Annotated in this window: 51 protein-coding genes and 1 tRNA gene; 20 read left to right on the top strand and 32 right to left on the bottom strand. The window is 67.5% G+C overall.

The window, feature by feature from the left end; translation table 11 throughout:
• Positions 1 to 141 precede the first annotated feature (141 nt).
• From AC3WJI_RS07745 to AC3WJI_RS07725, 5 genes are all read right to left on the bottom strand, one after another.
• The gene (locus tag AC3WJI_RS07745) at positions 142 to 951 is read right to left on the bottom strand and encodes a ferredoxin--NADP reductase (protein WP_492756685.1); all 810 of its coding nucleotides are present in this window, start codon (positions 949 to 951) and stop codon (positions 142 to 144) included.
• A 43-nt stretch (positions 952 to 994) separates the two neighbouring features.
• Positions 995 to 1,393 (bottom strand): hypothetical protein, encoded by a 399-nt coding sequence (locus AC3WJI_RS07740; protein WP_492756684.1) that lies wholly within the window; start codon positions 1,391 to 1,393, stop codon positions 995 to 997.
• 226 nt (positions 1,394 to 1,619) lie between these two features.
• Entirely contained in the window at positions 1,620 to 2,186 is a 567-nt protein-coding gene (grpE, locus tag AC3WJI_RS07735; RefSeq protein WP_492756683.1) for a nucleotide exchange factor GrpE, read from the bottom strand.
• A gap of 13 nt (positions 2,187 to 2,199) precedes the next feature.
• Positions 2,200 to 3,243 (bottom strand): heat-inducible transcriptional repressor HrcA, encoded by a 1,044-nt coding sequence (hrcA, locus tag AC3WJI_RS07730; protein ID WP_492756682.1) that lies wholly within the window; start codon positions 3,241 to 3,243, stop codon positions 2,200 to 2,202.
• Positions 3,244 to 3,404: 161 nt separating this feature from the next.
• On the bottom strand, positions 3,405 to 3,902 hold the full coding sequence (locus AC3WJI_RS07725; protein WP_492756681.1) for a DUF6438 domain-containing protein: 498 nt from the start codon (positions 3,900 to 3,902) through the stop codon (positions 3,405 to 3,407).
• A 97-nt stretch (positions 3,903 to 3,999) separates the two neighbouring features.
• Here AC3WJI_RS07725 and rph point away from each other — a divergent pair, with 97 nt between their 5' ends.
• Together rph and rdgB are read left to right on the top strand one after the other, a co-directional pair.
• Complete coding sequence (rph, locus tag AC3WJI_RS07720) at positions 4,000 to 4,710, top strand: ribonuclease PH (protein ID WP_492756680.1); 711 nt, start codon at positions 4,000 to 4,002, stop codon at positions 4,708 to 4,710.
• Positions 4,707 to 5,336, top strand: a complete 630-nt coding sequence (rdgB, locus tag AC3WJI_RS07715; protein ID WP_492756679.1) for an RdgB/HAM1 family non-canonical purine NTP pyrophosphatase — start codon at positions 4,707 to 4,709, stop codon at positions 5,334 to 5,336. Before rph ends, rdgB begins: the two co-directional genes overlap by 4 nt.
• Positions 5,337 to 5,467: 131 nt before the next feature.
• Here the strand turns inward: rdgB and AC3WJI_RS07710 are convergent, their stop codons facing one another.
• From AC3WJI_RS07710 to AC3WJI_RS07680, 7 genes are all read right to left on the bottom strand, one after another.
• Positions 5,468 to 8,185, bottom strand: coding sequence for an exo-rhamnogalacturonan lyase family protein (locus AC3WJI_RS07710; protein WP_492756678.1), 2,718 nt, complete (start codon positions 8,183 to 8,185; stop codon positions 5,468 to 5,470).
• 14 nt (positions 8,186 to 8,199) lie between these two features.
• Positions 8,200 to 8,892, bottom strand: coding sequence for a DUF6250 domain-containing protein (locus tag AC3WJI_RS07705; protein WP_492756677.1), 693 nt, complete (start codon positions 8,890 to 8,892; stop codon positions 8,200 to 8,202).
• A gap of 18 nt (positions 8,893 to 8,910) precedes the next feature.
• Complete coding sequence (locus AC3WJI_RS07700) at positions 8,911 to 11,898, bottom strand: TonB-dependent receptor (protein WP_492756676.1); 2,988 nt, start codon at positions 11,896 to 11,898, stop codon at positions 8,911 to 8,913.
• Positions 11,895 to 12,089, bottom strand: a complete 195-nt coding sequence (locus AC3WJI_RS07695) for a hypothetical protein (protein WP_492756675.1) — start codon at positions 12,087 to 12,089, stop codon at positions 11,895 to 11,897. Before AC3WJI_RS07695 ends, AC3WJI_RS07700 begins: the two co-directional genes overlap by 4 nt.
• 389 nt (positions 12,090 to 12,478) lie before the next feature.
• On the bottom strand, positions 12,479 to 14,131 hold the full coding sequence (locus AC3WJI_RS07690) for a M28 family metallopeptidase (RefSeq protein ID WP_492756674.1): 1,653 nt from the start codon (positions 14,129 to 14,131) through the stop codon (positions 12,479 to 12,481).
• 63 nt (positions 14,132 to 14,194) lie between these two features.
• Positions 14,195 to 16,573 (bottom strand): GH92 family glycosyl hydrolase, encoded by a 2,379-nt coding sequence (locus AC3WJI_RS07685; RefSeq protein ID WP_492756673.1) that lies wholly within the window; start codon positions 16,571 to 16,573, stop codon positions 14,195 to 14,197.
• Positions 16,574 to 16,713: 140 nt separating this feature from the next.
• A tRNA-Tyr gene (locus tag AC3WJI_RS07680) sits at positions 16,714 to 16,800 on the bottom strand.
• Positions 16,801 to 16,919: 119 nt separating this feature from the next.
• Between AC3WJI_RS07680 and AC3WJI_RS07675 the strand changes: the two genes are divergently transcribed.
• The 3 genes from AC3WJI_RS07675 to AC3WJI_RS07665 all read left to right on the top strand — a co-directional run bounded on the left by AC3WJI_RS07675 (position 16,920) and on the right by AC3WJI_RS07665 (position 20,513).
• Positions 16,920 to 18,533, top strand: a complete 1,614-nt coding sequence (locus tag AC3WJI_RS07675; RefSeq protein WP_492756672.1) for a M20/M25/M40 family metallo-hydrolase — start codon at positions 16,920 to 16,922, stop codon at positions 18,531 to 18,533.
• Complete coding sequence (rlmB, locus tag AC3WJI_RS07670; protein ID WP_492756671.1) at positions 18,533 to 19,282, top strand: 23S rRNA (guanosine(2251)-2'-O)-methyltransferase RlmB; 750 nt, start codon at positions 18,533 to 18,535, stop codon at positions 19,280 to 19,282. Before AC3WJI_RS07675 ends, rlmB begins: the two co-directional genes overlap by 1 nt.
• Positions 19,283 to 19,373: 91 nt before the next feature.
• The gene (locus AC3WJI_RS07665) at positions 19,374 to 20,513 is read left to right on the top strand and encodes a hypothetical protein (RefSeq protein WP_492756670.1); all 1,140 of its coding nucleotides are present in this window, start codon (positions 19,374 to 19,376) and stop codon (positions 20,511 to 20,513) included.
• 16 nt (positions 20,514 to 20,529) lie between these two features.
• Here AC3WJI_RS07665 and AC3WJI_RS07660 read toward each other — a convergent pair whose 3' ends face one another.
• A complete protein-coding gene (locus AC3WJI_RS07660) occupies positions 20,530 to 20,847 on the bottom strand; it encodes a 2Fe-2S iron-sulfur cluster-binding protein (protein ID WP_492756669.1) in 318 nt (105 codons plus the stop codon).
• 63 nt (positions 20,848 to 20,910) lie between these two features.
• On the opposite strand from AC3WJI_RS07660, the gene AC3WJI_RS07655 reads away from it, so the two are divergent.
• The gene (locus AC3WJI_RS07655) at positions 20,911 to 21,534 is read left to right on the top strand and encodes a DNA-3-methyladenine glycosylase family protein (protein WP_492756668.1); all 624 of its coding nucleotides are present in this window, start codon (positions 20,911 to 20,913) and stop codon (positions 21,532 to 21,534) included.
• 15 nt (positions 21,535 to 21,549) lie between these two features.
• On the opposite strand, the gene AC3WJI_RS07650 is transcribed toward AC3WJI_RS07655, so the two are convergent.
• From AC3WJI_RS07650 to AC3WJI_RS07630, 5 genes are all read right to left on the bottom strand, one after another.
• The gene (locus AC3WJI_RS07650) at positions 21,550 to 22,437 is read right to left on the bottom strand and encodes an ROK family protein (protein ID WP_492756667.1); all 888 of its coding nucleotides are present in this window, start codon (positions 22,435 to 22,437) and stop codon (positions 21,550 to 21,552) included.
• Positions 22,438 to 22,539: 102 nt separating this feature from the next.
• Positions 22,540 to 23,775, bottom strand: a complete 1,236-nt coding sequence (locus tag AC3WJI_RS07645) for a cytochrome P450 (protein ID WP_492756666.1) — start codon at positions 23,773 to 23,775, stop codon at positions 22,540 to 22,542.
• The gene (locus tag AC3WJI_RS07640; RefSeq protein WP_492756665.1) at positions 23,772 to 25,373 is read right to left on the bottom strand and encodes a Dyp-type peroxidase; all 1,602 of its coding nucleotides are present in this window, start codon (positions 25,371 to 25,373) and stop codon (positions 23,772 to 23,774) included. The genes AC3WJI_RS07645 and AC3WJI_RS07640 overlap by 4 nt, the downstream gene beginning before the upstream one ends.
• The gene (locus tag AC3WJI_RS07635) at positions 25,370 to 26,995 is read right to left on the bottom strand and encodes a hypothetical protein (RefSeq protein ID WP_492756664.1); all 1,626 of its coding nucleotides are present in this window, start codon (positions 26,993 to 26,995) and stop codon (positions 25,370 to 25,372) included. Before AC3WJI_RS07635 ends, AC3WJI_RS07640 begins: the two co-directional genes overlap by 4 nt.
• A gap of 135 nt (positions 26,996 to 27,130) precedes the next feature.
• The gene (locus AC3WJI_RS07630; RefSeq protein ID WP_492756663.1) at positions 27,131 to 27,919 is read right to left on the bottom strand and encodes a ZIP family metal transporter; all 789 of its coding nucleotides are present in this window, start codon (positions 27,917 to 27,919) and stop codon (positions 27,131 to 27,133) included.
• 389 nt (positions 27,920 to 28,308) lie between these two features.
• Between AC3WJI_RS07630 and AC3WJI_RS07625 the strand changes: the two genes are divergently transcribed.
• Positions 28,309 to 29,871, top strand: coding sequence for an MFS transporter (locus AC3WJI_RS07625; RefSeq protein ID WP_492756662.1), 1,563 nt, complete (start codon positions 28,309 to 28,311; stop codon positions 29,869 to 29,871).
• Between the two features lie 130 nt (positions 29,872 to 30,001).
• Positions 30,002 to 31,033, top strand: a complete 1,032-nt coding sequence (locus AC3WJI_RS07620) for a serine hydrolase domain-containing protein (protein WP_492756661.1) — start codon at positions 30,002 to 30,004, stop codon at positions 31,031 to 31,033.
• 230 nt (positions 31,034 to 31,263) lie between these two features.
• Here the strand turns inward: AC3WJI_RS07620 and dacB are convergent, their stop codons facing one another.
• From dacB to dgcN, 5 genes are all read right to left on the bottom strand, one after another.
• Complete coding sequence (gene dacB, locus AC3WJI_RS07615) at positions 31,264 to 32,694, bottom strand: D-alanyl-D-alanine carboxypeptidase/D-alanyl-D-alanine endopeptidase (protein ID WP_492756660.1); 1,431 nt, start codon at positions 32,692 to 32,694, stop codon at positions 31,264 to 31,266.
• A complete protein-coding gene (locus tag AC3WJI_RS07610) occupies positions 32,691 to 33,932 on the bottom strand; it encodes a dicarboxylate/amino acid:cation symporter (RefSeq protein ID WP_492756659.1) in 1,242 nt (413 codons plus the stop codon). Before AC3WJI_RS07610 ends, dacB begins: the two co-directional genes overlap by 4 nt.
• Before the next feature lie 172 nt (positions 33,933 to 34,104).
• Entirely contained in the window at positions 34,105 to 35,664 is a 1,560-nt protein-coding gene (locus AC3WJI_RS07605) for an N-acyl-D-amino-acid deacylase family protein (protein ID WP_492756658.1), read from the bottom strand.
• Positions 35,661 to 36,650: an N-acetyl-D-Glu racemase DgcA gene (gene dgcA, locus AC3WJI_RS07600; protein ID WP_492756657.1), complete on the bottom strand. Its 990-nt coding sequence runs from the start codon at positions 36,648 to 36,650 to the stop codon at positions 35,661 to 35,663. The genes AC3WJI_RS07605 and dgcA overlap by 4 nt, the downstream gene beginning before the upstream one ends.
• Positions 36,608 to 37,642: an N-acetyltransferase DgcN gene (dgcN, locus tag AC3WJI_RS07595; protein WP_492756656.1), complete on the bottom strand. Its 1,035-nt coding sequence runs from the start codon at positions 37,640 to 37,642 to the stop codon at positions 36,608 to 36,610. The genes dgcA and dgcN overlap by 43 nt, the downstream gene beginning before the upstream one ends.
• 153 nt (positions 37,643 to 37,795) lie before the next feature.
• On the opposite strand from dgcN, the gene AC3WJI_RS07590 reads away from it, so the two are divergent.
• Positions 37,796 to 37,960, top strand: a complete 165-nt coding sequence (locus tag AC3WJI_RS07590) for a hypothetical protein (RefSeq protein ID WP_492756655.1) — start codon at positions 37,796 to 37,798, stop codon at positions 37,958 to 37,960.
• A gap of 18 nt (positions 37,961 to 37,978) precedes the next feature.
• On the opposite strand, the gene AC3WJI_RS07585 is transcribed toward AC3WJI_RS07590, so the two are convergent.
• On the bottom strand, positions 37,979 to 38,863 hold the full coding sequence (locus AC3WJI_RS07585) for a LysR family transcriptional regulator (RefSeq protein ID WP_492756654.1): 885 nt from the start codon (positions 38,861 to 38,863) through the stop codon (positions 37,979 to 37,981).
• Between the two features lie 246 nt (positions 38,864 to 39,109).
• On the opposite strand from AC3WJI_RS07585, the gene AC3WJI_RS07580 reads away from it, so the two are divergent.
• A complete protein-coding gene (locus AC3WJI_RS07580) occupies positions 39,110 to 39,850 on the top strand; it encodes a S8 family serine peptidase (protein ID WP_492756653.1) in 741 nt (246 codons plus the stop codon).
• Here the strand turns inward: AC3WJI_RS07580 and AC3WJI_RS07575 are convergent, their stop codons facing one another.
• From AC3WJI_RS07575 to AC3WJI_RS07565, 3 genes are all read right to left on the bottom strand, one after another.
• Positions 39,851 to 40,714, bottom strand: coding sequence for a phytanoyl-CoA dioxygenase family protein (locus AC3WJI_RS07575; protein WP_492756652.1), 864 nt, complete (start codon positions 40,712 to 40,714; stop codon positions 39,851 to 39,853).
• A 330-nt stretch (positions 40,715 to 41,044) separates the two neighbouring features.
• A complete protein-coding gene (locus AC3WJI_RS07570; RefSeq protein ID WP_492756651.1) occupies positions 41,045 to 41,446 on the bottom strand; it encodes a low affinity iron permease family protein in 402 nt (133 codons plus the stop codon).
• 789 nt (positions 41,447 to 42,235) lie between these two features.
• Positions 42,236 to 42,664, bottom strand: coding sequence for a cupin domain-containing protein (locus AC3WJI_RS07565; protein WP_492756650.1), 429 nt, complete (start codon positions 42,662 to 42,664; stop codon positions 42,236 to 42,238).
• Positions 42,665 to 42,780: 116 nt separating this feature from the next.
• On the opposite strand from AC3WJI_RS07565, the gene AC3WJI_RS07560 reads away from it, so the two are divergent.
• The 6 genes from AC3WJI_RS07560 to AC3WJI_RS07535 all read left to right on the top strand — a co-directional run bounded on the left by AC3WJI_RS07560 (position 42,781) and on the right by AC3WJI_RS07535 (position 46,244).
• Positions 42,781 to 43,134 carry a glycine zipper 2TM domain-containing protein gene (locus AC3WJI_RS07560; protein ID WP_492756649.1) on the top strand — a complete coding sequence of 118 codons (354 nt, stop codon included), beginning with the start codon at positions 42,781 to 42,783 and terminating at the stop codon, positions 43,132 to 43,134.
• Positions 43,135 to 43,190: 56 nt separating this feature from the next.
• Positions 43,191 to 44,375 carry a glycosyltransferase gene (locus AC3WJI_RS07555; RefSeq protein ID WP_492756648.1) on the top strand — a complete coding sequence of 395 codons (1,185 nt, stop codon included), beginning with the start codon at positions 43,191 to 43,193 and terminating at the stop codon, positions 44,373 to 44,375.
• A gap of 62 nt (positions 44,376 to 44,437) precedes the next feature.
• Entirely contained in the window at positions 44,438 to 44,641 is a 204-nt protein-coding gene (locus AC3WJI_RS07550; RefSeq protein WP_492756647.1) for a hypothetical protein, read from the top strand.
• An 83-nt stretch (positions 44,642 to 44,724) separates the two neighbouring features.
• Positions 44,725 to 45,333 carry a hypothetical protein gene (locus AC3WJI_RS07545; protein ID WP_492756646.1) on the top strand — a complete coding sequence of 203 codons (609 nt, stop codon included), beginning with the start codon at positions 44,725 to 44,727 and terminating at the stop codon, positions 45,331 to 45,333.
• Positions 45,334 to 45,378: 45 nt separating this feature from the next.
• Positions 45,379 to 46,014, top strand: a complete 636-nt coding sequence (locus AC3WJI_RS07540; RefSeq protein ID WP_492756645.1) for a TMEM175 family protein — start codon at positions 45,379 to 45,381, stop codon at positions 46,012 to 46,014.
• A 47-nt stretch (positions 46,015 to 46,061) separates the two neighbouring features.
• Complete coding sequence (locus AC3WJI_RS07535; RefSeq protein WP_492756644.1) at positions 46,062 to 46,244, top strand: hypothetical protein; 183 nt, start codon at positions 46,062 to 46,064, stop codon at positions 46,242 to 46,244.
• 5 nt (positions 46,245 to 46,249) lie between these two features.
• Here AC3WJI_RS07535 and AC3WJI_RS07530 read toward each other — a convergent pair whose 3' ends face one another.
• From AC3WJI_RS07530 to AC3WJI_RS07520, 3 genes are all read right to left on the bottom strand, one after another.
• Positions 46,250 to 47,386: a DUF3089 domain-containing protein gene (locus AC3WJI_RS07530; protein ID WP_492756643.1), complete on the bottom strand. Its 1,137-nt coding sequence runs from the start codon at positions 47,384 to 47,386 to the stop codon at positions 46,250 to 46,252.
• A 133-nt stretch (positions 47,387 to 47,519) separates the two neighbouring features.
• Entirely contained in the window at positions 47,520 to 48,302 is a 783-nt protein-coding gene (locus AC3WJI_RS07525; RefSeq protein ID WP_492756642.1) for a SapC family protein, read from the bottom strand.
• Between the two features lie 44 nt (positions 48,303 to 48,346).
• Entirely contained in the window at positions 48,347 to 49,795 is a 1,449-nt protein-coding gene (locus AC3WJI_RS07520; protein ID WP_492756641.1) for an FAD-binding oxidoreductase, read from the bottom strand.
• A gap of 73 nt (positions 49,796 to 49,868) precedes the next feature.
• On the opposite strand from AC3WJI_RS07520, the gene AC3WJI_RS07515 reads away from it, so the two are divergent.
• The 3 genes from AC3WJI_RS07515 to AC3WJI_RS07505 all read left to right on the top strand — a co-directional run bounded on the left by AC3WJI_RS07515 (position 49,869) and on the right by AC3WJI_RS07505 (position 52,062).
• Complete coding sequence (locus AC3WJI_RS07515) at positions 49,869 to 50,324, top strand: hypothetical protein (protein ID WP_492756640.1); 456 nt, start codon at positions 49,869 to 49,871, stop codon at positions 50,322 to 50,324.
• Positions 50,325 to 50,416: 92 nt separating this feature from the next.
• On the top strand, positions 50,417 to 51,859 hold the full coding sequence (locus AC3WJI_RS07510; protein ID WP_492756639.1) for a DEAD/DEAH box helicase: 1,443 nt from the start codon (positions 50,417 to 50,419) through the stop codon (positions 51,857 to 51,859).
• Positions 51,856 to 52,062, top strand: a complete 207-nt coding sequence (locus tag AC3WJI_RS07505; RefSeq protein WP_492756638.1) for a DUF1289 domain-containing protein — start codon at positions 51,856 to 51,858, stop codon at positions 52,060 to 52,062. The genes AC3WJI_RS07510 and AC3WJI_RS07505 overlap by 4 nt, the downstream gene beginning before the upstream one ends.
• Positions 52,063 to 52,239: 177 nt before the next feature.
• Here the strand turns inward: AC3WJI_RS07505 and AC3WJI_RS07500 are convergent, their stop codons facing one another.
• The gene (locus tag AC3WJI_RS07500) at positions 52,240 to 52,527 is read right to left on the bottom strand and encodes a DUF3253 domain-containing protein (RefSeq protein WP_492756637.1); all 288 of its coding nucleotides are present in this window, start codon (positions 52,525 to 52,527) and stop codon (positions 52,240 to 52,242) included.
• A gap of 111 nt (positions 52,528 to 52,638) precedes the next feature.
• Here AC3WJI_RS07500 and AC3WJI_RS07495 point away from each other — a divergent pair, with 111 nt between their 5' ends.
• Positions 52,639 to 52,881 (top strand): DUF6582 domain-containing protein, encoded by a 243-nt coding sequence (locus tag AC3WJI_RS07495; protein ID WP_492756636.1) that lies wholly within the window; start codon positions 52,639 to 52,641, stop codon positions 52,879 to 52,881.
• Between the two features lie 68 nt (positions 52,882 to 52,949).
• On the opposite strand, the gene AC3WJI_RS07490 is transcribed toward AC3WJI_RS07495, so the two are convergent.
• Positions 52,950 to 53,371: NIPSNAP family protein (locus AC3WJI_RS07490; protein WP_492756635.1), on the bottom strand; the 422-nt coding region annotated here is incomplete at its 5' end.

The raw sequence follows: 53,371 nt of genomic DNA, 5'->3' as shown, positions 1-53,371 counted from the left end.
CCCCCCCCCCCCGCGGCGCTAAGCGCCGCTCTACCCCTCACCAACCTCCGCTAGGCAGCAAGCTGCCAAGCTGCGGTATCCTCTCCCCTAGCAAGGGGAGAGGGAGATTTGGGGTGGGCATGCGCCGCGACTGGCGCGCGCTCACCCCACGAAAGCCCGCTCGACCACGAACGTCCCCGGCTTGTTGTTCGAGCCTTCCTCGAAGCCGTGGCGCTCGAGCATCGCCGAGAAGTCCTTGATCATCTCGGCGCTGCCGCACAGCATCACGCGGTCAGTCTCCGGGTTGAGTGCGCGATCGCCCGCCACCGGCGGCTGGAACAGCCAGCCTTCCTCGATCAGCTGGCCGATACGCCCGGTGGTACGGAACGGCTCGCGGGTCACCGTCGGTATATAGTGGAACTGGAGCAGCGCCTGGTCGGCGACGAGCGGGTCTCCGGCAAGCTGCGCAGTGAGTTCGTCATGATAGGCAAGGTCGCTGACCCGGCGGGTCGAGTGGACGATCACCACCTGGCTGAAAAGGTCGTAGATGTCGGGATCGCGCGCGATGCTGAGGAACGGCGCGAGGCCGGTACCGGTCGAGAGCATGAACAGCCTCTTGCCGGGGATCAGCGCGTCCGACACCAAGGTCCCGGTCGGCTTCTTGCCGAGATAGACCTGGTCGCCCTCGCGGATCATCTGCAGCTTCGAGGTCAGCGGTCCGTCCTGCACCTTGATCGACAAGAATTCGAGCTCGTCCGACCAGGTCGGGCTGGCGATCGAATACGCCCGCATCAGCGGCTTGCCCTCGCCTTCTAGTCCGAGCATCACGAACTCGCCCGAGCGGAAGCGGAAGCTCGCCGGACGCTCGATCGCGAAGCTGAACAGATGCTCGTTCCAGTGGCGGACCCAGCGAACGTTGCAGGTCTGGAAAGCGGCATGCTCGGGAAGCAGATGGGGCGGTCGGGCGTGCATGTTCATCGAAAGAAACGGTTCCTGAATCATTTGGATGCGTCGTTCAGACCGCGAGGGCCAAAGCGACGCGCGTGGCGGCGAACTGGAGCGTGCGCTGTGCCTCGGGCTTCACCAGCGCTTCAACGATGTTCTGCACCACTGTTTCCTGCCCTTTAGCGGCCGCGGCGTGAAGTGCCAGCAACAATGCCTCGTCATCGCCCAAGCTGAGACATCCGATTGTGCGAAATTGGAGCGATGCCAGCCCGTCGCGATCGAGCAGCATCATCGCGATGTTGAAATCGGGCAGGATGGCCGAGACCCGGTGCGCGGCAAGCGCCGGCCCGATCGCGGCGCATGGGCAGCGCCCGCCCCGCATCGCCCCGACCCATTGCCGCATCGCCCAGAGGAGCAACGCCTCGCTGCGGGCGAGTTCGGACACGCTTCGATCGAGGAACTGATACACGCCGCACCCTCGCATTGACCGGCCCGTCTGCGAGCCGTTCGCGTCCTAGCGCGTGATGCGAATGAGTTGCAATAGCTAAACCCCTCTCCCCTTGCGGGAGAGGGAGGGAGCCGATGAAATCGGCGGAAGGGTGAGGGGGAGTCGTAGCAGGTTACGTCCCCCTCATCCTTCCCACTCGATTTCATCGAGCGGGCCCCTTCCTTCTCCCACAGGGGGAGAAGGAGATTTAGTCCGGCTTCTTCGCCACGCCGACCAGCGCCGGCCGGAGCAGCCGGTCCTTGATCATGTACCCGGTCTGGATCTCCTGAACGACGGTGCCCGGCTCGGCATCGGCCGAAGGCACTTCCATCATCGCCTGGTGACGATTGGGATCGAGCGTCTCGCCGACCGCGACGATCTTCGAGATGCCGTGGCGCGCAAACACCGAATCGACTTCGCGCCCGGTCGCGTCTAGCCCGGTGACCAGCCCCTTGAGCCGATCGTCCTCGCGCAGATCAGCCGGGATCGCGGCGAGCGCGCGGCTGAGATTGTCGGCGACCGACAGGATGTCGCGCGCGAAATTGGTCGCGGCATAAGCGCGCGCGTCCTGCGCTTCCTTCTCGGCGCGACGGCGGACATTCTGCGTTTCGGCCTGCGCGTACATCACCGCGGCGCGCGCCTCGGCGAGCTGGGCCTCGAGCTCGGCGCTGCGGTCGTGCTCGGCAACTTCGGGGGCGGCTTCGGCGGTTTCCTCGCGAAGGCTGGTCTCCGCGTCCTGCACGTCCGCGCTCATCTTCTCATTCTCGTTCGACATATTTCCCTGTTCGTCAGGCTAGTAATCGGGCCAATGTGGCCGCCGTGAAATCCACCATGGGCACGACACGCGCATAGTTCAACCGCGTCGGGCCGATCACGCCCACCACGCCGACCACGCGCCCGTCGAGCGCACGCACCGGTTTCGCGATGACCGACGACCCCGATAACGCAAACAGCTTGTTCTCCGATCCGATGAAAATGCGCGTCGCCTCGCCTTCGCGCGCGCTGTCGAGCAACCGGGCGATCTCCTCCTTGCCCTCGAGCTCGTCGAGCAACTGGCGGACGCGCTCGAGATCCTCGGTCGCGGCGGTATCGATCAGCCGCGCCTGACCGCGCACGATCAGCACCGGGCGGCGGTCGCCATCTTCGCTCCACACTGCCAGCCCGCGCTCGACCAGGGTCGCCGCTGCGCTGTCGAGCGCCGCACGCTGCTGGCCGAGGTCGCGCTCGATCCGTGCCCGCGCCTCGCCGAGCGTCAATCCGCTCAGCATCGCGCTCATATAGTTCGCCGCCTGCTGGAGCGAGGCCGGGTCGATCCCGCCCGGGATCTCGACCACGCGATTCTCGACCGATCCGTCCTCGCCGACCAGCACCGCGAGCGCGCGATCACGGCTCAGCGGCACGAAGCCGAACTGACGCAGCACCGGCTCGACCTTGGGCACCAGCACCAGCCCAGCGCAAGACGACAGCCCCGACAATGCCGCGGTGGTGCTCGCCAGCGCCTGCTCGATCGGCCCCGCCTGCCCGGCGCGCGACTCGATCGCGGCGCGCTCCTCGGCGGAGGGCGCGCTCGCCTGCATCATTCCGTCGACGAACAGCCGCAGTCCCGACTGGGTCGGCATCCGCCCCGCACTGGTGTGCGGCGCGGCGAGCAGCCCGGCCTCTTCTAGATCCTGCATGACGTTGCGGATCGAGGCGGGCGACAGATTGAGCGTCGAGATCTTCGAGATCGTCCGCGAGCCGACCGGCGCGCCGCTGTCGAGATAGGATTCGACGACGATCCGGAACACGTCGCGCGCGCGATCGGTGAGCTCGTGGATCGGAGGGGTGGTCATGCGGTGATATGTAGCGAAGGCGACAGCGGGCTCAACCTACCGTCGTCGGTGTGCCCTCCCCGACCCCTCCCGTAAACGGGAGGGGAGCGAAAGCGGCACGCGCCGGATTTCAGCGCTCCCCTTCCGCGTAGCGGGAGGGGTCGGGGGAGGGCCCGACCCACTTACGGCCGCGGCCCGATCATCTCCTGCACCGGCAACAATTCCGCCGCGCCGCCCAGCGCTTCGGCGAGCGCGGCGTTGTCGCGACGGCAGCCATAATAGAAATGCAGCGCCTGGCCGTCGCCGATCGCGCGGGTCCAGCGGACGTCGACGCTCGGCATGTCGGTCGGCGCGTTGCCGCAATTGGCGCTGCCCATCTCGTAGCGGACCTCGCCGCTCTCGGGCCGATAGGGCGCCAGCCGCGCCGCGAACGCGTCATATTGCGCGCGGGTCAGCGTGAAGCGCCGCTCGCCGGTGACCGCAGTGAAGCGCTTGCCCTCGAACACGCCCGTGCCGTCCGGCCGCACCGTCACCGCATAGACCGGGCAGCGCCCGAAGCACGGCCCGGTCTCGTAGCGGATCGAATCGCTCTCGATGGGCCGCACCGTGTCGGGCCGCTCGGGCGCGACGCACCCTGCCAGCGAAGCCGCCGCCGCACCCAATATCATCCAGTTCCGCATGCTTTCCTCCGCTGCCTGCCCTACTCGTGCGCACCGGCTTGGTTCCCGGCGCGACACGGTCTAGGTGGCGCCAACCAGTTTGCAGGAGAATGAACCGATGCGCCCCTCCGGCCGCGCCCCCGACGAAATGCGCAGCATCACGATCGAGTCCAATTTCACGCGCCATGCCGAGGGATCGGTGCTGATCGGCTTCGGCGACACCCGCGTATTGGTCACCGCGAGCATCGAAGAGCGGATCCCGCCCTGGCTGCGCGGCAAGGGCGAGGGCTGGGTCACCGCCGAATATGGCATGCTCCCCCGCGCCACCCACACGCGTAGCCAGCGCGAGGCCGCCAAGGGTAAGCAATCGGGCCGCACCCAGGAGATCCAGCGGCTGATCGGCCGCTCGTTGCGCGCGGTCACCGACCTCAAGCTGCTCGGCGAGCGCCAGATCACGCTCGATTGCGACGTGCTCCAGGCCGATGGCGGCACGCGCACCGCGGCGATCAGCGGCGCCTGGGTGGCACTGCGCATCGCCACCAACAAACTGCTCGCCGCCGGGCTGCTCGAAAAAGACCCGATCCTGACCCAGGTCGCGGCAGTGTCCTGCGGCATCTATCAGGGCAATCCGGTGCTCGACCTCGACTATGACGAGGACAGCGCGGCCGATGCCGACGCCAATTTCGTCCTGCTCGCCGACGGCAAGATCGCCGAGGCACAGGCGACCGCAGAAGGCGCAACCTATGACGAGGAAGGCCTGCTCCGCCTGCTCCGCCTCGCGCGGATCGGGTGCAACCAGATCTTCGCCGCGCAGTTGAAGGCGGTATGAGCGGCGAAGGCGAAACTCCCCAGGCGATCCGCAAGCTCGCCCCCGGCAAGCTGGTGATCGCCAGCCACAATCCCGGCAAGGTGCGCGAGATTCGGGCGCTACTCGGGCCTTACGGCGTCGAGCCGGTCTCGGCCGCCGAGCTCGACTTGCCCGAGCCCGACGAGACGGGAACCACCTTCGTCGCCAATGCCGAACTGAAGGCGCTGCAGGCGGCGGATCTGTCCGGCCTGCCCGCGCTGGCCGACGATAGCGGACTGTGCGTCGAGGCGCTGAACGGCGATCCCGGGATCTTCTCGGCGCGCTGGGCGGGCGAAGCCAAGGACTTCGGCATCGCGATGCAGCGCGTCGAGGACAAGCTCGCCGCGCTTCCACCGGAGACCAGCCGCGACGCGCATTTCGTCTGTGCGCTCGCGCTCGCCTGGCCCGACGGCCATGTCGAATGGTTCGAGGGCCGTGCCGACGGGGTTCTGGTCTGGCCCCCGCGCGGCGACCGCGGTTTCGGCTACGATCCGGTGTTCGTGCCCAACGGCCACGACGTCACCTATGGCGAGATGGACCCCGAGGCCAAGCACGCGATGAGCCACCGCGCCGATGCGTTTCGGCAGTTGGTGGCGGCGGTCTTTTAACTATCCGTCGTCCAAGAAGCTGTTCCCTGGCGAAGGCCGGGGCCCAGTTTCGACGAACCCAGCGAGCGAGGACGATCCTCTCGAATCGCGTGGCAACTGGGCCCCGGCCTTCGCCGGGGAACAGTGCCCGTTCACGGCCGATACCCCGGCGGCTGCTCCGGATTGGCCTGATCCTCCCGCGGCGCACGCGTCGGGATCGGCACCGTGTCGAGCGCCTCGGGCACCAGCGCCAGTGTCTGGATCGCCGCCAGGCCCCATTGCGCCGACCCGTTGGTCGACACGCCCGGCCATTCGACGACCCCGCCGGGCAGCTTCACGCGCGGGTCGCCCTTGACCACCCGCATCCCCGCCTCGCCTGAATAGAATTCTGCCGCCGCGCGCCGCGCAAGTCCGGCATCGCCGGTCATCTTGGCGACATAAGCGGTGAGCCGCGAATGGCCCTGCTTCAAGTTGCGCCCGCCATAGGGCTTGTCGAACTTCGCTGCCCACTCCTCGCGCGGCGCATTGTACCAGCGGCAATAATCGAACCACGCGGCGCGGAAGCGCGGCACGTCGATCAGTTCAATCAATTCGGCCTGGATCTCCACCGCGCCGAACACCGAATTTAGGTGCGAGATTCCGATCGTGTCACGGCTGAGGAAGCGTCCGCTCGCCAGATCGAACGGCGCGCCGCCGGTCAGCCAGCCGTTCGGCATCCGGCCGATACTGTCCATCCCCGCGACGAGGCGGTCGCGCCATTTCTTGTCACCGGTGCGCTCCCATTCGGTGAGCCACGCCCCCGCGCACACCGCCCAGGTCGTGCCGAACGCCATCTGGATCACGCCCTCGGGCAGATCCTCCTTCGGCGCACTGGTCTTCCGCCCGATCTCGACATGGTCGAGCGTCTGGTCCGAGGTAACCAGCGCGCGCATCAGGTCGCCGACCCGCTCGTCGGCAGTGAGATAATAGAAGATGCGGCGATAGGCGGCGTTGCTGACCCGCGGCTGTTTCGAGCTGTCGCTCCAATGCTGGACGCCGTGGCGCGTGCCGAGCCCGGCGAAGCGCCCCATGTGATAGACGTCGACCTCACCAGTATGCCGCGTCATCGCCTCGGCGAGCCGCCAGGTCTTGGCGTCGCCCGAGCGCAGCGCGGCATACCACAGCCACAGATCGGTCGAGAGCTCGCTATTGTCCCAGGCGAAGCCGCCAATGTCGTATTTCCATTGGTGCCGGTCGGGATCGTAGCTGTGCATCACATCGCCGTGATCCCAGAAGCCGTACCAGCTGCGCCGGTCCACTTCGCCGGCATAGAAGTCGACGAGATTGGCGAGCTCATCCTCGATCAGCGCGCGCTGCGGCGTCGAGCGGTCGGGCAGGTTCCAGTTGCCGAACACCCCTGCGGCGTGGAGATGCGCGGGCTCGGTCATCAGCTGCGGCGGCGTCGCGGCGGCGCAGGCGAGCGCTTGAAGCCGCGAGGTTTCGGGAGTGGCGTCGAAGGCCCAGAGCATCAGCTCGCTCGTCCGCGCGATCCCTTTTGGATCATCCCAGCCGGGCTCGTAATCCTCATAGGTGATATCAAGCCCCTGGTTCTGCGCGTCGAAGCCCTCCATCCCCATCGTGCCGTGATAGGCGCGCAAGTCCATCGGCCGCGCGTCGGGCGACCACAGCCACGCGGTCAGGCTGGCGGTGTCCGAGGCGGCATTGCGCACGTCGAGCTGGGTCGGGTGGCGCTGCCAGAAATAGCGCGCGGCGAGCCCCGCCCCGCCCTGCGGCGTCCCGACATAGCCGAAGCCCGGCGCGCGCCGGCCCTCGTCCGAATCGATCCAGCCATGGCCTTCGCCCGTGCGCTTGGTCAGCGTGAAGCCATTGGCGTTGAGCTGGGCGAGGCTGAAATCGTTCCACGCCGGGATCCGCTCGAGCAGCTTGCCCACCGGATCGCGCATCTCGGCAACCGCCACGGTGCGCCCGGCGACCTGCGCCGCGCGCACCGCCTTGCCCGGATCGCGGCGCAGCCCGGTGAGCGGGCGCACCGCCTCGGCGAACATCGTGTCCTCTGCGGTGGCAAAGCGGACATGGCGATCGTGCAGCGGCCCACGCATCGGCACGTCGGTCGCAACGCCGAGCGCCGAAATATGGTCGCTCGCGTCCAAGTCGAGGATGAAGCTGTGCACCACGCGCAGCGCCTCTGACCCGGCATAGGCATAGAGCCGCACCACGAACGGCAGCACCGATCGCCCGCCGCCGACATGATGCCCCTCGAGCCGCACCACTGCGCGCACCGGCCCCTTCTGCTCGACCACCGCGCGTTCGATCGTCCCGGTCAACGCGACCCGTTCCCCTTCCGGCGAGCCCGCACGAATCTCGCCGAGCAGCCGCGCATTGGCGAGCAGGGTCCGATCGCCTTGCTTCGCCGATCGCACCGCCGCGGGGCCGCTCCTCGCGATGTCCCATTCGAGCGCGCCCGAGCGGACCAGGATCGCGTCCGCCGTCTCGTGCACCGATACCGGCGCCGCGGGCAGCGCCGGACGCCCGCGCGCGACGACCAAGCCGTCGCTTCCCACCCCCGCCGGCACCGCATGCGCAGTCCATTTGATCGAGCCGTCGGGCCAATAGGCGGTCGGCCAGCTCTGCGACGGCACCTCCCCGTCGGCTCCGCGCACCGTCAACGCCTTTCCCTTGGCCAGCGTGCCGCGCGCCCAGGCGACCCCGAAGGTCTGTCCGCTGTGCAGCTCGGGCGCCGCCCAGTCGATCCAGCGGACCGGCGCCTCGACGCCCTTGCCACGCCGAGCCTGCGCCATCGCCGGCGCCGCCCCCGCGGCCGCCGCCGACACGATCGCCCCCTGCAGCATCGTCCGTCGCGTCAGGTGCATGTCTCTCTCCCGGCCTATGGTTTTCCGATGCGCAGATTGCGGATGCGCAAATGGCTCTTGGTGGTGCGCAGCGCGAACCAGCCGCGCCGATAGGGTTTCGCATCGTCGAGCGCGAAGATCCGCCGCCCGTCGCGCTCGACTGCGATGTGCCGCCCGTCGGCGATCAGCCGGACATGCGTCCAGCGATTGGCGACCAACAAATTCTCCGCGCCGACAAGGTCGTGCCCCGGCAGCAGCGGCCGGTTGCCGGGCTCGCCGACATAGCGGCGGAAGCGCGTCGTAGTGTTCCGGTTGCCGCCGATCCCGACATAATAGGTCTGCAAATCATCATATTGGGCGAACGCGCCCGAGCGCTTCCTGGCGAACACCGATCCGCCGCGCACGCGCGAGTCGCGCGCCATCCAGAACGCATTGAGGTCGCTCACCGCGTCGTTCGCGCCGCCCTCGGCCACCGCCAGCGCGTCGAACTCGATCGCCACCGGCCCGCGCAGTTCCCGCGCGTACCAGAGCGACAGCCCCGCCGGCGCCTCCACATCGATCGCTTCGCCGAAGCTGACGAACGCCGCCTGCTCGGCCTCGATCCGCCAATTCGCCGCAGCGGTAGTCGTCGCCGGCCGCGCACCATCCGCGCAGCCCGCGGCCACCACGCACAGAGCGATCGCCGCGAGGCGCAGCGCCCTGCCCTTATGTCCGGCCGGATTCAACATGGTCCGGCCCGATCTGCATCACAGCTTCCACTGCATCCCGACGAAGATGCGCTGGCCCGGATAGTTGTATTCGATCGGGCGCGCGGCATCGATATAGGTCTGGCTATATTCCTTGCCGAGGTTGAGCGCCTCGACCCAGACGCTGTATTTGTCGGTCAGGCGGAACATCACCTTGGCGTCGATGAAGGACTCGCCCTTCCTGAAGATCGGATTGTTGCCGAAATTGGCGTCGGACGCCTTGTCGAGCCAGGCGCTGCGCCGGTTGTACGAGATGCGGGCATTGAGGAAGCCCTTATCGTAGAACAGGCTGCCATTGTACGTGTACTTGGACAGGCCCGGATAGCCGTCGAGCGGCGCGCCGGTCGACTGGTTGGTCAGTCCCGAATTGAGCACCCGCGCATAAGTAAAGTTGGCGCTCGCGCCGAACCCGTCGAGCACGCCCGGCAGGAAGCTGAACACGGTCTGCGCGCTCGCCTCGAACCCGTCGAGCTTGGCGCCGAAGCCGTTGACCGACTGGCGCACGGTGTACGTCGTGCCGTCATGATAGAGATCGACCCCGGAGCGCGTCACGTTGGGAACGATGAAGCTTTTGATGTTCTTGTAGTAATAGCCCAGGCTGATCAGCGTGTCCGGGTTGGGATACCAGGACGCGTTCACGTCGAACTGGTCGGCGCGATAAGGCTGGAGATCGGGATTGCCCGCGGTGCAGGTGTCGTCGACGCCGATCGCGTCGAGCGTATCGATCGTGCAGTTGATCGCCGGCGCGAGATCGGCTGGCTTGGGCCGCGCCATGTTCTTGGCGAAGGTGGTGCGGACGAACAGGTTGGGCACCACCTCGAGGTTGAGGTTCACCGCCGGCAGCCAGTCCTCATAGCGGTTCTGAATCGCAATTTCCTGCGTGTAGGTCTGCACCGTCTCGGTCACCGCGGGGATGCCGTTGACGCCAGTACCGGGGCGAATGCGGACTTCGTTGCGACGGTTCGATCCGGTCGTGCTGTCGCGCGTCTTGGTATAGCGTACGCCGAAATTGCCGGTCAGCTTCATGTCCCAGAACAGGGGCTGCTCGAAATTGAACTTGAGATAGGCCGAGGCGATCTGCTCGTCGACCACATAGGCCGGGATCTGCGGCAGCCCATTGGCCTCGCGCACCAGGTTCTGGTTGAACCGCGACAGATCGAAATAGCGCGCAAGGTCCGCCGAGAATTCGGGAAAGGCCAGCGCGCTCGGCGCGCCGCTCGGCGCGCCCTGCAGCCCGGAGAATAGCGACGCCCCGCCGGTGGTCCGGCCGGCCTGGGCGAGGAACGCCTGATATTGTGCCTGCGTCCAATAATAGGTGTCCGCCGCCGGGCCGCTCGCGGGCACCGCGCCGATCACCGTGTTGTAGCTGACATTGGCGCTGCTCTGGAATACCGCCGGCGAGCCCGCAATGCCCGCCGCGGGCACTGCCGTCACCGCTGCCTGCAGCAGCCGCCCGCCGCCGCCGGTATAGCTGTAATAATTCTGGTCGCGGAACTGGCCGCCCCATTCCACGGTGGTGAACGGACCCCAGTGGAGGTCGTAGTCCATGTCGAGCTGCGCCATCTTTTCGCTCGAACCCGCATCCTGCGGGCGATATTGCACCACCGGCCCGGACTGGACGAGGGGCACGCCGTTCGCCCCGGCGCGCGCGACGCCATAGTCGGTCGCGTCGGCAGGATCGAAGCTCGACGGGAAGCCGAACACCGGCAGCCCGAGCTCGTTGCGGCGATCGACGGTGACTCCGCCCACGCCGGTGCTAATCGAGACGAGATTGGTGTTGTTGATCAGGTTCGCCTTGGAATAGGCGCCGAGCCCGCGCACCTTGAGGCGGTCGAGATCCCAGTCGAACCCCGCCTGGTAATATTGGGTGAACTGGTCGTAATCGAAATTGCGGCGCTGGACGCCCACGATGTTGTTCGCGCCGGTCAGCGTGGTGCCGGCGAGCACGCCGTTGTTCGCCAGCGTCGAACTGGTGACGACATGGTCCTCGATCGTGAACGTGCCGTTGGTGACGCGCGGGCGCGAGGTCCCGCCGGCAGCGTTGGCGGCCAGCGCCGGATCGACATTGTAGCGCTCGAAACGATCGGCATTGATCGAGTAATTGATATCCAGCAGCTGCTGCCGGCGCTTGTTGAGCTGGCCCTGCACCCAGAAGTTGAAATTGTCGGTCGGGCGAAACTGCGCCTGGATATCGACCGAGGTACGGTAGTCGCGCCGCTCTTGCGTGCGATAACGGTAGATCGTCGGCGCCCAATCGAAGAACTGCGTCTCGCAGGCAAGGCGATTGGCCGTGGCGGTCGCCGCGGTCGCACCGGTGGTGCCCGCGCAGCTCTCATAGGTGGCAAAATTGGCGTAGTTCGGATCGGCGATCGTCTTCTCGCTCGAGCGGTCGAAATCTGCGATGCGGCCCCAGTTGGTGTTCGACGCGAAGTCCGAGCGCGTATCGACCGCGCTGTGCGTCACGTTGACGATGAAGCCGAAGCGGCCGTCGAGCAGGTCGCCGCGCCCCGCAAGGAAATTGAGCCGCGGCTGCCAGGTCTCCTTCAGATCGTGATGCTGGCCCTCGGCCTTGACGCTGAAGATCGGGTCCTTGAGGTCGAGCGGGCGCCGCGTCTCGACCGAGACGGTGCCGCCGATGCCGCCCTCGGGCAGATCGACCATATAGCCCTTGTAGACGTCGATCGACTTGACGAGCTCGACCGCGAGTTCACGGAAATCGCCGCTGCGCTCGCCGAGCGCGCTCTGCTGGCTGACGCCGTTGATCTGAACGCGGTTGAGATCGGGCTCGACGCCGCGGATCGACACCTTGTTGCCCTCGCCCAGGTCGCGGCTGAGCTGGACGCCGGTGATGCGGCTGAGCGCCTCGCCGACATTCTTGTCGGGGAAGCTGGCGATGTCGTCGGCGACGATCGAATCGACGACGGTGCCCGAATTCTTCTTGCGGCCGATCGCCGACTGGAGGCTGGCGCGCGTGCCGGTGACGATCACGTGTCGGCATCGACGCCGCTGTCGTCCGGGGTGCCCTGGGTCTGCGATTCGGTGGTGGGGGCCGGATCGTCCGAAGGGGTGGTCTGCGCGCCGTCGGCGGCCTGCGCAAACGCGCTCGGCGAGAACATCGCCGCTGCCGCAACCGCGGCAAGCGAGACGCTGGAACGAACGACGCTGGAACACTTACGCATACTCTCTCCGACCCGTTGGCGGCCCCGGGCCGCGCACGCCGATTCATCGGCTGTACCGACTCGAATAGCAGCGTGGTTAGGGAATGGAAGCGAATTCACTATATGTGATAGTTATACTCACATAGTGAAACGAAATGGAAAGTTTGCTGCAAACGGCTTGCGGCACGGCGCAGGCGGTCGGACAGAGGCCGCATCACCTCGCGATCCAGCTGAACCTGTTTCAGGCATCGACTTGATCAGACATCGTCATCCCCGCGAGCGCGGAGACTCACTCAGGGACGTGCCCAAGGCACCCCCCGGTTTTTGTTCACGCGAGCGAAATGGTCCCGCGCTTCCGCGAAGATGACGGCTGGGAATGTACGTCCTTCAGCTTCGAATGAATCGTCGGGCTAGCGCTTTCCCGCCGTGCCCGGCTTGCGCAGCTTGAGGAATTCGGACCCGGCCTTCCACGCCGGCCAGTCGCCCGACCGGGCGAGTTCGCCGCCGATCGTGCCGACCAGCGCGATGTCCTGGAGCGCACCGTCGAGGTTCCAGTCCGGGCTCCAGTGGTCGCACGCCTGGTGATAGCACGCGCCGGTATAGGCATCGATCCACGCCTGCCCCGCCGCGATGCCGCCCTGCTTGAGGTCCGATGCGCCGGCGATGCCCATCATCAGCAGCACCGGCACGCCGCGCTTGGCGAACGAGAAATGGTCGGCACGGTAGAATAGCCCGCGCTCGGGCAGGCTTTCGGGGGTCATTCGCCGGCCCTGCGTCGCCGCGACGCGCGCCATGTCGTCTTCGAGCGTGTTCTGACCCTTGCCGACCAGCACGACATCGTTGGCGAAGCCGGCGGTCTGGAGGATGTCGAGCGTCAGATTGGCGACGGTCTTTTCGAGCGGGAAGACCGGGTTCGTCGCATAATATTCCGATCCCAGCAGTCCGCGCTCTTCCGCGGTCCACGCCGCGAACACGACGCTGCGCGCCGGCGCAGGCCCCGCCTTGAGGCCGCGCGCAATCTCGAGCAGCCCGGCGACGCCGAGCGCGTCGTCATTGGCGCCCGCGCGATAGACTCGCCCCTGCGCGTCGGGCTTGCCCTCGCCGTACGCATCCCAATGCGCGCCGAACATCACGACTTCGTCTGCGCGGCTGGTGCCGGGGATGCGTGCGAGGACGTTGTTGCTCGTGACGACCTGATGCGAGACCGGCAGCTCGGCCTGAAATCTGACGCCCTTTAGTTCGACCGGCTTGAAACCTGGCGACCGCGCCGCGGTCGTCAGCGCATCCAAGTCGAGCACGGCCGATGCGAACAGCCGCTTCGCCGCGGCGCCGGACAGCCAGCCCTGCAATCGCACGCTGGTCAGGTCGGCGGGCTTGCGCACGATGTCGTAATTTTCGCCGCCCGGGCTGATCACGACGTTCCAGCCATAGCCGGCGCCCGCGGTATCGTGGACGATCAGCGCGCCGACCGCGCCGCGCCGCGCCGCTTCCTCGAACTTGTAGGTCCAGCGGCCATAATAGGTCATCGTCCGGTCGCCGAACTTGCCCGCGGCGGGCTCGCCCGGCGCAGCGTGGAAGTCGGGATCGTTGACGAGGAAGACCAGGACCTTGCCGCGGACGTCCACGCCCTTGAAGTCATCCCATTGCCGTTCGGGCGCGTGGACGCCGTAGCCGACGAACACCAGCGGCGCATCGATCCGCGCCGCATCGTCGGGCCGAATCGTCGAGATATAGATATCCTCGCCGGACTTGAGCGGCGTTGTCCCTTTGGCGCCCTGGAAAGCGAGCTGCCGCGGCGCCCCGAGCTGGGTATGGAGCAACGGCACCGGCTGCACCCAGCCGCCATTAGGCCCCGCAGGCTCGAGCCCGAGCGCCTGGAAGCGCGCGACCAGATATTCGATCGTCTTCTGCTCCGCCGGCGATCCCGGCGCGCGCCCCTCGAACGCGTCGGAGGCGAGCGTCCGCACGGTCTCGGTCAGTCGGTCGGCGGCGCCGGATTGCTGCGCGGCCGCAGGCGAGGCCCCGGCGCAGAGCGCCAGGGCGAGGAGCAAAGCTCGAGTCATGAGGAGACGGCTAAGCAGGTCGGCGGCTGGTAACAACTTGATTCTGCGTGGCCGCCCCTCGGCTCAGTGAAACGAAGGCGGCGGGGCGGCGATGCCCCAGCTTTGGTCGGGCTGCGTCGCCAGCGTGAAATCGAGCGCCCCCCCGTGCGCGACGAAATCGGCAGGCAGCCACGCGCGATCGCTCGCCCCCCCGTTCACGCGCAGCGACTGGACGAAGGGCGCGTCGGCCGCAGCGCCCTCGGCGCGGATCGTGATCCGCCCACCCGGCCGCTCGATCGTCGCACTCGGGAAGAGCGGGCTGCCCAGCACCAGTTCGGCCCGCCCCGGATAGACCGGGTAGAGCCCGAGCGCCGACCAGACATACCAGGACGACATCTGCCCGAGATCGTCATTCCCCGAAATGCCCTGCGGCGTGTTGGTCCAGATCCGGCGCATCGCCGCGCGCACCGTCTCCTGCGTCTTCCACGGCTGGCCGACGAACAGATACAGCCAGGGAGAGGCGATCGACGGCTCATTGTCCATCTCGGCGTGGAGCGGCCCCGATTTGGTCACCGCCCAGCCGCCGTCGGGCGTGCGGAAGAAGGCGTCGAGCCGGCGCGCGGCGGCGTCGCGGCCGCCCAGCGCTTCGATCAGCCCGGCCGGATCGAACGGCACCATCCACAGATATTGCGCGCCGCTCCCCTCGACGAATTCCTCGTCGGACGCGGGATCGAAGGCCGGCCAGCTGCCATCGGCCTTGCGCGGCTGGGTATAGCCGCCCTCGGCAGTCGCCTTGGGGTTGAACAGATTGCGCCACCAGCCCGAGCGCGCGCGGAACGTCCGCGCGCCGGCCCTGTCGCCGGCATGGCGGGCAAGCTCGCTCAGCCCGAAATCGGCCGCAGCCATCTCGAGCGTGTCGGAAGCGCTGCCCCAGCCCGGCGCGCCGACCGGCATGTAGTGCAGCCGCAGCCACTGATCGAGCCCCGGCCGCTGCCCCGTGCACAGCACCGGGCACCCCTTGCGATCGAGATCCTTGGCGGTCGCCACCGTCGCCGCGCGCTTGAGCGAGGCATAAGCGCGCTTGAGGTCGAAGCCGCGCCCGCCGAACGCATAGATCGCCGCGAGCGACGGCGGCGACGGGTCGCCGTTCATCACGCTCGTCGGCCCGGTGAGGTGCGTCCAGCGATCCCACACCCCGTCATTCTGCTCGGCCTGGTTGAGCAGCGACTGCGCGATGTCCGAGCCGCGCCGGGGATCGAGCAGGGTCACCAATTGCAGCTGCGAGCGATAGACGTCCCAGCCCGAATAATTGGCATATTGCGCGCTCTGGCGCGGCGCGAGCCGATGCGTCTTGCCGTCGAAGCCGCGATACCGCCCGTCCGCATCGCTGGTGAGATTGGGCGTCATCAGCGCATGATAGAGCGCGGTGTAGAACACCGTCCGGTCGTCGCGCGCGCCGCCGTCGATGCGGATCTGGCCGAGCGCCCGGTTCCACGCCGCGCGGCCCGCCGCCTGCGTCGCCTCGAGGCTGGTGCCCGCCGGGCTCTCGCGCTCGAGATTCGCCCGCGCGCCCGCCGCATCTACATAAGAGATGCCGATGCGGACATTCACCACCGGGCTGCGCTTCGAATCGAACGCGATCCACCCGCCGGCGCCCTTGCCCGCGGGCGGGTGGCCGCGCGTGCCATAGCCGGTCCCGCCCGATCCGGTCGCGGCACCGGGCGTCACCGTGTCGTCGCGCCAGGTCCCGCCGGTCTCGAACGGCTGGTCGAACACCGCGACGAAGTGCAGCGTGTAGTAGCTCTCGCGGCGATCCTCGGCGAGATAGCCGCAGAAATTGCCGCTGGTCACCGATCCGCTGACCGTGCGCGTCGCCGAATCGATCCGGATCGCCGAATCGCTGCTGCCGACTTCGCTGTCCGAGGTGCGGAACAACAGGTTTGCGGGCCTGTCCGCGGGAAAAGCGAAGCGGCCCACCGCGGTGCGCTCGGTCGCGCCGAGCTCGGCCTTGACGCCATTGTCGAGCGTCAGCGCATATTCGCCCGGCCGCGCGCTTTCCTTGGCATGGTCGAGCAAGCTGGCATAGGTCATCCCCGCCTCGACCGAGGCCGGCGAAACTTCGACCGATGTCGTCACCGGCATGATCGGAATGTCACCGCTCGCGCCGGTGCAGCCGGTCCCGTTCACATGCGTCAGGCTGAACCCGCGAACTCCGTTCGCGCGCCATTCATAGCCGCCCGGCGCCGCGATCGGGAAGCGCTTGCCCGGCAGCGGCGTCAGCTCGGGACTGAACGCGACCATCCCGAACGGCATGGTCACGCCGGGGAAGACGTTGCCGCCATTGGTCGTACCGATGAACGGATTGACCTCGGCCACCGGATCGACCGCCGCGTCGATGGCGGCACGCCCGGCAGTCCCGGCGACGATCGCGAGACAGGCAGCGGCAACTCCGTAGCGGATCATGATACCCCCGACGCCGATTAATCCAATTTGCTTTGCTAAAGTCGGATGGGGGGCCGGGTCAACTGCACGCGTAATCGGCCGGCGCGCAAATGGCGGCTGCAGTCCGATTCAGGACGCCCTTAGGCCTGTCGATGAGAAGATGGTGGACAGGGCTGGATTCGAACCAGCGTACGGGAAACCCGGGCAGATTTACAGTCTGCTGCCTTTAACCACTCGGCCACCTGTCCATGGTGCCGCCTGAAGCGAGGGCGGTCCAATGCCGAAGCGACCCCGCGCTGTCAACGCCTTGCGCGCAGACCGCGCGCCGCATAGCGTCGCGCGCATCCCTCCAATCCGCAGGAGCCCCATGCGCACAGCCGCCGCCATTGCCGCCATTGCCGTTCTCGCGTCTCCGCTCGGCGCCCAATCGGTCGACCGCAGCGAGGTCGGGCGCATCCTCGACGAAGGCATGAATCGCTCCGAAGTGATGCTGACCGTCGAGCATCTGACCGACCATATCGGCCCGCGCCTCACCAATTCGCCGGGCATGCGCGCCGCCGAGGACTGGACCGCGTCGAAGTTCCGCGCCTGGGGGCTCAGGAACGTCCACAAGGAAGGCTTTGATTTCGGCCGCGGCTGGTGGATCGAGCGGTCGAGCGCGCAGATGGTCAGCCCGCGCCCGATCGCATTGACCGCGATCCCGATCGCCTGGACCCCGGCGACGCCGGGCAAGATCAGCGCGCCCATCGTGGTTGCGCCGATGAGCGAGGAGCGCCATTTCGCGCTCTACCGCGGCAAGCTCGCCGGCAAGATCGTCCTGATCACCTTGCCCAATGACGGTTCAGAGCCGGGCGATCCCGCCTTCCGGCGCTACAATAGTGACGAGCTCGCCAAGCTCGACGCCTATGACCAGCCGACCTACGATCCCGCGGCGAGCGACCGCCGGATGAAGCGGCTCGATTATTCGGCGAAGCTCGATGCCTTCCTCAAGGCCGAGGGCGCGGTCGCCTATGCCACGATGTCAGCGCGCGACGGCAAGCTCGTCCACGGCAGCGGCTATCTGTTCGGCGCGGGCGAGACCCAGCAGGTCCCCGGAGTCGAGATCGCCGCCGAGGATTATCGCCGCCTCGCCCGGCTCGCCAAGCTTGGCCCGGCGCCGGTGGTCGAGCTCGAGAATGTCGTCCATTTCGTCGACACCGACACCCAGGCGTACAACATTTTCGCCGACATCCCCGGCAGCGATCCCTCGGGCGCCTATGTCATGGCCGGCGGCCATCTCGATTCCTGGGTCGCGGGCGACGGCGCGGTCGACAACGCCGCCGGCGTCGCGATGGTGATGGAAGCCGCGCGCATCCTCCAGGCGATGGGCGTCAAGCCAAAGCGCACGATTCGCTTCGCGCTATGGGCGGGCGAAGAACAGGGCCTGCTCGGCTCGATGGCCTATGTCGAGCAGCATATCGCGACGCGTGCCCGCAAACCCGGCAGCCCTGCGACCGGGCTCGCGCGCTTCTATGGCTGGGCCAATCGCTGGCCGATCACCCGCCAGCCGGGCTATGACAAGCTCGCCGCCTATTTCAATCTCGACAACGGCTCGGGCAAGATCCGCGGCATCTATGCCGAGAACAATCCCGCGGTGGTGCCGACCTTCCGCGACTGGTTCGCGCCGTTCGGCTCGATGGGCGCGAACACCGTCGCGATCCGCGGCACCGGCGGCACCGACCACGTGTTCTTCTCGGCGGTGGGCATCCCGGCGTTCCAGTTCATCCAGGATCCGCTCGATTATGGCAGCCGGCTCCACCACACCAGCATCGACACCTTCGATCACATCAAGGCGGCCGATATGCGCCAGGGCGCGGTGATCCTCGCGAGCTTCCTGCTCAATGCCGCCAATGCCGACAAGCCCTTGCCGCGCAAGCCCTTCCCCACCGAGCCGAAGGTGACCGACCCGTTCGCCTACCCCAATCCGGATGACCTCGACTGATGGCACGCAAAGGACACCGCCCGAGCAAGGCGCCGGCATCGCGGCCGCGCTTCTATGGCCGCCACGCGGTGCTTGCCGCGCTCGACAATTCCGAGCGCACCGTGCGGAAAATCTGGGGGACGCACGAGGCGCTCGCCGGGCTCGACATCCCGACGTCGATCCCGATCACCTTCGCCAATGCCGCCGATCTCGGGCGGCTGGTGCCGGGCGACGCGCCGCACCAGGGGCTCGTCGCCGAAGTCGATCCGCTCGAGGAGATCTGGCTCGGCGATCTGCTCGCCCAGGGCGAAGGCGACCAGCGGCCGCTGGTGATCCTCGATCAGGTCACCGATCCGCACAATGTCGGCGCGGTGCTGCGCTCGGCGGCGGCGTTCGACGCACTCGGCATCGTCACCCAGGACCGCCACGCCCCGCCCGAATCGGGGGCGCTGGCGCGCGCCGCCTCGGGGACGCTGGAGAGCGTGCCCTGGGTGCGCGTGGTCAATCTCGCCCGCGCGCTCGAGGAGATTGCCGAAGCGGGGTTCTGGCGGATCGGGCTCACCGGCCATGCCGAGGGAACGCTCGCACAAGTGATGGGCAGCCAGGCGCGCATCGCACTCGTGCTCGGCGCCGAGGGCGAAGGCATGCGCCAGAACACCGAAGCGCATTGCGATCAGCTCGCCAAGCTGCCGATCTCGGACAAGGTCGAAAGCCTCAATGTCTCGAACGCGGCCGCCGTGGCGCTCTACGCGATCGCGGCGCGGGGGTGAACGCGCGAGCCCCAGCTCCTCCGAAATGGGCCAGTCGCCACTGTCATCGCTCGCATCGCTGCGCCTAGCATGACGGGCGGGAGGATGCTGCATGGCCGAGACGTTGATGCGGGATGGTGGGAAGATGGCCCCGGTGCCGACGCAGGATATCGCTCGGGCGCCCTCGGCGCTGCATGTGCAACTCAACCGACGAACGGTCCCGCTGCAGCGCATGGCCACGCGCCTGTCGGCGCGCGCCGCCACACCGCCGGTCCAACGCAACGCGCGCACGGACGCGGTCGTGCAATTGATGCGCCCGCAGGTGTACGACGTGAACCGACTGTTCCAGGTCTATTATCCCGGCCCCTTCTCTGGGCCGATCATCGCCACCTATAACGGTACCGACGATGACGAGAACTATCGGTTCACTACCACGCATGGGCGCCCGATCGTAGTCACCGAGGATCGGATCATCGGCTATCGCCCGACCGTCGGTGGCATGCATCCGCCAGGGCAGATTCGCCCGCCCGAAGAGAATGTCAACGGCCGCACCCAGGTGCTGCTGTCCGAAGCCGATCTTTCAGGCGCGATGGCGCGCCAGCGCCAAGACCCCAGCATCGTCGATCGGATGGTGGTCACCACCTTCGAGCAGGCACCCAACTATGCCAGCTATGCGCAGAACCGGCGCGACCTGGAGGTGCAGGGCGTCCCGATCCTCAACAACATGAACATCGGCGACACCCGTGGAACGGCAGAACGCCTTTCCGGTGTAGGACCGAACGCTAATCTGCATTTCCAGATGCCGCGGGTGCCGCAGGGAACCAAAGGCTATTCGACGCCGCAGCTAATTCACGACACGTTGCGCCTGCCGTCAATGATGCAACGCGACGACGTATCGGTAAGCATCACCGCGCCCGATCCGTCCGGCTATGCGAAGCCGGGCACTCACAATACCTTCTATCGCTTGGAAAATGGCGGCGCGGTCAAAGGAACAGGCATGACCCAGACCAGCGCTGGCCCGCCCTCGGACGACGAGATGGAGGACTATGGCTATTCACATCGCCAAACGACCAAGGACGCGTCCACCGCGGTCGCCGAAAAGCGCAAAAAGTACAAGTTCGTCTCGTCGAAGACCGAGCATGCTGATTTTCACAAGCCGGACGTCAATAAACGCGATGAGGATGAAGATAGGGGCGGCGGCGGTGGTTGGGGCGCGACGAGCACGACCGAGCCAATAGTGATGACTCACTAGCCAGCGAAGGCGGCGCTCAGTCCTCGGCCGCGATCGTCACCCGCAGCCCGTCGAGCGCCTCGGTGAACTGGACCTGGCACGACAGCCGCGAGCGTGCGTCGCGATCGGGCGAGCTGTCGAGCAGATCGTTCTCGTCTTCGCTCATCGGCGGCAGTTTGGCCGCAAATTCCGGGTCGACATGGACATGGCAGGTCGCGCAACTGCAGCAGCCGCCGCAGATCGCGAGCAGCTCGTCGAAGCCATTGTCGCGGATCACTTCCATCACGCTGAGCCCCGCCTCGCCCATGACTTCGCGTTCTTCCCCTTCCCTGGTGACGACGATAAGCTTGGGCATGCAATTCTCCTTGGTCGGCCCTTCCCATGCCGTCGAAGCCCCCCGGTTTCAAGGATGTCGGCCATGGGCCTGAGCGAAATCCAGCTCCGCGAGTCGGTCGATGCGCTCGTCCGGATCGAGCCCGCCTTCGCTGCGGCGCTGGAGCGCGCCGGCTATCCCCCGCCGCGCATCCGCGACCGCGGCTACGAGACCTTGCTGCGCACGATCGTCGGCCAGCAGGTCAGCGTCGCCGCGGCGCAGTCGATCTGGAACAAGCTCGCCGCCGGGCTCGGCGACCTGACCGACCCGGGCACCGTCGCCCGCGCAACCGACGACCAGCTCCGCGCCGCCGGCCTGTCGCGCCAAAAGGCGGCTTACGCCCGCAGCCTCGCCGAGGAAGTGACGAGCGGACGGCTGGACCTCGCGAATCTGCCAGAGGATGACGAAGAAGCGATCGCCGCGCTCACGGCGATCAAGGGAATCGGCCGCTGGTCCGCCGAGATCTACCTGCTGTTCGCCGAGGGGCGCCCCGACATCTGGCCGGCGGGGGATCTTGCGGTCCAGATCGAGATCGGCCGCATCCTCGGTCATGCCGGGCGCCCGTCGGAGAAGAAGCTGCGCGAATGGTCGCTGCCCTGGAGCCCCTATCGCGGCGCCGCGGCGATCTTCGCCTGGCACCACTACAAGATCGACATGGAGGTGATTTGAGAGTGATAAATTGGGTTAGGTCGCCCCCAGCCCCACCGCCAGCGCCCCCAGCGGCCCGGCCATCGCGCCCAGCCCCGGCGGCCCGAGCCGCGCGTCGAGTTCCCCGGCATAGCCCGCCAGCGAGCCGTACCCGCTTAAGCTCCCCGCCAGCCGTGCCCGCAGCCGCGGAAACAGATGCGCGCGCTTGGCGATCACCCCGCCGCCGATCGCGATCCGCTCGGGCGCGGCGACGGTCACGAGATTGTGCAGCAGCGCTCCGAGATCGTGGACGAACAGGTCCCATTCGGGCCCGTCGATCGGCAGTTCGTGCCCCGGCCGCCCGAAGCGCGCGGCGAGCGCCGGCCCCGAGATCAGTCCCTCGACGCAATCGCCATGGAAGCGGCACCAGCCAGGGTAATTGTCCCCCACCGCGCGCGGCACCCGCATATGCCCGGCCTCGCCATGCGCAACGCCCTGCACCGGCCGTCCGCCGGCGACCAGCCCGACCCCCACGCCGGTGCCGACGGTAATATAGGCATGCGTCGCCAGTCCCTGCGCCGCGCCCCAGCGCGCCTCGGCCAATGCGGCGCCGTTGACGTCGGTCTGGAAGCCGATCGGCTTGGCGTAGCGCCGCTCGAGCCGGCGGACGATATCGGTCCCGCTCCACCCCGGCTTGGTCGTCGCAGTGACCGCGCCATAATCCGGTGCACCGGTGTCAAGCTGGAGCGGGCCGAAGCTGGCGACGCCGATCGCATCGAAGCTCCAGTCGTCGAGCACCGCCTCGATCTCGGCCAGGGTGGTGACGGGATCGGTGGTCGGCACCGTCCGCTGTTCGCGGACATCGTCCGGGCCGGTACCGAGCAGAGCGATGCATTTGGTCCCGCCGAGTTCGAGCCCAGCGATCAGGGGTGTCGTTACGCGCATGCGCCCCCGCTAGCCCAGCCGGCCGCAGCGGAAAAGCCGCGAAGACAATATCCGAGCCGGTGCGGACCGCAAAAATCGCTGCCGTCAGCGACTCGGCAGGGATCATCCGTAGGTCACCACCAGCCTCTCGGCGAACGGACCGTTTTTGCTCAACCGGCCTTCCTTGCCCGCCGCGCGGCGCAGATTGGGCTGCTTGAGCAACGGCTTGAGCATCAGGTGCAGTGTCGCATAGTTGATGTGGCGACCGAAGCATTCGTGCAACCCGTAGCCGAAATGCATGTAATCGCTCGCCGGCCGGTTCGGATCGAACACGCGCGGATTGGCGACGCGGCGCGGGTCCATCATCGCCGAGGCGAAGGCGGCGAGCACCTGCGCCCCCGCGGGGATCGTCGCGGCGTGCGAGGTCCCCTTGCCCAGCGTCCAGTCGGTCAGCGCCACGCGCGGCAACCCCGGCGCGAGCGGATCGAAGCGCATCGCCTCGAGCACATAGCCGCGCAACCGCTCGTCATCGTCGGCGCGCGCCGCGGCACGCGCCTCGGCCAGCGCCTGCGGCCGCCGGAGCAATTGCTCCATCGCCTGCGGCACCACCATCGGCGGCTGCGGCGGCCCGCCGACGATGAACCCGGTCAGCGAAGTGCGGATGAAATCGTCGGTAAAAACCAGGTCGCCCGCCGCCTGCAACGCGAGACAGCGCGCCAGCACGTCGTCCTTGCCGGGCTCGATCCGGCGGCGGGCGATCTCGTTCTGGATGTGCAGCCGTAGCGCCGGCGCGATCTCGTCGACTTCCGCGCGGAGCGCCGGATCGTTGCCTTGGTCGACGAATTGAAACTCGAACAGCCGTGTCCCCCAGACGCGCAGATCCCCGCCCGGCGGATTGGGCACGCCGAGATAGTCGCCGAGCATCGTGAAGGTCACGCGCCGCACCAGCGTGTCGACCACGTCGATCCGTCCGCCGGCCCCGGCGACGATCGCCTCGCCCAGCGCCTCGGTCCGGGTAGCGAGCAAGGGCAGGTCGTCGGGCCGGACCACCTTGCGCATCGCACCGGTGTCACGGTGATATTGTTCGGTGTCCGCCATGCCGAGGAAGAAGGGCTGGCCGCCCATGATCACGTCGAGATGCGGCTTGTAGACCACGCCGAACACCGGATCGGTGGCGAACACCTCCCGTACATCGTCGTAGCGGGAGGTCAGGTAATTGTTGCCCAGCTTCATCACCGGCTTCCAGCGGCGCAAGAAGGTGAAGAAGCTCGGCATCAGCGCGAACACCATGCGCTGCATCCAGGCCTTGAACCCCTTGGGTCCGGGGCGGAGCACGTCGTGCGAGGTCAGCGCGCTCATAGCGATGCCAAATACCGGATCGCCGGCATGCTCGGCAGGAAGAAATATTCGCCGCCCGCCATCTGGACGAAGGTGTCGACTTCGATGATCCGCCGCAGCGGCTTTTCCGGGATGGTCAGCATTCCTTTGGGCCCGAGCAAGGGATCGACCTCGTCATAGAGGAAGGCGAAGTTCGGGTTGAGCATCCAGGTCTGCTGGACGAACTCGAACTGGCGGGTGATGTCGGTGTTGAGGCAGATGAACAGCAGCCCACGCTCCTTGCCGTCGTCCGTGCGCTTGTCGGGAATGTCGGGACCGTATTTGCGCCCGCGGCGCAGGATGCGGTGGTTGTTCGCCGCATCGAGCAGGGTCTGCTTGTCGTTCGGAGTCGGCGCGAGCCCGTCGCGCGGATTGCCGCGGCGGACATGGCTTCCCATCGGACAGCCATGGCCGAGCCTATCGCGATCGAAGAACAGGAAGTCGTTGTCCGGCTGGTCATATTTGTCGACCGGCAGCACCCCGGTCTTGCTGTGCGGGCAGAGCAGGTTGCCGTCGAGGTCGCGCCCGATCACGCGGCTGGCGATCCATTCGGCATCGATGTGCCCCGAATGCTCGGGATCGCGCCGGTTGATCCGCGCCGACGCGGCGTCCATCGAGTTCCAGAAGGCGGCGACGTCCTGCTTCAATTCGCGCACCACCATGTAGCTGCCGTCGAGCCCGAGGTCGAGGAAGCCTTCGCCGCGCGGATGCTCGGGAAGGCCCGCATCGCGTCCCGCCTTCGAATCGGCGACGACCGGCCCGAGCGCGATTTCGTGATGGCCGTTCTCGTGCCCCATCAGCACTTCGCCCAAGGGCACGCCGTTCCACGGATCCTTAGGATAATTCGCCCCGCCCTTCACCGTCACGACCTTGTCTTCGAACGGTGCCGGCTGCGACACGCCGTCGGCAAAGCCGAAATGCTCGCGCGCGATGCCGCGCTCGTCGGGACGCAGGTCGAGCGGTAAATCATGGACGATCTTGACGTTGTAGGGCGCCACCGCCTCGCCCACCGTCCGGCACCAGGCCTCGGCGGTCTCCTCGTCCTTTTCGTAGAGCAGCAGCAGCGCGTGGACGGTGATCGGCGTCTTGATCTCGGTCTCGACGACATTCTCCAGATCGTCGAAGGCATGCGCGTCGGCGCGCCCGCACGCGCTATTGTCGACAGGCGTGTTACCGCTCCATTTGGGCCCGCCGGGTATCACCGTCGACAGCCAGTCGTTCTCGCGGCGGTCGCCCAGTCGGCGCAGCCGGTCCTCCTGGAACATGCCTTCCTTGAACGGCCGGTCGAACGAAGCGAGCGTGCTCGCGTCGAGGCCCATTTTCCGAAGCCCCTCCCAACTCAACCCGATACCCGCGGCGCGATCGTCCTTTCCGTCGGCATCGGTGATCGGCGCCACCGCCAGCGCCGCCTTGAGCCAGTCGCCTCCGCCCTTCTTATGCGTCCCGTCCCAGCCGAATTCGAGGAACAGCGCGCGCCCGGTCGGCAGATTGGCGAAGCCGCTGACCACCATGCCCTGGGTCCGCGTGTCGTGCGGCGGGGCGAGCTTCCAGCTCGACGGTCCCTTCGGTGCGGCGCTCACAGGTCGTTGATCCACAAAGCGGCGTCCTTGTCCGAGAGAGTTCGCTTGCGCAGGCCCATCGCGATGCGGAAATTCCGCTCGATCTGCTCGGCGGTGAGGTTCTTATATGCCGAGTACCAGAAGCGGCTGACCGTCATCGAGTGGCGCGCCCATTCCTTGAACTGGCGCCCATGGCTGGCGCCGTCCTTGACGAGGAAACGGGTGGGTGGGAAGCCAACCCCGCAGCACCAGGCGAGCGTCAGCCCGGCATGCGCCTTCTCGATGAAGTCATCGAGATAGCTCTCCCAGGTCTGGTCGAAGTTCGAGAAGAACATCAGCCGCGACTTGTTGTTGACCATCGCCCAGTGCGCGAAGTGAATCGTCCGCATCGAGCCGAGATAGCCATTGCGCGCGACGATCCGCAGCACGAGCCCGAGCCCGCGGTGCCCCGCGCGGATCAGGATCATGCGGAGAATGCCCGGCTTGATCAGCACCACCGAGCCCATGTGGTTCTGCGGAATCCAGTCCTCGCGCCGCGCCATTTCGCGCAACATCATCGGATCGACCGGCGGCGCATCCTGCGACGCATCGCGGCGCTCGATCACGCGCAGCCACAGGACGATCCCCGCGACGACCACCGGCGCGCCGGCCAGTCCCCAGAGCAGCCAGATCACCATGCCGTGCCAGGCCGCGTCAAAGTTGCGTGCGGTCGCTAGCATCGACAGCGGCGTGCCGATTGCCACCGCGATCACCAGATACCCGGCGACGAACAGCAGCAAGGGGATCAACTGGCTGAAGAAGAATTTGAGGAAGCTGAACTTGGTCGCGACTTCGGTCCCGGGCAGCGCCACGCCGATCTTCTTGAGCAGCATCGCGATCCCGACGAACGCCACCACCAGCAGGATCAGATAGCGCTCCCACGGCATCGCCAGGCTGAGGATCAGCCCGGGAACCGACAGCACAAACACCGTGGCGACGATGAACAGGATCAGCCGCACCCAATCGGCGATATTGTCGGCCAGCGAGATCCGCGCCGGCGCCGGCTCGTCGAGCCACGCGAAGGTCGGGCGCACCGCCTCGCGCAGCTTGGCGTGAATCTGGCTCGGCGCGAGCACGCGATAGGGATTGGGCCCGTCGACATTGGCGCAGGCGAGTTCGAGGCGCGTCGCCTCGAAGAGCTTGTGCTCGGCGAGGATGCGGTCACGCGTCATCCCGCGATTGCCGTGATGGAATACAGTCGGGGTGAGCGAGCGCCGCTCGAGATAGGGCGCGATCGGCGCGCGTGCGTCCTTAGCGGTGATCGAATCGAACAGCGGCCCGTCATTGTCGAGCGGGGTCTTGCAGCACCGCAGCATCGCGCGCAGCTCGGGCCCGATCGCCGATTCGAGCTGCGCCCAGAATGGGCCTTTCTCGCCGTCGAAATTAGCCTCGATCACGAACAGCGGATCATAGTCGAAGCCGGGAAAGACGCTCAATGACATGAAGTGCACCGCCGGGACCCGCGTCAAAAAATCGGCGAAGGGCCCCTCGCCCCCGGACGGATTGGTGCTGCGCTTGTTGCGAAGCTTGTCGAGCAGCGACGACAAATGATCATAGCTCTCGGGCTTTACCTCGAGCGCCACGGACAAAGTGGTTTGCCGCATCTACATCCCCCTTACGCACCCGCGACCGCCGCCCCCGGCAGTTTACGAGTCGTAGGGGAATGTCACACAGTCATCGCCGCAAAGATAGGACAGAAGCGACTTCCCTACGCCGTACTCGACTGGATCGTTACTGGCTCAGCCGAAGGTCGTATCGAGAAACATCATCGCGGCAAGCCCGATCATCAGTCCGGTGCTGACCCGACCGCCGCCGTTGATGCGCGCATGCGCGTCGGGAATGATGTCCGACGCGACGACATAGATCATCGCCCCCGCCGCCAGCCCCAGCCCCCAGGGCAGGAATGTCTGCGCCACGGTGACGATGCTGACTCCGATCAGCCCGGCGACGGGTTCGACCAGTCCCGACGCCGCCGCGATCAATGCGGCGCGCCCGCGCGAATAACCGATCGAGCTCAACGCCACCGCCACGGCGAGCCCCTCGGGGATGTTCTGCAGCCCGATCCCCAGCGCAGTCACGCGCCCCGCATCGTAGTCGCCGCCGCCGAAGCTGACGCCCACCGCCATACCCTCGGGGAAATTGTGCAGGGTGACCGCCGCGACGAACAGCCAGATCCGCCGCACCGACGCCGTCGCTGCGGCAATCCCCGGCGGCCCGAGCCCAAGCTTGTCGAGCGGCGGCACCCAATCGTTCAACTTGGCGATGACGAAGGCGCCAAGCAGCACCGCCGCGACGACGGTGATCGACGCGACCGCCTGGCTGGCGCCCTGGTGCCGCGCGACTTCGATCGCCGGCAGGATCAGCGAGAAGAAGCTCGCGGCCAGCATCACCCCCGCCGCGAAGCCGAGCAGCAAATTCTGCTGCTGATCGCTCGGCTGGCGCATGACGAGCACGGGAATCGCGCCCAGCGCGGTGGCCATTCCCGCACACAGGCTGCCCAGCGCACCCGCGATGATGATCTCGTTCACTGCGCTTGCACCACCCGGCGACCTCTTGCCCACGCCTTCCGCGTCCGGGCAGCGTATCAGCAATCGATCGACCCGCCACTGGGGTTCCGCATCGCGGCGATCGAAAAAGGGCCGCGGCGGGGTTCCGCCACGACCCTTCATCTCCCCCCGGAGCAGTTTCTGATGCGATCGAGACGCGCCAGAGCGCAAAATCGTATCGTGAAAATCAGCCGGATGATGTTCCTCATCCCTGAGGGATGCCTCATAATTTCTGTTCGCAAATCATAGCCGCCGGGCATGCCCAACGCCGCCGCCATTGACTGCCGCGAAACGCCGCGCGAGCGTGCGACAGGTGGTTCGGGGAAATGGCATGAGGCGATATCGGCTGCACGATCGATCGGCGATGTCGCTTGGCTGAAGCGGCACCGGCCGGCGCGAGCGGCATTCCCCGCGGCTTCCCGCGCATGGCGCTCTATGTGCTGCTCGGCTTCTCGGCCGGGCTGCCCTTCTACATGTTCTCCACTGTGCTCAGCGTACGGCTCGCCGATCACGGTGTGGCGCTGGCGATTATCGGCTTCTTCGCCTGGGTGCAGTTGCTCCCGACCTTCAAGTTCCTCTGGGCGCCCTTGCTCGACAAGTATGACGTGCCCGGCTTCGCGCGCTTCTTCGGCAAGCGCCGCGGCTGGATCATGCTGTCGCAGCTCGGCATTTTCAGCGCCATGCTGGCGATGGCGTTGTTTCCGACCGACACCAGCCTGCCGCTGACTGCCTTGTTTGCGGTACTGCTCGCCTTCTGGACCACCACGCTCGAAGTCGCCGCCGACGCCTGGCGCATCGAGCTCGCCCCAACACCGGAGGACCAGGGTCCGATCGCCGCGTCGAACCTGTGGGGCTATCGTACTGCGATGGTCGCGGCGGGCAGCGGCGCCCTGATCTTCGCCGACGCCACAGGAAGCGTAGCGCCGATACTACGCGGCTTGAGCATCGCGCCGAGCTGGCAGTCCTCCTATCTGCTGATCGCGGCAGGCGCCTTCGTGCCGCTGCCGATCCTCGCTTTGCTTCCGCGCCAGCCGGGCTGCAGCGGCGAGCGGCTGGTCTCGCTCGCGACCGGCCTCGCGGTCTCCGCGGCGATCTTGGCAGCCCTGGCGGCGGCGACCGCGTTGCTCGGCTGGCTGATCCTGAGCGCAGTCGCGGGCGTCGGGATCAGCGCGAAGACCAATGTCACCCCGGCGGTGCTCGTCATCTGCATGCTGCCCTTCCTCGCGATGGCTGCGCTCACGCCGCGCATCCGCAAATTGCCGCCGCACGCCTCGGCACGCGCCTCGGCGGCGATCGGGCCCTATGTCGACTTCTTCTGGCGTTACGGCTTTGCTGCGATCGCACTGATGGGGTTTGTCGCGGTCTACCGAATGGGCGACGTCCTTGCGCTCAACCTGTCCAAGCCGATGATTCTCGCTCTCGGCTACACCAAGAGCGAGATCGGGCGCGCCGACGGCGTCGTCGCACTCGCCGCGAGCATCGTCGGGGTCGGGCTCGGCGGCTGGATCGTGACGCGCTGGCGCTGGGGCGTGACACTGACGCTCGGCGCGATCTTCGCCGCGATCGGCAATTTCGGCTTCGTCTGGCTCTCGCACCAGCCGCACGACGAATGGCTGCTTTATGTCGCGACCGCCGCCGACCAGTTCGGCAACGGCATGGCGGGCGCCGTGTTCGTCGTCTACCTCTCGATGCTGGTCAATCCGCGCTTCCCCGGTGCGCAATATGCGTTCCTCTCCGGCTTCGCGTTTCTGCTGCCGCGATTGTTGTCGGGCACTGCGGGGCAGGTCGTCGAATGGCTCGACGGGATCGGACTGGACGGCTTCGACATGTTCTTCCTCGCCTCGGGCGTAATCAGCCTCGCCGCCCTGCTGTTCCTGCCGGTGCTCGCCGGCGTGAAGCCGCGTCCCGATGATCGCGAGCCGATTGTGGCATGACGTATCCCGGAATCTGTTCCCCGGCGAAGGCCGGGGCCCAGTTGCAATGCGCTACATTGGCGCGCGCAACGCTCATTTTTAGAAACCTCGGCAACTGGGCCCCGGCCTTCGCCGGGGTACAAATGCGGCGATGAATATCGACGCGGCCTTCGCGCCCGCCGCTGCGGCCGTCGCCGGCGGACGCATTCCCGGCGCGACGCTCGGCGTGGTTGCCGCCGACGGCCGGCGCTGGGTACGCTTTGCCGGCTGCGCCGCGCTGGTTCCCGAGCCCGAGGACCTCACCGAAGACCATTGGTTCGACTTGGCTTCGGTCTCCAAGGTCATCGCGACCACGACGATGATCCTGCGCCTCGCCGACCTGGGAAGGCTCGATCTCGACGCGCCGCTCACCACCGCGATCCCCGATCTGCGCCAGTACGACGTCGCCAACGCCGCCGAGCGCGAGCTCACCTTCCGCGACTGCCTCGCGCATCGTACCCACCTGCCGGCGGTCGAGCCGATCTACACTTATGGCGACGACCCCGCCCGGCTGCGCGCCTTCGTCCTGCAGCGCGAATGGCGCCACGGTCCGCCGGTTTATTCGGACATCAACTTCCTGCTGCTCGGCATCGCGATCGAGCGGATCACCGGCGCACCGCTCGGTGCCTGGGATCTGGGCGAGGGCCTAAGCTTCGGCCCGCCCCCCGGCCCCGCAGTCGCCACCGAGGCGTGCAGCTGGCGCGGCCGCGTGCTCAAGGGCGAGGTCCATGACGAGAATTGCTTCGCGATGGGCGGACAGACCGGCCATGCCGGGCTGTTCGGCACCGTCGCCGGCGTTCTCGGCTTCGCGCAGGGCCTGCTCGACGGCAGCGGCGCGTCGACGGCGATGCTCGACGCGATCCGCTCCCCGCAATACGATCACCGCACCTGCGGCTGGGAGCGCAAGTTTCCCGGCTGGTCGGGCGGGCAGGCCTGCTCGACCGAGACGATCGGCCATACCGGCTTCACCGGCACCGGATTGTGGGTCGATTTCGAACGAGGCCTCGCCTGGACCTTGCTCACCAATCGCGTCCACCCGACCCGGCATTTCGACAGCGGAATCTTCCAGCTGCGGCCCGAAACGGGCGATGCGGTGATCGCGGCCTGGGACGACGCGGACCCGATTGTCGGCGGCAAAGTTTAGAAAGTTGCGAGCCTGGCGCGGGTCTGCGCCTCTTGCGCCAGAGGGGCCTTTGGCCGGTAACGCTGAGGCGCCACCAGAGCGCCATCCGCAGCATCTGCTGTCGATTGCCAACCCGCAGGTTGTTTAACGGGAAGAGCGCGACTCGACCGTGTCAAAGAGCGTGCCGGCAGTGCCGACCGCCCGAGGCAAGCATTCGAAATCCTACATTGCAAGCGGCGACCGGGCGCGCCTCAGTTCACCTCTGCCACCAGCACCAGCGCCGCATCGAGGAACGGCGTCGCGCTCGCATCGGCGGGCACGTCGTTGGCAAAGGACGAGAAGGTCAGCGTCTTGCCGCTCTTCGCGACCAGATAGCCCGACAGCGCATTGGTCGCGTTGAGCGTCCCCGTCTTGGCGAACACCTTGCCTTCGAGCGATGTGCCCTTGAAGCGCCGGGCGAGCGTGCCGTCGACCCCGCCGATCGGCAGCGATGCGCGCCACGCCGCGCCCCAGGGCTGCGCTGCGATCCAGCGCAGCAGCTTGACCGCGCCGCGCGGCGCCGCGCGGTTGTAGCTCGACATGCCCGATCCATCGGACAGGTCCCAGGCGGTGCGCGGCACCCCCGCCGCCGCGAGCATGGTCGCCACTTCGGCGACTCCGTCGGCGATCGAGCCGCTGCCCTGACGCGAAGCCACGCGGCGCAGCAGCAGTTCGGCATGAAGGTTCTGGCTGACCTTGTTGATCGTCACCACGTCTTCGGCGAGCGGCGGTGGCGTCAGCCGGGCGAGCGCCTCCCGGGCCGGCGGCCGCGCCGCGGGAGCATTGCCGCGCGCTATGGGATCATCGCCGGGGGCGAGCGGCAGGTGCCGCGCCGAGATCGCACCCGTCACCTTGACGCCGCGCGCCTCGAGCAGGTCCTTCAGGCGCGACGCGGCATAATGCGCGGGATCGTCGATTCCGACGCGCAACGGCTCGGGCTGCGCGCTCGTGCCGATCGTCCCGGTGATCCGAAGCACCAGCCCGTTGATGTCCCGCTCGAAGCCGAGCTTGCTTTCGGTGCCGCCGACGGTGACCGCGCGATTGTCGATGCGATAATAGGAAATCGGCTGCGAGACCTTGGGCGGTGCGCCCAGCGCGCCCGGCGTCACATCGACCGCGAGCTCATTGTCGTCGAGCGTCAATGCCGAGATGCCCGTGCCCGAGCGGCTGGGGATGTTGTTCCAGCTCATTCCCGGGCTCCAGCGCTGGTCGGGGAATGCGGTGTCGTCGCCGACCACATTGCGCACCCGCTTCGTCTTCTCCGCGACCGCGTCGGCGAGCTCGGCGAGACAATCGACCTTGCATTCGGCAGCGCTCGACAGCCGCGCATCGCCATGCCCTTCGAGGATCACGTCGCCGCCTTCGAGCCGCACTGCCGCGCCGCCGGTCCGGTCCGGCTGGTCGAGCCCGGGCAGCGAGGCATAGGCCGCGGCGGTGGTGAACATCTTGGTGTTCGACGCGGGAATGAAGCGCCCATCGGGATTGACCGCGACGATCTCCTTGCCCTCGGCATCGGCTACCACCAGCCCGAAGCGCGTGCCGGTCGCCGCTTCGGCGAACTTGGCCTCGACGCGCTTTTGGACGCTTTGCGCCGCCGCGGGCGCGGCGACCAGGGCGAGCGGGAGAAGAAGCGCGATCTTCATGCAAAATCCTTGGCGCGATAAACGGTCTCGTCGAGCTCGCCTTCCCAGCGCGCCACCGTCGTCGCAACGACGAGGTTGGCGCTGGCGCTGGGGACGGTGCGGGTCATGTCGAGCAACCTGTCGAACGGGAGGACGAAGCCGACCACCAATGCGGTCTGTTCGGGCGGCACGCCGACCGCCGACAGCACCGCCGCGAGCATGAACAGCGACGCGGAGGGCACCGGCGCGGTCCCGAACGCGGCGAGCGCCCCGGTCAGCAGCACCATAGCGTAGACTTGGGGGCTGAGCGGCGTCCCGAACGCCTGCAGCGCGAACATGCTGAGCAGCCCGACATACATTGCGGTGCCGTCCTTGCCGATGCTCGCGCCGAGCGGCAGCACGGTAGAGAAGACCGGCCGCGCCACGCCGAGATTCTTTTCCGCCACGCGCATCGCCACCGGCAATGTCGCCGAGCTGGAAGCGGTCGAGAAGGCGACGACCAGCGCATCGACGATCCCGCGGAAGAAGGGCAGCACCGGCAGCCGCGCCAGCATCCGGAGGATCAGGCTGTGCACCACCAGGATCTGGATCAGCGATCCGAGCACGACCGCCAAAGCCAGCCAGCCGACATTGACGAACACCGCCGCGCCGTTCGCCGCAACGGCGTTCGCGATCAGCGCAAACACGCCGAAAGGCGTCGCCTCCATGACGATGCCGACGACCTTGAGAAGTACCGCCGAGGCCGATTGCAGCAGCGACGCGAACGGTTTGCCCGGCTCGCCGGCCACCACCGTGCCGACGCCGATGAGGATCGCAACGAAGATCAAGGCGAGCATGTCGCCCTTGGCGAGGGCCTCGAAGATGTTGAGCGGTATGATGCCGATCAATTGCTGGTAGGGCGTCACCGGCTCGCCCAGCGCATGCGGCGCCGCGGTGCCGAGCGGCGCACCCATGCCGGGCTGCACCAAGGCGGCGACCAGCATGCCGACCGACACCGCGATCGCCGTGGTCAGCGCGAACAGCCCGACAGTACGTCCGCCCAGCCCGCCGAGCCGCTTCGGATCGGCGAGCGCCGTGATCCCCGCCGCGATCGTGACCAGCACGATCGGTGCGACGAGCATCCGGATCGCGCGCACGAACAGGTCGCCGAGGAACTGGACGTACGGCGTGCCCTGCGGCCAGACCAAGGCGAAGACCAGGCCCAGCGCGAGCGCACCGAGCACGCGCTTCCACAGCGCGATGGCGAACCAGCGGTTCATAAGCGCCCCTCCCTGCTCGCAGGGAGGGGTTGGGGGTGGGTGCGCGCGTCTGCGCGCCCAACAAGATTCGTCGCCCGGCATCGAAGCGCCAGCCGGGGCATCGAGCCCCGTCTGACGCTAAACCCACCCCTTGATCCCCTCCCTTCCAGGGAGGGGAGAACATTGGAGGCGGTCACCGGCACGTCCCCGCAGTCGGCACATGCGCCAGCGCGCGGCCCGCCGCCTTGCCGGTCAGCACGCCCTTGTCGACCGCCACCACGCCGTTGACCACCACCGTGCGCACGCCCTGTGCGGTCAGCGTCGGCGCCTCGTAGGTGGCGCGGGCGGCATAGGTCGCGGGGTCGAACACCACCACATCGGCGAACGCCCCGGCGCGCAGATGGCCGCGTCCTGCCAGCCCGAACGTATCGGCGGTCAGGGCCGCGCTGCGTTCGATGAACTGGCGCAGCGTGATCACGTGCTCGGCCTGCACGTACTTCGCGTATTTGCGCGCGAAGCTGCCATAGACGCGCGGATGCCCGCCCGAGGCGTCCGAACCGGTCATCACCCAGGACTGCTGCATGAACTTGGCGATGTCGGCCTCGCTCTGGTTGAACGACACCACGCCGGGATCGGCGATGCGGATCACCGTGACCGCAGCGTCCACCGGATCCAGGGCCAGCACCTTGGCGACGTCGGCCAGGGTGCGATTGGCGTACTTCCCCTCGACGATCAGCAATTTGTCGGCGCCGCCGCGCTTGCGCAGATTCTCGACGATTCCGGCGCGCAGCTTGGCGGTGAGCGCGGCGTCGTCGAAACGCCGCAGCAGCGCCGGGCGGCCGCCGTCCTGTGCCCAGAGCGGAATCAGCGAGGCAACGAGGCTCGTTCCGCTCGCCGACCAGGGATATTGGTCCGCCGTCACCTTCTGTCCCGCGCGCCGCGCCGCCTCGACCTTGGCGATGATCGCCGGCGCCTGGCCCTGCACGTCGACGCCGAGCGCCTTGATATGGCTGATATGCGCGGGCAGCCCGGCTTCCCGGCCGATCGCGATCGCTTCGCCGATCGCCGCGGCGAGCCCCACCGTGTAGGATGATTCGTCGCGGATATGGCTGTCATAGACGCCGCCGCGCTTGCCCGCTTCGCGCGCCAGCGCGACGACTTCGCCGGTCTTGGCGAAGCTCTGCGGAGCGTAGAACAGCCCGGTCGACAGTCCGAGCGCGCCGTCGCACATCGCCTTGGCGACCAGCGCCTTCATCTGCGTCAGCTCGGCATCGGTCGGCACGCGGTCGGCCGCGCCGACGACCTTCTCGCGCACCGCGCCGAAGCCGACATAAGCGGCATAGTTGATCCCCACCGGCCTGGCCGCGGCGCTGCCGAGCACCGCCGCGACATCCGGGCTGCCGCCGCCGTCATTGCCGATGAACGCAGTGGTCACGCCCTGCATCAGGAAGGCGGGGACCAAGCGCTTCGCCGCCTCGTCCGACGTGAGATCGCCGCCCATATGCGTGTGCGGATCGATAAAGCCCGGCGCGACGATCATGCCCTTGGCGTCGATCACGCGCGCGGCGGTGACGTCGGCATGCCGGCGCACCGCGACGATACGATCGCCCAGGATCGCGACGTCGCCGACGAACGGCTCGGCCGAGCCGGTATAGATCGTGCCGCCGCGGATCAGCAGGTCGACCTTTTGCGGGGCGGGCGCCGCCGCTCCCAGCGAAAGGCCCGCGATCCCGAGCAGCAGCGCGACCTTCATAGACTTCCCCAAAACCCCTGTTCCGGCGGCCATAGCCAGCCGGCATCGTCGCGCACGCCGCCAGGGCGATCCTCCCTGAGCCAGACCGGACCGTCAAGGTCGACGAAGTCGCTCATCCGCGCGACATGCAGCGCCGGTGCGATCGACAGCGACGAACTCACCATGCAGCCGGTCATCAGCCCGAGCCCGCGGGCGCGCGCCGCCCGGGCGAGTTCGAGCGCCGCAGTCAGCCCGCCAGCCTTGTCGAGCTTGACGTTCACGACCTGATAGCGCCGGGCGATCTCGTCGAGGTCTTCGGCGACGTGCACCGATTCGTCGGCGCAGATCGGCACGTCGGGGACGAAATCCTCGAGCCATTCGTCGGCTTCGGCGGGCACCGGCTGCTCGAGCAGATCGACCCGCAAGGTCACCAGCAGCACCTGCATCGCGCGCACCAATTGCTGGTCCCAGCTTTCATTGGGATCGACGATCAAGCGGGCGTTGGGCGCAGCGTTGCGCACCGCGCGGATCTGCGCATCGGGGATCGTCGCGTCGACCTTGACCTTGATCAGCGGCGCGTCGGCGATCTTGCTCGCGGCCACCGCCATCGCCATCGGCGTGTCGATCACCACGGTGAGCGCGCTGGCCAGCCGCGCCGGCTCGGGCGCGCCGATCCTGGCGGCGACGCTGCCGCCCGCGAGCCGCGCCTCGAGGTCCCAGAGCGCGCAGTCGAGCGCGTTGCGCGCCGCGCCGGGCGGGAGCAGCGCCAGCAATTGCGGGCGATCCGCACCGCGCTCCATGGCGACGCGGACCTGCTCGATCGCCGCGAGCGCGCTGTCGATGCTCTCGCCATAGCGGGCATAGGGCACGCCCTCGCCGCGTCCAACAATCCCGCCCTGCTCCAGCTCGACCGTCACCACCTCCGCCTGCGTCTTGACGCCGCGCGAGATGCGGAAGGGCCGGCTCAGTGCGAAGCTATCGTGCTGCGCGCGGAGGGTGCGGGACATAGCAGTTCGTCGAGGATTCCCTCGACCCCGAACGCGATCGGATCGGTACAGGGCAGGCCGTGCCGGTCTTCGAGCCGCGCGCACAAGGCGCGTGCCTCGGCCGGGTCCATTGCCGAGGTGTTGAGGCAGATGCCCACCGCGCGGACATGGGGGCTGGTCAACCGCGCGACCACCAGGTTCATCTCGATACACGTGCCGAGATCGGGCAGCGCCCGCCCGGGGATCCCGCGCATGTGGAGCCGGTTGGGATCGTGGCACATCACGATCGCCTCGGGCTGGGCGCCGTGGAGCAGCCCGGTCGAGACGCCGGCGAAGCTCGGATGAAACAGCGAGCCCTGGCCCTCGATCAGGTCCCAGCCGTCATCGTCGCGCGCCGGCGCAAGCTGCTCGATCCCGCCCGATATGAAATCGGCGACCACCGCGTCGATCGGTACGCCGCCGCCGGCGATCAGGATGCCGGTCTGTCCGGTGGCGCGGAAGTCTGCGGCGAGACCGCGTGCCTGCATGCCGCGGGTGAGCGCCAGCGTCGCGTACATCTTGCCGACCGAGCAATCGGTGCCGACGGTGAGCAGGCGATGTCCGGCGCGCTTGTAACCGTTGCCGACCTTCAGGTTCGCGGGCGGATCGCGCACGTCGAATAGTTGGAGCCCCTTCTCCGCCGCCAGCGCCGCGAGCCGCGGCTCGTCGCGCAGCCGCTGGTGCAGCCCCGAGGCGACGTTCATCCCCGCCTCGAGCGCGGCGGCTGCGTCGTCGACCAGGTCGCGTCCCAGCGTGCCGCCCGAATTGGCGATGCCGAGCACCAGCGTCCTGGCGCCCGCCGCCGCGCCTTCGGCGATCGTCATGCGCGGGATGCCCAAGGTCAGCGGGCAATCGTCGTAGCGGAATTCGCCGACGCAATCCTCGGGTCGGAACGCGGCCAGTCCGCGCGAAGTCTTGATGCCGACCGCATCGGTGCTGTGGCCGAGATAGAGCAAATAAGGTGCCGGTATCATCACCAGCCATCCGTAAGCCGCGGGCCCAAAAGTCTGCGCATAACGTCTGAACCGCCCGGCATAGCCCGCTGTTATGGCTGCGCCGACATCGCCTGGGAACGTGCGCGCTTCCGCTTTGTTACTCGCGCCATGAACCCCGACCTCCCCCGTCACATGCGTGAGCGCATCGAACGCTGCCGACGCCTGGCAACCTATATCAACGATCCCCGCACCACCGAGGCGCTGCTCGAAATGGCGAAGCAGGGCGAGGAGGATCTGGCGCGCTTACTGGAAGAGCGCGCCGCGAATGCAGGGGATAAGGGCGACAATTCACTCTAGGCCGACGCGCGGACGCTCCTAAGCCACGTCGATCACGCTGCGCAGCGTCTTGAGAAAATCGGTGGCGAGGGCGGTGAGCGGCCGATTGTGCAGATACATTGCGTGGACGCCGAAGGTGATCGGCGGCTTGAGCGGGCGCATCGACATGCCCGGCACGAGCGAGGCCTGCGCCGTGAAGCTGTCGACCACGGTCATTCCCACCCCCTGCTGGACCAAAGCCGCGGCGATGTAAAAGGTGCGCGCGAGGATCACGTCGTCGAGCACGATGCCCTGGCGCTGCACCTCCTGGGTGAACAACTGTCCCATCGGCCCGCTGGTCGCGAGGCTGATGAAGCGATGCCCCTTCAGGCAATTCATGTCGCAGCGCGGCGGCGCATCGGGCATGTCCTGCTCGCGATAGAGCACCACCAATTCGCCCTCGCCGAGCGGCTTGTGGTCGACGGGCGCGGCGGGCGGCACTTCATAGGCGATCGCGATGTCGGTCTCGCGCTCGAACAATTTGCGCAGCAGATCGTCATGATGGACGGTCTGGAGGTCGAACTTGACGTTCTCGCGCGTCTTGAGGAACTGCGCCACCGCGGTCGGCAGCGCCTGGAGCGCGAGGCTCGGCAACGCCGACACGCGCAGCATGCCCCCTGATCCGCGGCGGAGGTTCTTGCCCGCCTCGCGCAGTGCGTAGACGCGGTCCTGGATCTCGGAGACTTCGGTGAACAGAGTATGCGCATCCTCGGTCGGCACCAGCCGGCCATTGGTCCGCTGGAAGAGCTGGAAGCCGAGCAGGGATTCGGCGTGACGCAGCATCTTCGACACCGACGGCTGCGACACGTTGAGCGCCCGCGCCGCGCCGCTGACCGAGCCGTTCACATAGACGGCGTGGAAGATCTCGATATGCCGCAGGTTCATGGGCCGGAGACTATCGCCATTTGCGGAAAGTGGAAGCTTTGGTCATGCCCGCCGCCGGTGCTGCGGACGCAAACTGAGCCCTACCGCGCCGTCGCGCTGATTTCCTCCACAAACTATTAAGCATAGCCCCCGCACATCACCGCAATCCCGCCTTAAATCTCGGTAGGATAGCAAGGACGAAGTGAATCACTTTGGCCGGGGGGTCGGGGTTTCGTGAAAACGCTGTTGCTGTCGTTTGCCGCATTGATGAATAGCGCCGCGCCGATGGCGCCTGTCGCACCGGTCACCGTGCCGCCGATCGCTGTCTCGATCGAGCGCCCGCGCGTGGCGATCATCGACAGCGGCGTCGCCAAGACCGCCGAGCTCGCATCCCTGGTCTCCGCCGAATACGACATGGCATCGGATCCCGGCCGAACCGCGTTCGAGCCGCGCTACGATCACGGCACGATGGTCGCGACGATCCTCGCCCGCGCGGCGCACGGCCAGGTCGACATCATCTCGCTGCGTATCGACGATCCCGCCGGCTGCCCCGCGGGCGCCAATCCGCCGTGCCAGCCTTCTGCGGCGCCGGTCGCGCGTGCGATCCGCCGCGCCACCGATCTCGGCGTCGATGCGATCAACATCTCGCTCGCGCTCGACCAGGATCCGTCGATCACCGCCGCGATCGCCGAGGCCGCCGCCAAGGGCATCCGCGTCGTTCTCGCCGCGGGCAATAACGGCTATGATCATCCCGGCAATCTCGGTCCGGCGCGCGCCGCCTATCCCAACGCCGTGCTGGTCGGCGCGATCGATTCCGACGGGAAGCCGTGGAGCGGGACCAATCGTCCCGACGCGACGCCCGAGGGCTATAATTATGCCTGGCAGCTCGGCGTGAAGGTGCCCACTGCCGCGATCGACGGTCGCGCGGTCACCGGGACCGGCACCTCGTTCGCAGCACCGCTCGAGACCGCGCACTTCCTCGTCAGCCGGACGACGGCGGCGCGCTGATCAGACGTAATGCGGTTCGCCGCGCGCGTGCAGGTCTTCGTAATGGACCAAAGCCGGCTCGGGGCCGAGCGGCACCGGTGTGCCGCCGCGGAACGCCCATTCGCCGCGGTCGCAATCCTCGGCGCGGACATAGCCGTTGATATAGAGCCGCCGCTGGTGGTTCGACCGGTTGTTGCCCGATCCGTGGACGAGATAGGGGTTCCACAAGGCCAGGTCGCCGGGCTGCAGCACGAGATCGACAGCGTTTTCGGCCGACAGCCCGACCGCCGCCAGCGCGTCGTCGGCCATCGCATTGCCGAGCACTTCGGTGGACGTGTCCAAGTCGATGTCGCCCGCCTGATGCGTGCGGGGCAGAAAGCGCATGCAGCCGGATTCGGGCGTGTGCGGATCGATTGCGAGCCCGGTCTGGACATAGGAAGTGCCGAGATTGCGATAGCAGGCATCGGGTTTGCGAAAGCGTGAATCCTGGTGCCAGGCGAAGTCGCCGAGCCCACCCGGCGCCTTCCAATGGACCTGGTTGATGATCTGCTTGACGTCGCCGCCGATCAGCGGGCGCAGGAGCGCCGCAAAGCGCGGGTCGAGCCGGACGCGGTTCAGCACCGGCTGGTGGTAGGACGGCCATTGCACCATCCGCACCAGCGGATCGCCCGCCGGCCCCGGCGCGACATTGTAGAAGAGATTGCCGTGGCGGAAGCTGCGCCCGTGCGCGACGCCCTCGGCATGGATCTGGTCGATCGCCGCGCCGATCTCAGCGATTTCCTCGGCCGCGAAGACGCCGCGCAGGATCGCATAACCGTCGCGCCGGAACTCGGCGACATAATCGCCGGCTTCGTCGACAGGCGAGCCAGCTTGCTCGAAACCCACGCATTTCCTCCATGTCCGGACGCCGCGACCCTGCCCCGAGGTCGTCCGCCGCGGCAAGACGCGTGCGCGGCGTGCGGGATGCCCTGCGGTTATGGCGCCGCGTCAGGGATGTCGGCATTCAATGCGACAAGGTTTCCAACGTTACATCCTCGGGTTCATAAAAGCGGACTGGCAGGAAACGCCCTGATTGCCGCCGCCTTTCTTCTAGCCCTCTCCCGCGAAAGGGGGAGAGGGCTAGAAGGCAGCTCATCACTTAATCTCGGACGTCCTGCGCATAGTCCGACATCTTGCGGAGTGGCGAACACCGTATTCGTCGACTGCCGGTACCGCTTAGCGCCGCTCGAGCAGGCGCCCGATCCCCTCGTGCCGCGCGGGTGCCTCGCGTCCGCATTCGCGCTCGAGCTTGTCGCGGATCGCGATCAGTTCCTTCTCGCCGAGATGCTCGATCCCGATGAACTCGTTGCGACCGGTGTCGAGCGCGCGGATCAGTTCGTCGAGCTTGGCCTGGATCGCCGCGGCGTCGCGATTCTGCGCGTTCTGGATCAGGAACACCATCAGGAAGGTGACGATCGTGGTGCCGGTGTTGATCACCAACTGCCAAGTATCGGACCAGGCGAAGAGCGGCCCGCTGATACTCCAGCCGACGATGATGAGGAACGCGACCGCGAATGCCACCGGCCGTCCGGCCCATGCCGCGACCGCCTGCGCGAACCTTTCGAACAACCCGCCCATCCCGATCCTCCCGCTTTGAGGCAGGTTAACCGGAGATAAGGCTGCGGTCACCCGCGATCGGCGGCGAGGGCCGGGAGACGCCCAAACGCAAAAGGGGACCGGCATTGCTGCCAGTCCCCATGTCACCGGACTTCGGCTGCTGGGTCCCGAAAGACCGTGCGGCCTGGTTTCGGCGGCATGCTCCACTCGCGCCGGCAAGGGCATGCGAGCTTCGCGTCGGTCACCGGGGCGGGTCCATCCACGCGTTTCCGAAGAAACAGTCTTTTGTTCCGGCCTTCGATGGCCCGCTTCATGCCTTCGTCCGAGGGCGGAGGCAGGAAGCCTTGCTGGACACGATTTCCCGAGCGATCCATCGGCGTCGGCTCGTCGCGTGCGCGGCGGCCTTTGCCTTGGGCTTCTCTCTTCGGGCCGATCCTTTCGCGATCTGCCGCTTGCGCGGGCCTATCGCTTCGGGCTCGTCCATCAGGCAGTCCGTTCGCTTCCGTCCGCGCTTGCGCGCCGATTTCGGCAGCCGTTCCGCCCGGCTCCGGCATCCTGCACATCGCCGCGACGCTTGCGCGTCGCTTTGATCCGCCGATTGCCGATGCGTTCGCATCCCCGTCTCGTTCCAGCAGGTTTCCCGAGGGCAACTTGCTCGATCGAGCCGTGTAAGTGTTTGATCCTGCTTTGGTTTCCCGCTGCCGAACCGTCTTTCTTACAAGGCTGATGCTGTCACCGATCCCGAGTCGCGCAAAGCGCGAAATCGTCGTCCAAGGCTGTGGATAACGTGAATAATGGGGACAGTTTCGGCTAGGGCGATCCCGGGGTCCATCCGGGCGCGGCAAGCTCGAAGCCGGCAAAGTCGAAGCCGGGGACGACCACGCAACTCACCAGCGCCCAGCCGGAGCGTGCCTCGGTCGATTGCCAGCGATTCGCCGGCACCAGGCATTGGGGCGCATAGCCCTGGGTCACGTCGCCGCCAAGCGCGATCGTCTCGATCGCGCCATCCGCCTGTTCGACGAGGAGCGCGAGCGGCGACCCTGCGTGCCACAGCCACAATTCGTCGGCATCGACGCGGTGCCAGTGCGAGCGCTGCCCCGCTTCGAGCAGGAAGTGGATCGCCGTGCCCGCCGACCGGCCGCCGCCCTCGCCGGGCGCGCGCCACGTCTCGCGATACCAGCCGCCTTCCGGGTGCGGCGCGAGGCCCAGTGCCTCGATAATCGTTCCGGGAGCGTTCATTTTACCAACTCCAACGTCAGATGAGCGGAACGTAGTTTTAGGTTCATGAAACCACGCGGCGCCAAGGGACGTTTCGCTACCGGTTTCTGTAAGTACAATCGATATGGGAGTGAATCATGCGTAAGTTCATCGTCGCGCTCAGCGCGGTTGCAGTGGCCATCCCCGCTGCCGTTGCCCTTCCCGCCCCCAAGGCCGAAGCCAAGGCGGCGTCGTACGAATATAGCAGTGACCTCCAGCGCCGCCGCTATGCCTATCGCGAATGGCGCGGTCGTGACGGTCGCCGTTATTGCCGCAAGTCGAACGGCACCACTGGTCTGGTCGTCGGCGGCGTCGCCGGCGCGCTGGTCGGCCGCTCGATCGACACCCGCGGCGATCGCGCCGCCGGCACCCTGCTCGGCGCGGCCGCCGGTGCGCTCGCCGGCCGCGAGATCGACCGGAGCAGCAGCAACAACGGCCGTCGCTGCCGCTAAGGCTACGGCCTGAGACTGCACGCGGAGCATTAACCTTGGCGCTATAAGCACCGGTTATGCTCCGCGTGCTCGTCCTCTCGACTCTGTTCCCGGACGCGACGCGTCCCAATTTCGGCATCTTCGTCGAGCGCCAGACGCTCGCATTGGCCGAGCGCCCCGAGGTCGACGTGCGCGTCGTCGCGCCGATCGGCCTCCCGCCCTTCCCGCTCGACCGCCTGGCGCGCCATCGCGGCATCGCGTCGCTGCCCCGGTGCGAGACCTGGAAGGGCCTGTCGGTCGATCGTCCGCGTTTCCGCACCTGGCCCGCCACCGGCGGGCGTTTCCATGCCGGCGCACTCGCGCGCGCGCTTATGCCGCTGCTCGCGCAGATCCGCCGCGACTTCCCCTTCGACGTGATCAACGCCGAATTCTTCTTTCCCGACGGCGTCGCGGCGATCGCGCTCGGCCGGCGCTTCGGCGTGCCGGTGTCGATCAAGGCGCGCGGCTCCGACGTGCATTTTTGGGGGCGCAATCCGGCCACCGCCGCGCAGATCCGCGCCGCCGCGCATGCCGCAGACGGCCTTCTCTCGGTCTCCGAGGCGATGCGCGACGACATGACCGCGCTCGGCATGCCGGGCGCGCGCACCGAATGCATCGTCACCGGCGTGGACTTTGCGCGCTTTGCCTCAGAGGACCGCGCCGAGGCCAAGGCAGCCCTGGGAGTCGACGGTCCCTTGATCCTGTCGGTCGGGGCGTTGATTCCGCTCAAGGGCCATCAGATCGTCATCGACGCCGTTGCCGCGATGCCGGGAGTCCGGCTTTGGATTGCCGGCGAGGGCCCGCATCGTCCGCAGCTCGAAGCCCAGATCGCGCGCCTGGGGCTTGGCGACCGCGTGCGCCTGCTCGGCTCGGTCGCGCATGCGGAGTTGCCGAACCTGCTGACCGCGGCCGATGCGATGGCATTGGCGTCGGAGCGGGAAGGACTCGCCAATGCCTGGCTCGAGGCGCTGGCGAGCGGTACGCCCGTCGTGATCCCCGATGTCGGCGGGGCGCGGCAGGTCGTCCGCGGCGACGCGAGCGGGCGGATCGTCGCGCGCACGCCGGAGGCGTTCGCCGCGGCACTTGCCGAACTGATCGCCTCGCCGCCCGATCCGGCGTCGGTACGCGCCTCGGCCGCCCCGTTCACCTGGGCCGCCAATAGCGAGCGCCTGCACGTTTTCCTGGCGCGGCTTGTCGCCGAGCATGGCAGCAAGCCCTCGTAGCGCGGGCGGAACGAGTCGCGCGGCGCGCCGTTGGGGATGCGGGGCGGACTCGGAGAGACGACATGGCGAACCACGACGGCAACCCCGACACTGCGATCATCGGCCGCGACGCGGATACCGCCGAGCGTGACGGCAGCGACATTGCCGATCAGCTCAGCGAGACCACCTCCGAAGATGCCGGTGGCAATGTCAGCGGCACTGCTGCCAATGGCGCGTGCGATCTCGACATCGTCTTCGAGCCCGAGGACGTCGACACTCGCCATTGAGCGCTTGCGCGCTTTTGCGATCCTGCGTTGACTCGACGGGCGTTGTTCCGTGACACTGGTGTTACGATACGCGGAGGATGAAGATGGCCGGCAAGAAGAAGAAGGACGACAAGGGCGCAGCCGCCAAGGGCAGCTTTCTGCCCAAGAGCGTCTCCGGCGTGAAGCTGCCCAAGGCGGTGCGCGGTAAGCTAGCCGATCTCGCCAAGCACCCCGTGGTGGCGGAAATCCTCGCGGCCGGGCTCGTGGCGATCGCCGCCAGGCTCAAGAACGAACCCAAGGTGCGCAAGGGCGCGGCCGATGTCGCCGACGCTGCCAAGAATGCGGCTGAGACCGTCGCCCAGGCCGCGACCGACGTGACGACGGCGATCGCCAAGCCGGTCGCCAAGCGCGCCCGCAAGGCGCCCGCCGCGGCCAAACTTAGCGCCGAGGCGAGCACCAAGCCGGTGACGCGCCGCGCGCGCAAGCCCGCGGCTGCGGCTGCGGCCGCCGCTCCGGCGCCGACCGAGACCTCGGCCAAGCCGCCCGCGCGCCGGACCCGCAAGCCTGCCGCCGCCGCCGCGGCGCCCGCTGAAACCGCAGCCAAGGCGCCCGTGCGACGGACCCGCAAGGCCGCTGAGAGCAGCACCGCCAAGCCGCGCGCGGCACGGCGGCCAACGCCGAAAAAGCCGACTTCCCCGAAGACGCCGGAATGATCCGCTGCTAGCGACGCTCAGGGCACCATTTCGAACGGGGGAATCATGCGCCGCACCAGCCGCGAGCCGGAACTTCACGGACCGGAGCACGCGCTCGAACGCCTGGCTTTCTTCTCCGACGCCGTCTTCGCGATCGCGATCACGCTGCTGATCATCGAGATCCGCGTCCCGGAGATCCACAAGACCGCCGGCGATCGTGAGTTCCTCATCGCGCTGGCACAGCTGATCCCCAATTTCGTCGGCTTTTTCGTCTCGTTCTTCGTGATCGGCTCGTTCTGGGCCGGCCATCACCGTATCTTCGACGGCGCGCGCCACTGGAGCCCACGCATCGTGCTCCCCAATTTGCTGGTGCTCTGCACGATGGCGGCGACCCCGTTCTTCACGGCGCTGTCGTCCGAATATTACGGGCATCGCGTACCGGTGGCCTTTTACTGCGGGTGGTTGGCGCTCGCCGCGCTCGCCAATATCTGGCTGCAGCGGATCGTCACCTCGCCGCCGGTGGTGGGCGAGCACATCCCCGCCGATCAGCGTGCGATGCTGCGGGTGCGCGGTTATGCGACGTTCCTCGGCGCTTCCACCAGCCTCGTCGTCAGCCTGTTCGTGCCGGCGCTCGGCCAGCCCGCGCTGCTGACGATCATCCTATGGCGCCTGATCCTGCAGCGATTCCGCCGGCCTCGCTGAAACCCATGCCCCGCGCTGTCCGTTGTCGGGCGGAAAGGACGCAACTCATGCCCGACAGCATTCCCGGTGCCAGCCCGGACAACATCTCCACCGAGCATCAGAAGCCCGGCGATGCCACCCGCCCGAAGGACACGCTCGACAGCGAGAACGACGCCGCGCATTGGGCGAAGGACTTCGACCCCGGCGCAGATGCGGGCAAGGCGGAACCGAGCGGCAATCCGACCGGCTGACCGGATCAGCGGTGGCGGTGCGCCGCCGCCCAGGCCTTGGCCTGGCTGTCCGCGAGCGCGACGAGATCGCCCTGCGCGAGGTTCATGTCGATCAGGTGCAGCCCCCAGGCCTTGAGGATGTGCGTCCCCGCGACGACGTCGCCGGAGATCCGGTCGGTGCGCGGGTCCGCCGGATCGGCGTTCACCGTCACGGCGAGATAATTGAAGCCGTCGCGGCGAACGCATTCGGTGGAGAGCAATCCTGGCACGCTGACGAAGGTCGTGGTCACGGGTCTGTCGTCGCTGGTCCAGGGCGGGGTTGGCTGCCCGCCGCCGATCATCGTGCCGTTCGCCGTGAGATAGGCCCGCGCCACCGCCTTGCCGCCGCCCAAAGCCGCGGGATTGGTGCAGCCGGCCTCGACCCCGGGCCGGTCGCCCTTGCCGAAGCGCGTGTCGGGCGGGGGCGGCGAATCGGCGCGGAAGCTCGCATAGGTGACGATGCACCCGCTCTGCGCGGCGCTCCGGCACAAGGGCGTATGGATGAAGAGTCCGCCGACGTCCTTGCCCTCGGGCACTGGCACGCTGCTGCCGATCAGCATCGCCGAGATCATCCGATCGGCAACAGGCCTTCCCTCGATCTCGCGCTTGAGCAGCTGGGTCAGGATCAGCGATCCCTGGCTGTGGCCGATCAGGACGACGCCGCGGCCTTGGTTGTCGTGCGCTATATAATCGTCCCATGCCGCCTTGACGTCGCGATAGGCGAGATCGCGGTCGATCGTCGGGGTCGCGCCGCCGATCATCGCGCGCAAGGCGGTCAGCGTTACCTGGCGGTACATCGGCGCGAACAGCCGGCACTTCGCGGCGAAGCGCGCCGCCTGGAACTGCACCACGCGCCGCTCTTCCGCTCCAGGGACGAGATCGCTGTTGCCGCCGGGATCGGTCGAAATCGTCGGATAGACGTAGAAGCAGTCGAAACTGGGCGCCTTGGCCGCGGCGAAATGTTCGATCGTGCGCGTGCCGTCCGCGGCGATCACCGTGGCATCGAGATCCTGCTCGCAGGCCTGGTTGTGCCCCGGCCGGCAGAGCCAGTTGGCAGGCTCGCGATAATCGGGATCCGGCGCCTGCGCGGAAATGGCGAGCGACAAGGCGAACAGCGACAGCATCGACAACCTCCCCCGTGATCACCGCCATTCTGTGCGCCGCGCGCGGCCTCGTCCAGCCGGAAGCTGCCGGAAACGCGAACGGCCGCCGGGGCGAAGCGGATGCCTCGCCGCCGGCGGCCGTCGCGATTGGCTCTCAGAGGGTCGGGTTGACCAGCTGCGGCTGCGGCATCTTGCCGAGGCGGACCTGGCGGCCGAAGATGTCGCGCATCAGCGCGAGCGAGAAGAGATGCGCGTAGATGAGCGGCAGCATGCCGTTCTGGACGATCTTGCGAAGCTGGTCGCCGCGCAGCTCGTTGAGCTTGTTCTCGTCGATCATCATGAAGCCGCGATAGATGAAGGGCTGCTCATTGCCCTCCTGCTGGATCGTGACTTCGCCGTCGATCAGGATGTCGAGCTCCTTGAGGTCCTTCATGAACATCGCGGTGCGCGCGCCGGCCTGCTCGAACTGCTCGTTGAACTGAAGGATGTTCTTGGTGGTCTCGGTCGGTTCGCCATTCTCGAACAGCTTCTCGCCGTCCTCGAACGCGCCGATCGTATCCGACGACGGATCGAAGCAGAGCGACAGCTCGTCGGCGTCGGGACGCAGGCGGGCGAGCAGATAGGGATAGCGGCGGATATAGGCCGGCACGTAGAAATTCGGTTCGAGCAGCGTGCCTTCGTCGTCGAAGAAGGTATTCACGCCCTCGTTGAGGCCCATCAGCGCCAGCGGCACGGGATCGTCACCCACCGAGAACACGATCGGCAGGTAACGCTGGACCAGCGGGAATTCCTCGACCGTCACCGGCACCGCATGCTGCTTCGCGAGGAAGGGCGCCTTGTCGCGGATGCGGATGCGGAAATCGGCGTGCTGCTGGCTCGAAAGCGGCTCGAGCTGGTTGTAGAACAACGGCAGCGACTGTTGTGGCGCACTGGCCATCCGAAACTCTCCTGAAAAGATTGGGCTGAAATTCGGGCGAAGGTCTATGGTCTCGAAGGCTCGGGCGCAAGCGCGACTAGTTTCCCCGGATTGAGAATATTCCGGGGGTCGAGCGCCGACTTGACCGCGCGCAGCACGGTCATCCGCGATGGCGCGCTGAGCCGTGCAAGTTCGTCGCGCTTCATCTGGCCGATGCCGTGTTCGGCGGAGATCGATCCGCCCGCCGCGACGACCATGTCGTGGACATGGCGCGAGATTGCCGGCCCGTCTTCGGCATACCAGCGCGCCGCATCGACCCCGGCGGGCGCGCGGACGTGAAAATGGACGTTGCCGTCGCCGAGATGGCCATAGGCCACCGCCTCGGTGCCCGGAAAGCGCGCCTCGGCCTCGGCCCCGCCCTCGACCATGAAGCGCGGCATGTCCTCGACCGGCACCGAGATGTCGTGCTGGAGCGCGGGGCCGCCGGCGCGCTCGGCCTCGGAGATCGAATGGCGGATGCGCCAGAAATCCTCGGCCTGCGCCTCGCTCGCGGCGATCACCGCGTTGCCGGCCAGGCCGCGCTCGAGCGCGGGGGCGAGCAGCCGCTCGAGCAATGTCGCGGGCGTTTCGACGCCAGGATCGGTCGCCACCGCCTCGATCAGCACGTGCCAGGGATGCGATGTGGCGAGCGGGCGGCGCGTGCCCGGTACGTGCCGGAGCACCCCCGCCAGCGTCGTATCCGGCAGAATCTCGAAGCTTTCCACCGCATGGGTGCCCGCCTCGAGCGCGCGCAGCAGTTCGAGCGCCTGGGCTGGGCTGTCCACGCCCACCCAGGCCACCGCGCGTGCCACCACGCCGGCGACCAGCCGCAGGGTCGCCGCGGTGACGATGCCGAGCGTGCCCTCGGCACCGATCAGCAACTGATTGAGGTCGTAGCCGCGATTGTCCTTCTTGAGCGCCGCCACGCCATTGTGGATCGATCCGTCGGGGAGCACCGCCTCCACCCCGGCGACGAGGCTGCGCATCGTCCCAAAGCGGAGCACCTGGGTGCCGCCGGCATTGGTCGAGACCAATCCGCCGATCGTCGCGCTGCCGCGCGCGCCGAGATCGAGCGGGAAGCGGCGGCCGACCGCCTCCGCCGCGCTGCGCAGGTCTGCAAGGATCACCCCGGCTTCGGCCACGGCGAGGTTGCTCGCCGCGGAGAGTGTGCGGATCCGGTTCATCCGGCGCAGCGACAGCAGCAGCGCCGAGCCGTCTGCCGGTGGTGTCGCGCCGCCGACCATCCCCGTATTGCCGCCCTGGGGGACCAAGGGCACGCCCGCCTCCGCCGCCAGCGCGACGATCGCGGCGACTTCCTCGGTCGAGCCGGGGGACAGCAATGCCGGCGCCGCGCCGTGATAGCGCCCGCGCCAATCGCTGACCCAGGGCGCGATCGCCTCGGCATCAATGGTCGCGGCCTTTGCGCCGAAGCGTTGCAGGACGGTCTCGACAAGCTGGCTTTGGGCTGGTGTCATGGCCGCGCCGGATTAGCAGCCGCGCATTAGTTCATCCACTGTTCAAAACTGTGCGGTAGAAGCCCCGACAGACATGTTGAATCCGCTGATTGCCGCCTCCGGTCTGTTGTTGCTGTTCGCTGCCCCGGCCTCGCCGCCGGAGCCGCTCGACTGGGATATGGACGCGATGCAGTTCCAGCAGCGAATCACCATCCACGTCCCCCGGCTCACCGTCAGCCGCACGACGATCGTAGTGCGCACCGCCCGCGCGGTTACCCTTGTCGAGAAGAAAGCCGACGATTGCGTCAAGGTCGAGGATCTGGCCGGCTTCTCGGTCAATCGCTTCGACAGCGTCGACCTGGCGCTCAAGAACGGCAGCTTGCTCCGCGCCAAGCTCGGCAACGATTGCCCGGCACTCGGCTTCTACAACGGCTTCTACGTCAAGGCGAACAAGGACCGGAAGATGTGCGCCAAGCGCGATTCGATCCGTTCGCGATCGGGCCGGCTGTGCGCCGTCCAGTCGTTCGCCGCGCTGGTCCCGGCGCGCTGAACTTCTCCGCAGCTTGACATTCGCGGCCAAATCCGCAAGCGCGTGAAGGCTTTGGCGGCGTGGATGATCATGCCGATTTTCCGGAAAAATACATGAGCTTTGCCGATCTCGGCCTTTCCGACGACCTCCTGCGCGCAGTCACCGACGCGGGCTATAGCGAGCCGACGCCGATCCAGCGCCAGTCGATCCCGCCAGTGCTCATGGGCAAGGACCTGATCGGCATCGCGCAGACGGGCACCGGCAAGACCGCCGCTTTCGTGCTGCCGATGATCGACATCCTCGGCGAGGGGCGCACCCGCGCGCTGATGCCGCGCAGCCTGATCCTCGAGCCGACGCGCGAACTCGCCGCGCAGGTCGCCGAGAATTTCGAGAAATACGGCACCAACCACAAGCTCTCGATGGCGCTGCTGATTGGCGGCGTGCAGATGGGCGACCAGGTCAAGGCGCTGGAAAAGGGCGTCGACGTGCTGATCGCGACGCCGGGGCGGCTGATGGACCTGTTCGGCCGCGGCAAGATCCTGCTGACCGGCTGCAATCTGCTGGTGATCGACGAGGCCGACCGGATGCTCGACATGGGGTTCATCCCCGATATCGAGGAAATCTGCACCAAGCTGCCCAAGAACCGTCAGACTTTGCTCTTCTCGGCGACGATGCCGCCGGTGATCAAGAAGCTCGCCGACAAGTTCCTGACCGATCCTAAGCGCGTCGAGGTCGCCCGCCCGGCGACCGCGAACGTCAACATCAAGCAATGGGTGGTGCCGGTCGCCGCCTCGGACAAGCGCAGCGTGCTGCGCGACCTGCTCCGCGCCGAGGACGTCAACACCGCGATCATCTTCTGCAACCGCAAGACCACGGTGCGCGAGCTCAACAAGAGCCTGCAGAAGAGCGGCTTCCGCTCGACCGAGATCCATGGCGACATGGACCAGGCGAACCGCCTCGCCGAGCTCGACCGGTTCAAGAAGGGCGACGTCAACATCCTCGTCGCGTCCGACGTCGCGGCGCGCGGGCTCGACATCAAGGGCGTCAGCCACGTCTATAATTTCGACGCGCCCTGGCATCCCGACGACTATGTCCACCGCATCGGCCGTACCGGCCGCGCGGGCGCGACCGGGGTCGCCTATACCCTGGTCACCGCCGAGGACGCCGAGAACATCGCCGAGATCGAGAAGCTCACCGGCCTGAAGATCGAGCGCCTGAAGCCGGCCAAGGGCGAGGCTGCGCGTGAAGACGCGGCGGAGAAGCGCGAGGCTGCGCCCCGCCGGCGTGGCGGTCGCAAGGCCGAGGCCGAGCCGCGCGCCAAGGCGCAGCCCGCCGAAGCGGCACCCGAGCGCGAGCCCCGGCCTGCGCGTGAGGCGGAGCCGCGCCGCGAGCGTGGGGAACGCGGCGCCCGTGGCCGAAGCCGCGACGAGCGCCCGCGTGATGAACGCCCGCGCGACGAGCCGCGGCGGCATGCCCAAGCGGCGTCGCAGGATGGGCCTGACGATGGCTGGAACGGCCCGGTCCCCGACTTCCTGAATTATACGCTCGGCGCGTGAGCGATTCCGCGGGCACTGGATCGCAACCGATCCAGTCGCCCTGCACCGGCATCTGCCGGATCGACGGCATGACCGGCTGGTGCGCCGGCTGCGGCCGGACGATCGACGAGATCGTCCGCTGGGGCACCACCGGCCCCGCGGATCGCGCGCGCGTGATGGCGGAATTGCCGGCGCGGCAGGCGCGGGGTGGCGGGGGTCCTTAGGGCGACGAACGATCGACTATCGAGCCCCTCCCCTTCAGGGCAAAGGCTTTTGCACGCAATAAGGCGACTGCCGGCTCTCCTTCTCCCCTTTTCGGAAAAGCAATGATTGGCTCGGCCATGCCCCCGGCATGACCGACCTGATGCGCCCACAAGGGGAGAAGGAATATATGCCCGGCATCAACTTTCAGGAACGCGGCCGATCCGGTACGGCCCCGCGCGCGCCTCGAGTGGCTGTCCCTTCCAGCTCAGCTGCACCCGGCCCTCGCGGACAAGTTCGTCGACCGCGGCGTGGACCGGCGGCATCGCGTCGCGCCAGTCCATTGCGTTGGTGCTCGGACCTGGGATCGAGGCGAGCGCACGCGCCACTTCGCTCGGGCACACCGTCGCGCCCGGCGCGCGGGCGGCGAGCAGTGCCAGCGCCAGGCCGCGCGCATCGTCAGCCGCCTTTTTTGGGTTGATCGTCACAAAGGCTCAACGCCCCGATCCTCAAGCGCGTTTCCGCAAGCGGCGTCGCGCCGTGCAACGGCTGCGGCGCGGCGGCGTTCTTAGGACCTCCTCGCACGCCCGGAGCCGATGATGAGCAAGCTCAGCGCAGAAGACCGCGACGACCTCGAAAAGGGCGACTTCGCCTTCCCCAAGGAGCGCAAGGAACCGCTCGAAAATGCCAGCCATGTCCGCAACGCGATCGCGTGCTTCAACCAGGTGAAGCATGTCAGCGACAAGGAGCGCGACGCCGCGTGGAAGCGGATCAAGGCGGCCGCGAAGAAGTTCGACGTCGAAGTGAACGAATCCAGCTGGCGCGAGATCGGGAAAGACTGAGTCCGCGGCGAGCCACCGCCTGAGATTGGTCACTCGGCGAGCAGGCGCGCGGCCGCGCGGCAACGCGTCTAGCGGCGCGACCCGCCCGGCATGCCCCGAAGTGCGAGCGCCGGGGAATAGTCGGTCATGGTCATGAATATGCTGTCGACCTTGGTCACCAGCTTGCCGCCAGCCTCGGAGGCGGCGACTACCGCGCGCCATTCGGGATCCTCGCCGAACGCCTTCCAGTCGGCATCCCGCGCCGCGCGGCTGGGATAAGCGAGCACATAGACTACGCGTCCCTCGGGCGCCTGCTCGGTCGGCTGCTCGTTCCAATAAGCGACATTGTGCATGCCGTGCTTGGCGAACAGTGCCAGCGTGTGCTCGCGAAAGCGCGTATTGAGTGCGGCGAGCTTGCCCGGCGCGGGATAATAGATCCGCAGTTCGTAGATCGCCTTGCGCGGATCCAGCTCGGCCTGCCGGCCAGAGGCCGGCCCCGCCTGCCCCGCCC

Source organism: Sphingomonas sp. FW306-1B-B10E (genome assembly GCF_058782005.1).
The sequence above is the reverse complement of the archived record's forward strand: the minus strand, read 5'-3'. Positions and strand labels throughout refer to the sequence as shown.

What these genes read in the sequence shown, in the direction of transcription:
- AC3WJI_RS07745 (WP_492756685.1), bottom strand. Translation starts at nt 951, where the DNA reads ATGCACGCCCGACCGCCCCATCTGCTTCCCGAGCATGCCGCTTTCCAG.
- grpE (WP_492756683.1), bottom strand. Translation starts at nt 2,186, where the DNA reads ATGTCGAACGAGAATGAGAAGATGAGCGCGGACGTGCAGGACGCGGAG.
- hrcA (WP_492756682.1), bottom strand. Translation starts at nt 3,243, where the DNA reads ATGACCACCCCTCCGATCCACGAGCTCACCGATCGCGCGCGCGACGTG.
- AC3WJI_RS07725 (WP_492756681.1), bottom strand. Translation starts at nt 3,902, where the DNA reads ATGCGGAACTGGATGATATTGGGTGCGGCGGCGGCTTCGCTGGCAGGG.
- rph (WP_492756680.1), top strand. Translation starts at nt 4,000, where the DNA reads ATGCGCCCCTCCGGCCGCGCCCCCGACGAAATGCGCAGCATCACGATC.
- rdgB (WP_492756679.1), top strand. Translation starts at nt 4,707, where the DNA reads ATGAGCGGCGAAGGCGAAACTCCCCAGGCGATCCGCAAGCTCGCCCCC.
- AC3WJI_RS07710 (WP_492756678.1), bottom strand. Translation starts at nt 8,185, where the DNA reads ATGCACCTGACGCGACGGACGATGCTGCAGGGGGCGATCGTGTCGGCG.
- AC3WJI_RS07705 (WP_492756677.1), bottom strand. Translation starts at nt 8,892, where the DNA reads ATGTTGAATCCGGCCGGACATAAGGGCAGGGCGCTGCGCCTCGCGGCG.
- AC3WJI_RS07695 (WP_492756675.1), bottom strand. Translation starts at nt 12,089, where the DNA reads ATGCGTAAGTGTTCCAGCGTCGTTCGTTCCAGCGTCTCGCTTGCCGCG.
- AC3WJI_RS07690 (WP_492756674.1), bottom strand. Translation starts at nt 14,131, where the DNA reads ATGACTCGAGCTTTGCTCCTCGCCCTGGCGCTCTGCGCCGGGGCCTCG.
- AC3WJI_RS07685 (WP_492756673.1), bottom strand. Translation starts at nt 16,573, where the DNA reads ATGATCCGCTACGGAGTTGCCGCTGCCTGTCTCGCGATCGTCGCCGGG.
- AC3WJI_RS07675 (WP_492756672.1), top strand. Translation starts at nt 16,920, where the DNA reads ATGCGCACAGCCGCCGCCATTGCCGCCATTGCCGTTCTCGCGTCTCCG.
- rlmB (WP_492756671.1), top strand. Translation starts at nt 18,533, where the DNA reads ATGGCACGCAAAGGACACCGCCCGAGCAAGGCGCCGGCATCGCGGCCG.
- AC3WJI_RS07665 (WP_492756670.1), top strand. Translation starts at nt 19,374, where the DNA reads ATGGCCGAGACGTTGATGCGGGATGGTGGGAAGATGGCCCCGGTGCCG.
- AC3WJI_RS07660 (WP_492756669.1), bottom strand. Translation starts at nt 20,847, where the DNA reads ATGCCCAAGCTTATCGTCGTCACCAGGGAAGGGGAAGAACGCGAAGTC.
- AC3WJI_RS07655 (WP_492756668.1), top strand. Translation starts at nt 20,911, where the DNA reads ATGGGCCTGAGCGAAATCCAGCTCCGCGAGTCGGTCGATGCGCTCGTC.
- AC3WJI_RS07650 (WP_492756667.1), bottom strand. Translation starts at nt 22,437, where the DNA reads ATGCGCGTAACGACACCCCTGATCGCTGGGCTCGAACTCGGCGGGACC.
- AC3WJI_RS07645 (WP_492756666.1), bottom strand. Translation starts at nt 23,775, where the DNA reads ATGAGCGCGCTGACCTCGCACGACGTGCTCCGCCCCGGACCCAAGGGG.
- AC3WJI_RS07635 (WP_492756664.1), bottom strand. Translation starts at nt 26,995, where the DNA reads ATGCGGCAAACCACTTTGTCCGTGGCGCTCGAGGTAAAGCCCGAGAGC.
- AC3WJI_RS07620 (WP_492756661.1), top strand. Translation starts at nt 30,002, where the DNA reads ATGAATATCGACGCGGCCTTCGCGCCCGCCGCTGCGGCCGTCGCCGGC.
- dacB (WP_492756660.1), bottom strand. Translation starts at nt 32,694, where the DNA reads ATGAAGATCGCGCTTCTTCTCCCGCTCGCCCTGGTCGCCGCGCCCGCG.
- AC3WJI_RS07610 (WP_492756659.1), bottom strand. Translation starts at nt 33,932, where the DNA reads ATGAACCGCTGGTTCGCCATCGCGCTGTGGAAGCGCGTGCTCGGTGCG.
- AC3WJI_RS07605 (WP_492756658.1), bottom strand. Translation starts at nt 35,664, where the DNA reads ATGAAGGTCGCGCTGCTGCTCGGGATCGCGGGCCTTTCGCTGGGAGCG.
- dgcA (WP_492756657.1), bottom strand. Translation starts at nt 36,650, where the DNA reads ATGTCCCGCACCCTCCGCGCGCAGCACGATAGCTTCGCACTGAGCCGG.
- dgcN (WP_492756656.1), bottom strand. Translation starts at nt 37,642, where the DNA reads ATGATACCGGCACCTTATTTGCTCTATCTCGGCCACAGCACCGATGCG.
- AC3WJI_RS07590 (WP_492756655.1), top strand. Translation starts at nt 37,796, where the DNA reads ATGCGTGAGCGCATCGAACGCTGCCGACGCCTGGCAACCTATATCAAC.
- AC3WJI_RS07585 (WP_492756654.1), bottom strand. Translation starts at nt 38,863, where the DNA reads ATGAACCTGCGGCATATCGAGATCTTCCACGCCGTCTATGTGAACGGC.
- AC3WJI_RS07580 (WP_492756653.1), top strand. Translation starts at nt 39,110, where the DNA reads ATGAATAGCGCCGCGCCGATGGCGCCTGTCGCACCGGTCACCGTGCCG.
- AC3WJI_RS07570 (WP_492756651.1), bottom strand. Translation starts at nt 41,446, where the DNA reads ATGGGCGGGTTGTTCGAAAGGTTCGCGCAGGCGGTCGCGGCATGGGCC.
- AC3WJI_RS07565 (WP_492756650.1), bottom strand. Translation starts at nt 42,664, where the DNA reads ATGAACGCTCCCGGAACGATTATCGAGGCACTGGGCCTCGCGCCGCAC.
- AC3WJI_RS07560 (WP_492756649.1), top strand. Translation starts at nt 42,781, where the DNA reads ATGCGTAAGTTCATCGTCGCGCTCAGCGCGGTTGCAGTGGCCATCCCC.
- AC3WJI_RS07555 (WP_492756648.1), top strand. Translation starts at nt 43,191, where the DNA reads ATGCTCCGCGTGCTCGTCCTCTCGACTCTGTTCCCGGACGCGACGCGT.
- AC3WJI_RS07550 (WP_492756647.1), top strand. Translation starts at nt 44,438, where the DNA reads ATGGCGAACCACGACGGCAACCCCGACACTGCGATCATCGGCCGCGAC.
- AC3WJI_RS07545 (WP_492756646.1), top strand. Translation starts at nt 44,725, where the DNA reads ATGGCCGGCAAGAAGAAGAAGGACGACAAGGGCGCAGCCGCCAAGGGC.
- AC3WJI_RS07540 (WP_492756645.1), top strand. Translation starts at nt 45,379, where the DNA reads ATGCGCCGCACCAGCCGCGAGCCGGAACTTCACGGACCGGAGCACGCG.
- AC3WJI_RS07535 (WP_492756644.1), top strand. Translation starts at nt 46,062, where the DNA reads ATGCCCGACAGCATTCCCGGTGCCAGCCCGGACAACATCTCCACCGAG.
- AC3WJI_RS07530 (WP_492756643.1), bottom strand. Translation starts at nt 47,386, where the DNA reads ATGCTGTCGCTGTTCGCCTTGTCGCTCGCCATTTCCGCGCAGGCGCCG.
- AC3WJI_RS07525 (WP_492756642.1), bottom strand. Translation starts at nt 48,302, where the DNA reads ATGGCCAGTGCGCCACAACAGTCGCTGCCGTTGTTCTACAACCAGCTC.
- AC3WJI_RS07520 (WP_492756641.1), bottom strand. Translation starts at nt 49,795, where the DNA reads ATGACACCAGCCCAAAGCCAGCTTGTCGAGACCGTCCTGCAACGCTTC.
- AC3WJI_RS07515 (WP_492756640.1), top strand. Translation starts at nt 49,869, where the DNA reads ATGTTGAATCCGCTGATTGCCGCCTCCGGTCTGTTGTTGCTGTTCGCT.
- AC3WJI_RS07510 (WP_492756639.1), top strand. Translation starts at nt 50,417, where the DNA reads ATGAGCTTTGCCGATCTCGGCCTTTCCGACGACCTCCTGCGCGCAGTC.
- AC3WJI_RS07495 (WP_492756636.1), top strand. Translation starts at nt 52,639, where the DNA reads ATGAGCAAGCTCAGCGCAGAAGACCGCGACGACCTCGAAAAGGGCGAC.